Below are 45,218 nucleotides of genomic sequence, written 5' to 3' on the forward strand. Positions count from 1 at the left end.
GGGAGATGTCAACTCGCTGGTTTTCGATACACAAGCCGGCAAAATCGGCGTGGCGATTTGTTACGACCGCCATTTTCCGGAGTACATGCGCGCGCTAAAATTGGGCGGCGCAGAATTGGTGATCGTGCCGCAGGCGGGCGCTGTCGGAGAATGGCCGCCGGGATTATTTGAGGCGGAATTGCAAGTCGCCAGTTTTCAGAACGGATATTTCGCCGCTTTGTGCAACCGCGTCGGCAAAGAAGATTGCGTGGAGTTTGAAGGAAAATCCTTCATCACCGCGCCTGACGGCAGCGTCGTTGCGCAGGCTCCGGCTGGGGAAGATTTTATTTTGATTCAAGAAATTGATCTCGCTGAAGTCGAAAATTGTCATGCGGAACGCCATTTCCTGCGGGACAGAAGACCGGCGATCTATCGGGAATGGTTCAAATAGAGCGGTTTTCATTTTTTTCAAAAATCGGGAGAAGAACTATGGCAAACGCGAAAAAAACGGTTAAATGGGTTCTTTTGATCATCGGAATTGCCGCGCTCGGCTTGAGCATCGCATTGAATATTTACGTTCTCACGGGAGGAAAAAATCTCACTCGCTATCACGTTGCCGCGGCGGAAAAAATAATCGGACTCAAGTTTTCCGGAAAAGAGCGAGCGCAAATGTTGCCCATGCTGCGAAGAAATCTTTCCAAATACAAACAAATGCGAGCGACAAAAATTGACAATAGCCTATCGCCGGCGATTCTTTTTCAGCCCATTCCGCCAGGGAAAAACATTCCCATCAAGCAGGGAATTTTCGTTACGCCGACGCTGCCGAAAATCTCGGCTCCCAAAAATATTGACAATCTGGCTTTTGCCACAATTCCGGAATTGGCTTATTTGATTCGGACGCGACAGATTACTTCTCTTGAACTGACGAAAATGTGCATCGCGCGATTGAAAAAATATGGTCCTCAATTGGAATGCACAATTACTCTCACAGAAGATTTAGCGCTTCAACAGGCTCGGCGCGCCGATGCGGAGATTGCCGCCGGAAAATATCGCGGCTTGCTGCACGGCATTCCCTTCGGCGCAAAAGACCTACTGGCCGTCAAAGGCTACAAAACCACCTGGGGCGCCGAACCGTATAAAAATCAGATGATTGACGTGGACGCCACCGTGATAAAAAAATTGCGGGACGCCGGTGCTGTTTTAGTGGCGAAACTCACCCTCGGCGCGCTGGCAATGGGCGATGTCTGGTTTGGCGGAAAGACTCGCAATCCCTGGGACATCACTCGCGGCTCCAGTGGTTCCTCGGCGGGTCCGGCTTCTGCAGTGGCTGCCGGTCTTGTTCCGTTTGCCATTGGCACGGAGACCTGGGGATCGATTGTGTCGCCGTCGACGGTGTGCGGCGTGACCGGCCTCAGACCGACCTTCGGCAGAGTCAGCCGCTACGGCGCCATGGCATTGAGCTGGACCATGGACAAAATTGGTCCTATTTGCCGCAGCGCCGAAGATTGCGCCATTGTTTTTAATTCAATTATTGGCGGCGACGGCCAGGATTTGACTGTTGTCGATTTTCCGTTTCCTTATAATCCTGACATTGACATCAGCAAACTGCGCATTGGCTATTTGAAAAATGATTTTGACGCAAATTACAGATTCAAAAAATCTGACTCGCTGGCGCTGGAGACGCTCAAAAAAATGGGCGCAAAACTCGTTCCCATCAAACTGCCAGACGTGCCTTATTCGTCCATTTCGTTCATCCTCTCTGCCGAAGCGGCGGCTGCCTTTGATGAATTGACTCGTTCCAATCAGGACGATCTGATGAAACGCCAGAGCGGAAATGCCTGGCCCAATACATTTCGCGCGTCTCGTTTCATTCCGGCGGTCGAGTACATTAACGCCAACCGCATTCGCACGCGGCTCATCTCAGAGATGGCAGATTTGATGAAAAATGTCGATTTGTACGTAGCGCCTTCTTTTAAAGGCGGCAACCTGCTGGTGACTAATTTGACAGGTCACCCTTGCGTTGTCGTGCCTAATGGTTTTTCAAAGAAAAATTTGCCCACGAGCTTTTGTTTTGTGGGTCAATTGTACGATGAAGCCACCATCCTGGCGGTCGCGCATCAGTTTCAACAAGCGACAGATTTCCACAAAAAACATCCGGCGATGGACTGGGTGAATGAATAGCGAGAAGATGGCTCTGCTGTTAATTTTGCAGCGGAGCCTTTTTGGTGAGAGTTTTTCTGAAGAAAGACAAAGGACGCTTATGAGTTGCGGTTCCCTGATGGGGCAAAAAAATCGCCGTGTCAATACTATCTTAATCAAAAAATGGCCAACAACCTCGGGTAACTATTCGCAGCAGTCCCCCATCTGATAAATTTCTTACACCTTTTCTGGCATTTTTTTTTGCATTGGGAAATTTCCAAATATAAATTTGTCCAATTTGAGCGCGTTGCATTGTTTTTAATTTCATAAAAATTTGTCATTTTATCGAAAGTTAGTATAGACAGTTAACAAACAAAAACCAATGCCAATTTTCCCTCGAACAAAAAATTAACTTATGTTATTAATTTTAATAAAGTAAAAATCATTAAAATTAATTCACATTTTTTTAAAATTTATCTTGACAATATTTTAAAAATTATATATATTAGTTTATGTATGTCAAGCTAATGTCATAATATTTTCTTCAAATAATTATCATTCGATTTGCTTTCATCAAGCCAAAATTAGATGAACCACTAAAAAGTTGGTCTCATGTATAATTTATTTGAAAACCCTCCTAACTTGGGAAATAAAATCTCAACATCTCTGAAAACTCCAGACCCGAGCGAAAAAAATTACCCCATCAGAACAAATATATTGCAAAATTTACAAAAAACTAAGGGAGAATAGTGACATGAACAGGCTCATGACAGCTATTTTAGCGACGTTATTTGTCTCTGCGTCTTTGCTTTTTTCGGGAACGACGGGAAAAATTGCCGGGACCATTACAGATGCACAGACAGGCGCTCCTCTGCCTGGCGTGAATGTGATTATTGAGGGAACCAATTTGGGCGCCGCATCTAATCTTCAGGGATACTACGTCATCCTGAACGTTCCGCCCGGAACTTATACCATCAAAGCCACAATGATAGGCTACTCCACTGAAACTTATGTCGATGTCCGAGTTAACATCGACCTCGCGACGACCATCGACTTCAAATTGAAAACACAAGTTTTGGAGGGCGAGGAAGTGACGGTAGTCGCCGAAAGGCCTATTGTTCAGGCGGACGTATCATCCAGTATGGCAAATATCCAATCCGAACAAATCAAAGCTCTGCCCGTCCAAAACATCGACGATGTTATTGGCATTCAGGCGGGTGTATTGGGAATGTCCATTCGCGGCGGCAGTTCTCAGGAGACAGCGTTTATGTTGGATGGTTTTACGATGCGGGACGAGCGAACCAACCAGCCCTATTCCGCGGTGAGTCTGGCTTCCATTAAAGACATCCAGATTCAAACCGGCGGTTTTTCTGCTGAATACGGAAATTTGCGCTCCGGCATTGTCAACGTTGTTACCAAAGAAGGTGATTTCAATAAATACAGCGCGACAATTGACGTTCGCTACAGCCCGGCAGCGAAAAAACATTTCGGACCTTCGGGCTACGATCCAAATTCTTACTGGAACCGTCCGTTTTTAGATGACGCCGTTTGCTGGACAGGTACAGAAGTTGGCGAGCCGTTTGACGATTTGAACGGAAATGGTACCTGGGATAGTAATGAACCCTTTACTGACTACAACAATGACGGCTCCCGGACTTACTGGAACGATTACACACAAAAACAGTATCCCCGATTTGAAGGCTGGAATGCCGTGTCTGAGAGGACGCTTCAGGATGACGATCCGAATAACGATCTCTCTCCCGAAGCAGCCCAGCGCGTTTATCGCTATCAACATCGCAGACAGGGGGACATCAAAAAACCGGATTATATCATTGACGGCGGTTTTGGCGGACCTGTTCCTTTTGTAAGTAACAAACTTGGCAATCTCCGCTTTTACCTTTCTCATCGCCAAGAACAGGACATGTATCTCATTCCGCTTTCCCGGGACGCTTACTCTGACAATGTAACAACTTTGAAATTAACTTCCAATTTAACTCCTTCGATGAAATTGACCATTACCGGGCTATATGGTGAAATCCGTGCGACGAATAGCAACAATGTCGGCTTGCCCGGATATTTCCGCTCAACCGGTTCCATCGCTCGTAATTTAGGCAGGAGAAGCTACATCACAGCTATCATGTATGCTACGGATTACTGGTGTCCCACGAGCATTTATCGTCACATGGCATCGGCGAAATTGACCTACACCAAAAGCCCGAGCACATTTTACGAGTTTCATCTGGAACGCATCGGTAACATTTACCGCACGCGCCCCAACGCACTACGCGACACGAGCAAAATTGTCAAAATTGGAAATGATTACTGGCTTGACGAAGCGCCTTACGGCTACATGCCCTATCCGAGTTCAGGAATCGACGGTCTGCGCATGGGCGTCGGCATGAGTAATTCGCGCGATTACAGTGAAATTTACACGACCACTGCGAAATTCAGTTTGACCAGCCAGGTTAACCCCACCAATCAAATCAAAACCGGCGCTGAATTTATTTACAACGAACACTACGTAGAATACGGCGGGATTGATTTGACTTTACCCTCCGGCAGACCTTGGACTATCTGGGACAAACATCCTATCAGAGGAGCGGCTTACGTCACTGACAAATTGGAATTTCAGGGATTGCGCGCCAATATCGGTGTCCGCATTGATTACATCCACGCCGGTGGCACATGGTATGACATCGACAACCCCCAATTTTGGTATGACCGCGACTTTTTCAGCAGCAACTACACTGCTGACGTTGAAAATGAAGTGACCAAGAAAAAAACAAAACGCCTTTACTACATCAGCCCGCGACTCGGTATTTCGCACCCCATTTCGGCAAATGCAAAACTTTATTTCAACTACGGACACTACCGCTCTATGCCTGACGCGGCGCGGCTGTACACCTTGCAGCGGGTCACAGAAGGCAGCGTTTCTCAAATTGGCAATCCAAATAATACGCCGAGCAGAACAGTTGCCTACGAATTAGGTTACGAGCACAATCTTTTCAATCAACTCTTGCTACGCGTCGCTGGTTATTATAAAGATAATACACAGCAACCTAACTGGGTGCGTTACATCAGCGCTGACAGCAAAGTGAATTATCTGATGGCAGACGACAATTTTTACCAAGACATCCGCGGTTTTGAAATTACTTTAGAGCGATTGTATGGAAAATGGATTTACGGCATGGTGAATTACACTTATCAGGTAGGTACCGCCGGCTATTTCGGAAAACTTCGCTATTATGAAAATCCGGCGGAACAACGCAGCTACGACCGGCAAAATATTTATCAGGAAAAGCCGTTGCCGCGGCCTTATTTCAAGGCGAACATTGTATTTCACACGCCTGTTGATTTTGGCCCCACGTACATGGGACGTAATTGGCTGGGAGATTTGTTGCTAAGTTTTCGTTTCATGTGGCGCGAGGGAACCTATTCGACATGGACGCGCGGCGTAAGTCTTCCCGGCGTTAAATATAACGTTCAATGGCCTGATTATCACAACACGGACATGCGCATCAGCAAAAACTTCAAAGTCGGGAAATACAATCTGGAATTCTTCATGGATATCCACAATTTATTTAATTCGAAAATTTTCTCCTCTTATTCATTTGCTGATGGCAACGACTACCGCGATTATTTTGATTCGCTGCTCTGGCCAAAAGACGTCGGCGAACCGCTCGGTTACACAGAATTCGGCGACGATAAAATCGGCGACTTGAGACCGGCTAATGTCGCTTACGATCCCCTTGAGGCAAATCCGAACAGTGATCCGGAAATCGAAGCCCGCAATCAGCAGCGCAGAAAAACAAAATCCTATATTGATAATCCAAATCTGAAATGGCTGTATTACCTGAATCCGAGAGATATTTTCTTTGGTATAAAAATTAATTTTTAACTAAAAATAAAATTAATCCGGCATTAGTTTGAATTATCTGAAAAAATAGAGGGTTAATATGAAACACAGCGAGAATAAATTTTTGCAAGGGATGCTAATTTTGGCAATCTGCTTTTTGCTTGTGACAGCAATTGCCAATGTCGCATTTTCTCAAGAAGTCAAATGGATAAAGATCGGATCGCTTCATTCTTGGTTTCGCGCCGATGGCTGCGAACCGGAAGTAGGCCGCACCGGACTGCAATCGGACCAGCAAGATGGTTTTCGCTGGCCTGCCATGTACCAAAAACAAGACAATGTTGCCGCCAAAGCGTTGTGGATTGGCACTTCAAATTACACTGATGCTGATCAGTACGGCGGAAATTTTTACCCTTACAAAGTTGTGCATGTCGGCCCGCGCGGCTGGGACGTCAATCGTGAATTTATGCCCATCGAGTTCAAAATGATCGGCAAATTTGATCATCCGCGCGTTTATGTGGATGGCGTCGTCGGCTCCGAGCTCATGTGGGACGACCAAGTCGACGAAATTGACGATAATTTACCGTGCGACCGTATGATTTACAATGTGGTGAACACTTCCATCGGCATCACGCTCACGAGAAAGATTTACGCCTGGGCGCAGCAGCGCAACGACAACTATTTTGTCACTGAATACATTTTCAAAAATACCGGCAATGTGGACAAAGACGATGAAATCGAGCGACCAGATCAGACGCTGGAAAATGTCTATTTTTTCTTTCAGTATCGCTACGCCATAAGTCGCGAAGGCGCTGACGCTACTGATCTGAATTCCCCGCGTTGGGGAATTAATACCATGCTCAGCACCCGCGGCGAGGCCAAAGCGGCATACAGCTTTGGCACTTACAATTACACCGGCGATTACGAAGACTGGCTCAACGGCGATACTGATGCCGATTCTCTGCGCTGCCAGTTTGCCTGGGCCGGAAAACACTCTCAAGCGAGCTATGATTTGCTTGGCTATCCCGACGTCAAATACAAATCCGGCAGACTCATGGGACCGCAATTTATCGGTGTCGAAACGTTACATGCGGACAAATCTGCTGAAGATAAAAACGACGATCCGTTACAGCCGACAACGACGACCTACCAGCAATCAGACGATCCGCCGACTCGTCCCAACGATCAATTCGACGCGTCGCGCATGGCTGAAGAGTGGAAATGGATCACGCGCGGTCACCGTCTGCCGCGGCACGACGAACTTGTCGGCGACGGCTTCCCCGATCAATTGGAAGGAACGCCCGGCGGATTTTCCAACATGAACGGCTATGGTCCTTACACGCTGGGCCCCGGCGACAGCATTCGCATTGTGGTTGCTGAAGGCGTTAATGGATTGGACAGAAAACTCTGTGAAGAAATTGGCAAAAACTGGTATAAGAAAAATTCACCTTATACTTTGCCTGACGGTTCGAGTACCACAGATCCAGACGAATACAAAGATGCCTGGGTCTTCACGGGAAAAGATTCTTTATTCAAAACCTTCAGTCTGGCTCGCAGCAATTACAGCGCCAATTTTAACATTCCGCTGCCGCCTCCGCCGCCGAGCTTTTTTGAAGTCAAATCCGGCGGAGACAGAATTCGTCTCACCTGGGACGGCAACGCGGAATCATGGCCTAATTTCGCAGGCTATCGCATTTATCGTGCTGCTGCGAAATACGACACAACGTACAATTTGATTTTCGCCTGCGGGCAGGGAACCGACTTCCCGGAAATTGTGCATTCTTATGATGACACTTCCGCGCATCGCGGCTATTCCTACTATTATTACATTTCTTCTTTTGACGACGGAACCGCAGATCCTCAGGGTGAATTGCACAGCAGCATGTTCTGGACGCGAACCATCGAGCCGGCATTTCTGCGCCGTCCAGCCGGAGATAAATTAGCCGACATTCGCGTGGTGCCAAATCCGTACAACGTCAGAAACCGTGATTTCCAATATCCGGGAGAACCGGATAAAATCATGTTTTTGAACATTCCGGCTGAGTGTATCATTCGAATTTACACAGAGCGCGGAGATTTGATTAATACAATCATTCACGACGACGGCAGCGGTGACGAGTCCTGGAATTCCACAACTGAATACGGTCAGGTTGTCGTCAGCGGCGTCTATCTCGCAGTCTTTGAGGTAACCAATGACTACAAAGACCCGCAGACGGGCGAAGTGCTTTACCGCAAAGGCGACAAAGAAATCAGAAAATTTATTATCATCAGATAATTTTATCAAAATTCCCATAAAAAGAGAGGTCTGATGCTTAATTTTAAAAAATACCCAGTGTGGGAAACTCTGTTGACTTTAATCGTCACTTTTTCATTTTTTCATCAGGCGCCACTTTTTGCCCAGGAAGTCAAAGAGATCAAAATCGGCTCGCTGCACAATTGGTACCGTGAAGACGGTTGCGAACCGGAACATGGCTTCCTAAAAATTCAGCAAGCCGGTCTGGAATGGCCGGCGCAGTACCAGGACATGGACTGTCAGGCGGCAAAAGCGCTCTGGATCGGAACGTCAAATTACACCGATGCGGACCAGTACGGGGGAAATTTTTTTCCCTACAAGGTCGTTCACGTAGGTCCGCGCGGCTGGGACACGCAAAGAGAGTTTATGCCCGTTGAATTCAAAATGATCGGCAGATTTGATCATCCGCTGGTTTACGTGGATGGTAATCCCGGTTCAGAATTGATGTGGGCTGACGTCATCGAGGAAGTTGATGAGAATCTTCCCTGTGATCGGTTGATTTACGACGTGGTGAATACGTCCATCGGCGTTACTATGACGCGGAAAATTTACGGTTGGGCGCAGCAGTATCATGACAACTATTTTGTGTACGAATATATTTTTAAAAATACCGGCAATGTCGATAAAGACCCGGACATTGAAAAGCCTGACCAAAGCTTGGAAAATGTTTACTTTTTTTTCCAGTATCGCTACGCCGTCAGCCGCGAAGGTGCCACCTGGACCGGGCTAAATTCCCCGCGCTGGGGAATCAGCCAAATGCTCAGTTCCCGCGGCGAAGCCAAAGAAGAATTCAGTTTTAGCGATTATCATTACACCGGCGATTATGAAGATTGGCTGAACGGCGACCCTGACGCAGACTCGCTGCGCTGTCAATTTGCCTGGGCAGGAAAACATTCAAGCGCGAGCTACGACATAATCGGCTATCCGGATGTGAAATACAAAACCGGCAGACTTTCGGGACCGCAATTCGCCGGAGTTGTTACGCTACACGCGGACAAATCTCCTTCTAACAAAGACGATGACCCGCAACAGCCAACGACCACGACGTACCAGCAGTCAGACGATCCCCCCACTCGTCCCAACGATCAATTTGATGCCTCGCGCATGGCCGACGAATGGAAATGGATCACAAGAGGCCACAGGTTACCGCGGCACGACGAATACGTCGGAGACGGCTTCCCCGATCAGTTGGAAGGCACGCCGGGCGGATTTTCCAACATGAACGGCTACGGCCCTTATCAACTGGCCCTGGCCCCCGGAGACAGTGTGAGACTGGTAATCGCCGAAGGCGTCAACGGTCTCAATCGTCAGCTTTGCCAACAAATCGGAGCAAGATGGATTAAAGCGCACAACAATTCTGCGGATCAGGGCCCGTTTGACCTTCCGGATGGGACGACTACCACTGACGAAGATGTTTACAAAGATTCCTGGGTAATGACTGGCAAAGATTCTTTGTTTAAAACATTTGGCAGAGCTCGGAGAAACTTTGTTGCAAATTTGCAAATTCCCATGCCTCCGCCGCCGCCTTCGGTTTTTGAGGTAAAATCCGGCGGCGATCGAATAAGATTGTCATGGGCTGAAAATGCAGAATCATGGCCCGGATTTGCCGGCTATCGCGTTTATCGCGCCGTAGCAAAATATGACACAACTTACAACGAAATTTTTGCCTGCGGCGAGGGTACGGATCACCCGGAAATTGTGAACACGTATGACGACACTTCAGCGGTTCGCGGCTATTCTTATTACTATTACGTTGTCTCTTTTGACGATGGGACTAACAATACGAATCCAGCGACAAATCCGACGGGGTCTTTGCACAGCAGCATGTTCTGGACGCGCACCATTGAACCGGCTTTTTTGCGCAGACAGGCGGGCGATGCATTGTCAAAAATCCGCGTGGTACCTAATCCGTACAATGTTCGCGCGATTGATTTCCAGTACCCCGGTGAGCCGGACAAAATAATGTTTTTGAATATTCCTGCGGAATGCATCATTCGTATTTATACGGAAAGAGGCGATTTAATCAAGACTATCATTCATGACGATGGTAGCGGCGATGATTTTTGGAATTCGGCGACGAAATACGGACAAGTAGTCGTCAGCGGCGTTTATATCGCTCTTTTTGAAGTTACCGCTGATTACGCGGATCCTCAAACCGGAGAGATTCTTTACAAAAAAGGCGAGCGCGAAATTCGCAAATTTGTGATTATTCGATAGATCAAGAAAATACAAAAAAATCAACCATATCAGTTAAGGAGATTTTACAATGAAAAAATCTTTGTTTCTTTTCATGATCACAGCCTTAACAATTTTTCTGATTGTTCCAGCGGGACATGCGCAGAAAAAATTAGCTCAAACCGGATTTCAATTTATGAGCGTTGGTCTGGATGCCAGAGCGACCTCTATGGGCGAAGCTTTCACTACGATCGATGGTTCGTCTGTCTGTATGTTTTACAATCCGGCGGGCTTGGCTTCTATCAATTCTTTCATCGATCTCTCTTTCAGCACCATGCAATGGATCGCAGACATCAAGTACAGTGGCGGGACCATGGCGCTGAATTACAACAACGGACATTACGGCGTTTTCGGATTAAGTTTTTTGTCTGTTGACTACGGCCAATTCGAATGGACACGTGTCGCTGAGAATGACCAAGGATTTGAGGATATCGGCGAGCTATTGGGTAATCCCAAGCCAAATGCTTACGCGTTCGGGCTTTCTTACGCCAGACAGTTAACAGACCGCTTTTCCGTCGGCGGACAGGTAAAATATGTTTACCAGGATTTAGGCTCCAGTTTCGCGCCTGTTTACACCGAGGAAGACACTATCATGGAAAAGAAAAAATATGACCTTGATGTGTTTGCTTTCGATTTCGGCACTATATATCGCACCGGTTTTCGGAGTCTGGTGTTTGGTATGACCATTCGAAATTTTTCACGCGAAATCAAGTACGAAAAAGAAAGTTTTCAATTGCCAATGACTTTTAAAATTGGTATTTCCATGAACGCCTTTGATTTTGTGCCAATTTCTTCGGAATATCACAAACTAAATATCTCCATCGACGCGGTTCATCCCAGATCTTTCCCTGAATACATCAGCATCGGCGGGGAATACGATTTTATGAACATGATTTTTCTCCGCGCCGGTTACATGTCCAGTCACGATGAATATAACATCAGCTACGGCGTTGGATTTAAAGTGTTCGGCTTGGGGTTAGATTACTCATACGTGCCATTCGATGTTTTTGATGACATCAATCGAATTACGGTGAATTTTACTTTTTGATCAAACCACGAACATAAATGAGGATGGGTGAGCAATGGGAAAAATTCCCTTTTATTTGCTAATAATCTTTTTAAGCGCTGCGATGGCGCTGAACGCAGGCACGGTGGGAAAAATTTCCGGGAAAGTAAGCGATTCGCAAAACGGAGCGGTTTTACCGGGCGTGAACGTCATCATTGAAGGCACAAATGTCGGCGCGGCAACCGATGCCGGGGGCTATTACGTCATCATAAACGTCCCGCCGGGAAATTATACACTGAAATTTTCCATGATTGGCTATGCCGAGTATAAAGTAGAAAATGTGAACGTCATAATCGATCAGACAACAACAATTAACGCTGCGCTGAAACAGGAAGTAATCGGCGGAGAAGAAGTTGTTGTGGTCGCCGAAAGGCCTGTCGTGCAGAAAGATATTTCCAACAGTCAGATGAGTATCATGTCGGAAACGATCCAGGCCTTGCCCGTGGAAAACGTGCAGCAAGTTTTGACTTTGCAGGCGGGAATCGAAAAGGACAGACAGGGCATTCGCGTTCGCGGCGGCAGTGCTTCGCAGACGATTTTCATGTTGGACGGCCTGTCTATGAATGACGAACGCGCCAATATTCCCTACACCGCCGTCAGCCTCAGTTCCATTCAGGAAATTCAGATTCAAACCGGCGGCTTTAATGCGGAATATGGCAATATTCGATCAGGGCTGGTCAATATCGTCACTCGCGAAGGCGACCGCAGCCGGTACAGCGTAAGTTTGTCCGTTCGGTACGGGCCGGCGGCAAAAAAGCACTTCGGACATTCAATTTACGACCCTTACTCTTATTTCAATAGGCCCTATCTAGATCCGACTGTGTGCTGGACAGGCACGATGAACGGCGAACCTTTTGAAGATTCGAACAACAATGGCGTCTGGGATACGGGCGAACCTTTTACCGATTACAACGGCGACGGCGTCCGCAGTTATTGGGACGCACACACACAGCGACAATATCCGCAATTCGAAGGCTGGAACGCTGTCTCCTACGCCACGCTCCGCGACGACGATCCGACCAACGATTTGACGCCGCAGGGAGCGCAAAGACTGTTTGAGTGGCAGCATCGCCGCCAGGGCGATGTCAAAAAACCGGACTATGTTGTTGATTTCGGCTTTGGTGGTCCCGTGCCTTTTTTGAACGAAAAATTAGGTAACCTTCGTTTTCATCTGTCGCATTTCCGGGAAAAAGAATTGTTCGTCTTCCCGCTGTCACGCGACGGATATTTTGACCAGCATACGCAGCTAAAATTGACGTCTGACATCGCGCCAGGCATGAAATTATCTTTCCTCGGACTGTACGGCAAAATTTCTTCGGTTTCACCCTATAGCTGGACAACGACACCGACCGGCTACGTCCTTCGCGATCAGGCACAAATTGCCAATTTGGTGCACAGCAGCAGCGGAAACAGTGTCGTTTACATGCCCGGTTACTACAGCCCCACCGATATTTACCGCAGTTTGTTGGGTCTAAAATTCACGCACACGTTGAGCCCGCGTACATTTTACGAGGTCAATGTGCTGAATAAAGGCAGCCGCTACGACACGTACCAGATGACGCCGCGCGATACCACGAAAAAGTTTGAAATCTTGGACAACTTTTTTGTTGATGAGGCGCCTTACGGCTATTGGGGCTACGGCGTTCCCGGAATCGACGGCATGAGTCTGGGCGGCTGGATGAATTTGGGAAGAGACAGCACAGTGAATTCCACGACTTCGTTGAAATTTGACATCACCAGTCAGGTAAACAATAATAATCAGGTAAAAGGCGGATTTGAAATCGTTTACAATGATTTCAACATTCGCTCCGGCACTTACAGCCCTTCCATGAATACCTGGACTCGCAGCCAGCGTTATCATGTATTTCCGTTTCGCGCTGGCATTTACGTTCAGGATAAAATGGAAATTCAGGGCTTTATCGCCAACATCGGCCTGCGGCTTGATTATTATGATTCCAATTCAAAAAAATATCTGTTGAGCCAGTACGACAAATATTTCAGCGCCGGCTACGGCAAGCTGATCGAACGAGACCTTTCCTCGGAAGACACCAAAGCCAGTTGGGACGCTAGTCCGCGTCTGGGAGTTTCTCATCCGATCACTGACAATTCAAAATTATATTTTAACTATGGCCATTTTCGTTCTGAACCAGCTTCGACGTACCGTTTTCGCATTCAACGCGAGTCCAGCGGATTGGTTACGTCCATCGGCAATCCGGAATTGAAACCGGAAAAAACAGTGGCCTACGAGCTTGGTTTTTCTCAAAATTTATTGGACATGTTTTTGTTGAACATCGCCGCTTATTACAAAGATGTGACTGATCAAATCGGCTGGGTTTATTACCAAAATGTGAACAGTTCAGTACAATACAACAAGCCGGAAAACAATAACTACGCTGACATTCGTGGCTTTGAATTGACGCTGACTAAGCAAAGAGGAAAATGGTTTACCGGATTTGCGAATTACACTTATGACGTGCGCACTTCCGGCTATTTTGGCCTGTTACGCTATTACGAAAACCCGACCGAGCAGCGCACCTATCTCAAAGAAAATCCGTATCAATCCAGACCACGACCTCGTCCCTACGCGCGGCTGAATCTGGATTTTCACACGCCGGATAATTTCGGGCCTCTTTGGCTGCGGCTGAAACCACTTGCCGGCTTGAGACTGAATGTTTTAGCGGAATGGAAATCCGGGCGTTACGAAACCTACAATCCGAACAGCATTCCGGGGATCGTGGATGATGTTCGCTGGAAAGATTATTTTAATGCGGATTTGCGCCTGTCCAAGCTTTTTCACATCAGCAAATATGAACTCCAGTTTTACGTTGACGTTTCCAATGTTTTTAATAACAAATACCTGACTGCCGGGTTCTTTGAATATCGAAATTATGCCGGATTTGCCGACAATCGCGATTATCTCGCTTATCTGGAATCCCTTAATTTTTCATGGGAAGACGGCGTAGAACATGGAAATGATCGCGTGGGCGAATTTCGGCCGGTCGGTGTGAAATATGATCCCTTGGAGCCGAATCCTAACAATGATCCTGAAATTGAAGCGAGAAACAAAAAACGAAAAGAGACGAAATCGTATATTGACAATCCCAATATTGAATCGTTAGCTTTCATAAATCCGAGACACATCATGCTCGGAGTCACGATCAATTTTTAACAAAACCAGGGAATGAAAAGTGAACATAAAGCAAAAAAGCAGACAATTTGCACTATTCATTTGCATCGCACTGATGAGTACAATTATTTTTCAAATAACCCCTGCCAAAGCACAAGTTGCCGGAACAGAGAAACGATACATCCGCATTGGTTCTTTGCAGAGCTATTTTTCTGCCTACGGCTCGGAGCGGGCATGGAACAATTCCTATTACGAAGGACTCGTTTGGCCGGCGGATTATCTGCAGCAAGACAACGCCGTGATCAAGCGAGCGTGGATTGCGGTGCCGGATTTCACTAATCCTGAAGGCAAACATTACGACTACTACGGAATCTATTTTGCCAGGGATGAATATGTGGATGTTTCTCTTTTTCCTATGGAATTAAAACAAACGGCCAAATTCGCGCCACCCATGGTCTACGTGGACGGCAACAATATTTCCGCCATCTACTCCGGAGACATTGACGAAATTAATCCCGACCAAATTGCGGATCGTATCGTCACGAATGTAGTCAATACCTCCATGGGACTTACACAGACGCGGAGAATTTACGCTTTCAGCCAGCAGTATCACGACAACTATTTTATTAAAGAATTTATTTTTAAAAATACCGGCAATACGGATTACGACGACGACATTGAGCTGCATCAAACGCTAAAAGGCGTAAGAATTGGCTGGGGCATCCGCTACAGCGTCTGCCGTGAGGGGGCGAGAAAAATCGACGGGCCGCAGACCTGGGGACAGCACACTTGGGTCACCAAACGCGGCGAAGATTATCCCAGTCACGCGAACGAAGTTATTACCGAGGCCAATCCCATCGTCGAATGGATTCGCGGCGCGTTTGCCTGGGCCGGGCAATCTTCCACGAATAATTATGATAATATCGGAGCTCCGGACATGACCGGAAACGGTCGCTTGTGTTCACCGCAGCACGCAGGAATTGGCATTCTTCACGTGGACAAAAGCGCGACCGACAAAAGTGACGATCCTTACCAGCCAGCGGTTTTGGGCTGGCACGCCGGAGACACCTATCCTAAATTAGGTGACATGTCCGCTGATTACGAAGATAACATGAAATATCTTTACGAAATGCTCAGCGGTGTACCTTATCGCGGGCTCGGCGGCACCGACCGTTTCGACGAAACTTACATGGCGACGCATCCGGATCCGTACACAGTTCACAACGATGGCGGGGGAACAAATATGTGGATTTGTTATGGGCCTTTTGATCTCGCTCCCGGAGACAGCATTACCATCGTTGAAGTGGAAGCTGTGAACGGACTAAATCGCCAACTATGCGAACAAATCGGCGCGAACTGGAAACATGCCTACGATGATCCGACAGACAAAGGACCTTTTAAATTGCCGGATGGATCAACTACCGACGACAAAGACACCTACAAAGATAGCTGGGTTTACACCGGCAAAGATTCCATCATGTTAACTTTTAGCCGGGCGAAAAGAAATTACGATTCCGGCTTTCAGATTCCTCAGCCGCCGTTGCCGCCGCCTGTTTTTGAAGTGAGTTCGGGTGGCGACAGGATTTTCCTGAGATGGACGGCAAGCCCTTCGGAAGACCAATCCGATTTTGCCGGCTATAAAATTTACCGCGCCGTCGGTAAGCCGGATACGACCTACCAAAAAATTTATGAGTGCAGTCCCGGCGTGACAGAATTTGAAGATGTTACGGCGATTCGTGGGTACAGTTACTACTATTACATTGTCGCAGTCAACAACGGCGACAATAATACATCCGGCGAGCTGAATCCGACCGGGCAGCTTCACAGCAGCCGTTTTTACACAAGAACCACAGAACCGGCCTTTTTGCGAAGAAAACCAGGCTCAAAGTTAGACAGCATTCGCATTGTGCCCAATCCGTTCAACATCAGAGCTAAAGATTTCCAGTATCCCGGCGAAGCGGACAAAATCATGTTTTTGAATATTCCCGGGCATTGTACCATTAATATTTACACTGAACGGGGCGATCTGATTGAGACGATTCATCACGAAGACGGCAGTGGAGACCATGAGTGGAATTCCATCACTTCGTCGCGCCAGGTTGTAGTGAGCGGAATTTACATTGCTGTTTTCACTGTGACTCAAGATTACAGCAATCCGGACACAGGGGAGATTATTTTCAGAAAAGGGAATTCGACATTCAAAAAATTCGTTATCATTCGATAAAAATAAATTAAGAAAACAAAAATTCTAATAATCCCTGCTATTTGAAAGGAGAAATAAAATGAAAAAGCTTCACGCAATTTCAATTATTACGCTGATTTTGCTCACCACCGCCTTTTTCTTTGGCTGCGAAAACAAATACCCTGAGAGTCTCTGGGACCCCAATGCTCCTGCCGGCGCGCAGCCTGTTATCGAGCAAATAATTCCGGCAGACAGCACTTATGCCGGCGTCGGTGAAATTGTCATCAAAGGAAAAAATTTCTCATCGGTTAAAGATTACGACTTGGTCTTTGTCGGCGGCAAAAAAGCCGAAGTCGTTGCCGCGACTGAAACACAAATTACTATTAAATCACCGGTTATTATTGGGGATTCGTTGGAGATAAAAATTGCTGTTCACAAGACTGATCTTTTTAGCGACCCGGTGTACTATAAATTGAAAGCAGCCGTTTCTGTCATCGGTAATTTGGCAGAAAACAACTGGATGGCTTACGCCATTGCTGCGGATAGAGCGGGTAATGTCTACGTTGACATTGAGGGGAAATTACTCAAAAAGATTGACACCGAAGGAAATGTAACCCATGTCGCTGACGTTACTTTTCTCAAAGCGAACGGTATGAAATACGGCCCTGACGATAAAATTTATGCTGTTTTTGCTGCGGGACGTGTGAAAAAGGTGGCAACTGTAGACACTTCAGGCGCCGAGGGAACATACGTAACACTTCCCAAAGAGCCAAAGGATATTGATTTTGATGCCAGCGGAAATGCCTGGGTCACGGTCGACACTGATGTCTACCTCGTTAAGCCCGACCAGAGTAAAACGAGCGTCAAAACTTTTCCTTTAAAACTCAAAACGATTCGTGTTTTCAATGATTATATTTATGTGTCAGGATTTGATGACGCAACAGGGGAAGGAAAAATCTGGCGAGCGCCGATTCAAGGAGAGACGCTCGGAGACGAGGAAGTATTTTTAGACTTTGCAAACGAGGATTGGCTGACGGGCATTACGGTGAATTCTTTCACTTTCGACGTCGATGGCAAAATGTATCTCGCGACTGATAATACGGACGGAATTTTAATTTACAATCCCGCGGATGGCAGCCATGAGGCTCTATTCCCAGGATTAATTGCCCCGAATGTCTGGGCGTTCTGCTGGAGCGAAGGTAATTTCTTGTTTGCGATTCAACAATTAGACTCTTATTCCAATATCCTGAAAATTGACGTTGGCAAAACCGGAGCTCCTTATTACGGTCGTCAACTTTAATTTATTTCAAAATCTGTCGATCTTTTTGAAGTTTAATAAACCTGATTGAGAGGAGGTGATATCTCTTAACCCAACGGGGGAATACTTCTATTTATTCAATTAATTTTTTGTATCATCAATCATTAATTTTGAGGAGGTTTGTATGCAAAAAGCAAAATTGCTACTATTGTTATTCCTAACTATCTCGCTGGCGGTGCCGGCGCTGTCGCACGCCTGGGTCAAAGAAAGAGGCCCGGCATGGCAGTATGACAGCGTTTTTGCCGACTCAGCGGCTACCGGGGAAAAATATGTTTCCGGCGGACATGGCATCGTCGTGGACAAATATGACCGCGTTTGGTTAGGAAGCTACTATGCCGGCAATACAGGAGGTATTGTCGTTTTGAATGCTGACGGCACACCGACTGATTTTTCACCGATTGATTCAATTGCCTTCGCGGATACCACTTTCAATCTGGCGAAAACCAATGGCTGCCGCGGAATGAATGTGGACAAAGATGGCAACATTTTGTATGCTAACAAAAGCACATTAATCAAAATTGATGTCGAGACAGGTCAAGGGTTGGCGTATTGGGTTGGCCCCGGTAGTTTGACCAAACCGGCTGTAGATTCCGAAGGTTACATTTATATCGGTAAAGTTGTTGGCGTGGGTCCCATCAGCGTGTTGGATCCTGCTACTTTCGATGTGACCCAAGAGATCACGTTAGAACCTGCTGCCGGATATACTCGCGGTATCGAGGTAGCTCCGGATGGAAAAACGATCATCTCCGGAAATTTAAGCGCCGGCGGACCCGTTTATATTTATACCACCGAAGACTACGTCACTTACACCATGACGGATAGCCTCTATCTTGACGATTACGGACAGAATATTTTCAAATTCCAGTGCGTTACCATGGATTGGGGTCCGGACGGAAAATTGTGGATTTCTCACGATGATTCCTACGCTGCCACGGGAAAATACGAGAATGGTTTTGTCGTAGTAGACCTCAACACAAAAAAATATAGCTATTTCTTTGTGCCCATGGATTCCACAGAATACAACGGGCCGCGCGGTATTGCGTTCACCAATGACGGCAACACCGGCTATTTCACCAGTTTTACGGCAAACAAAGCTTTCAAAATCACACGTGCCGAATTAATGTCTCCGGGCGAGTGGGTTTACGATGACGGATTGAATGTCGGCTGGAGCTTTGACAGCTATCTTGATTCGCTCGAAACCGGTGAAAAACTTGTATCCGGCGGTCATGGCATCGTTGTTGATAAATATGATCGTCTTTGGATCGGAAGCTACTATGCCGGTAACACTGGCGGAATTATTGTTCTGAATCCCGATGGCACACCGACCGATTTTTCTCCGATTGCATCGGTAGCTTTCTCGGACACGACTTTTGATCTGGCAAAAACAAACGGCTGTCGCGGAATGAATGTTGACAAAGACGGCAATATCCTTTACGCGAACAAGAGCACTTTGATCAGACTGAACGTGGAAAACGGTGAAGGTTTGAACTACTGGGTCGGTCCTGGCAGTTTGACCAAGCCGGCAGTGGACGCGGAAGGTTACATTTATGTCGGCAAAGTCGTGGGCGTGGGACCAGTTAGCGTTTTGGATCCGGCTACTTTCGATGTCACTCAGGAAATCACACTGGATCCGGCGCCAGGTTATACTCGCGGTATTGAAGTTTCCCCTGACGGGAAGACGATCATTTCTGCAAACCTGTCCGGCGGTCCTGCCTATATTTATACGACAGAAGATTATGTTACCTATACTTACACTGACAGCATTCTGGTTGATACCGGCGGCTACCCAGTTTTCAAATATCAGGTCGTAACCATGGACTGGGGCCCGGACGGAAATCTCTGGATTTCGCACGATGATTCTTACGCCGCAACCGGACGCCACGATAATGGCTTTGTCGTCGTGAATCTGGAAACAAAACATTACGATTATTTCAATATGCCTGAAGATTCCACAGAATACAATGGCCCGCGCGGCATTGCTTTCAATAGCACTGGCGATATTGGCTACGCAGTAAGTTTCACTGCCAGCAGAGTGTACAAAATCGTCCGCACCGGAACAGATGTGCAGATTAAAGATTTTGTGCAATTGCCGAAAGAATATATTCTGGATCAAAACTATCCCAACCCGTTCAATCCGACCACAACAATTCCTTTCAGCCTGCAAAAATCGGGCAAAGTTGAACTCAAGGTTTTCGACATTCTCGGACGGGAAGTGATGACTCTGATCGATCGTCGCATGCAGCCAGGGTACCACAAAGTTACTTTTGACGGAAATGGGCTGGCTTCCGGTGTTTACCACTATCGTCTGAAATTTGACGGACAGGTTTACACAAAACGCATGCTGCTGCTCAAGTAGTTTTTGTTTGAGCTGTTATCAAACATAGCCGGCGAAAATTTTTCGTCGGCTTTTTTATTATGAATTCTCCGAAAAAAGTGACCTTAAATGTTGATTTTCATAATTTTTTTAACTAAATTTCATTGAGAGAACTTTTAGCCAGATTGAATTTGAAATCATTGAACGGGAGAATCTATGAGATTAAAATTGTTAGCGCTGATATTTTTTTGTCTTTCATTTGTCTTAAAAGCAGGCACGCCGAACGAAGAATTCCGCGCAACCTGGGTCATTACCTGGGAATATATCAGTTCCAGCAGCAGTCAGAGCCAGATAAAAGCGAGAATCCGAAAGATAATGGATGATCACAAAAAAGCGAATATGAACGCGGTGCTTTTTCAAATACGCCAAAGCGGAACTGCCTATTATTCTTCATCTTATGAGCCTTGGGGGTATTACGCCGGCTATCGCGATCCAGGATTTGATCCCTTAGCTTACGCCATACAGGAGGCGCACAAACGCGGGCTTGAACTGCACGCCTGGTTCAATGTTTTTGCCGCGTCTTCTACTCACGAAGGGACACCTGCCGCCGAACATCCGGAATGGATTACCCGCGACCAGGACGGCAATCCAATGACGCAACACATTGCCCTCTCTCCTGGCCTGGAAGAAGTGAGAAATTATACTATTCAAGTGGCGATGGAAATTGTGAGAAAATATGACATCGACGGACTTCATCTCGATTATGTGCGCTGGAATGAATACACCAACAGTCCACGCTCTCTCAAATTTGGAAAAATCGCCTCGGAAAAACGATTTTTGGATGGCATGATCACCGAAGAACAGATCGAAGAATTAAATACTAACATGTCGGGCCGTTATCTTTACGATTACCAACATCCTTTCAGCGCCGGAGTTCCGCAGGGATTTTCGTCATGGGATGATTGGTGGCGCTGGTCTGTCACTGACTTTGTTCGCGTGCTGCACGATTCCATTCAGGCAGTTAAGCCTCACGTGCGGCTTTCCGTAGCTGCGCTGGGCAGATACAACTGGGGCGGCTGGCAAGGTTACAGCTCTGTTTATCAGGATGCAGCGCTTTGGTTCAACGACGGTTACATCGAACAACTGACTCCCATGCATTACCATTGGCTGAGTGGACCAGAATTTTACGGAATGCTCAAAGGAAATGGCAGCGAGTCGTGGCAGCCGTGGATTCAGAAAGGAATTCAGGACGGAAGACTTTATTCAGTCGGACCTCCCTCGTACCGTTTGGAAGATAACAACATCTGGAGTCGACACGAGTCCATTGTGGACTATTCGCGCCGCGTGCCCTGGGTCGATGGATTCCAATTTTTTAGCTACGGCTCATGGGAAGATTACAATTACTGGGAAAAGGCGAAGTCTTTATTTTTTCAAAGAAAGACAAAAATTCGCGCGAGTAAAACGATTGACTCCACTCCGCCGGACTCGCCCACAATTACTTTGCAAAAAATTGATTCTTTGGACTACGTGCTGACAATTGTGCCGGCGGCTACGGTCACTGAAAATCAGTGGTTTGCAGTCTATCGCTCTGAAGACGATACTCCAGACGTCGACAACGACGAAATCATCAACATCCATTTTGGCAAAGACAACTACAGCACTTTTGATCGTTTTGACGGGCTGCAGGATTATAACGGAACTTACAAATATTTTGCCACAACGCTTGATCGATTTTGGAATGAATCCGCTCCTTCCACGTTGGCGCAGGGGGACTCGCTGCCATCTTTCGCGCCGATCGTGGTGGATGCTGATCCGGCGCCGGGTGACACGATTCCGGCAAATTCAATGATCCGTTTTCAGTTTTCCAAAACAATGGTGCCCGAATCTATTGAAAATGCGGTTACACTTTCTCCTTCAGCGACAATTTCTGAATATCACTGGTCTGACGATTTCAAAAGCGTGACTCTTGTATTTGATTCGCCGTTGCAACCAGCAGCGGAATATTCACTTACGCTTTCGGCAAATGTCACCGACGTCAACAATACGCCGCTCGATGGCAACGGAGACGGAGTTGCTGGCGATGATTTTACATTACAATTTTACACTTTGCCCAACGACTTGAACGGGCCTGTCGTTGTTCAGAGCAATCCAAATATTGACAATCAAACAACCAATTTTCCGATTGACGGCGTGATGACAATTGTTTTCAGCGAGCCACTTGATCCGACGACAGTGAACAACAATACAATCCAATTGTTCGACAGCAACGGCTTGATTCCGTCAAATTACAAACTGACGCCCATCAGAAAAAAAGCGATTGTGAGCGTGCAAACTTCTTCGCCGCTGGAAAATGATGCCTCCTACACATTAGTTTTTTCCAGTGAAATTTCGGACACTGCCGGGAATACGCTGGGCAACGATATTTCCATCGATTTCAAAACTTCCAATGTTTACTATCAGGAAACCATTGATATTGAAAAATTCATGTCCTTAACAAATTGGGAGCAGCCAAACTACAGCGGTTCGACCGTCGGCATTGTTATTCCGAACACGGCTTTCGAAATGTCCGGAGAGGCTTACTTGCCATCCGCGTCGAGTCGCCAGAGAAATTCGGCGCGTTTGCGTTACGAATGGGATTCCAATGCTGCGGAATATTTGCTGCGGGAATACGCTTCCGGTTCCGGAGTAAAAAATGTGAAATTTGACACATCGTATGTTTTGCAATGTTTTGTGTTTGGCGATGGCAGCAAAAATAAATTCCGTTTTAGTCTGCGGGAAGAAAATGGGCAGGGCTATCCTCTGGAAGTTTCCCAATGGGTGACGATTAATTGGTACGGCTGGAAAATCGTCGAATGGGATTTGAGCGACCCCAATTCCGTCGGCACATGGCTGGGAAATGAAATTCTGGATGGCAGCAAATACTACATTGACAGTTTCCAGTTGACGCACGAAAATAAAGAATCTGAGTCTGACGGGAAACTATTCTTCGATAATCTCAGAATAGTGAAAAAAAGCCAGGTACCTTCAGAAGTTGAAACGGAAAAAACGCAATTGCCGCGTACGCTTGTTCTTCGGCAAAATTATCCCAACCCGTTCAATCCGACGACAACGATTTCCTTTTCAATTCCAGAAAAGGGATTAGCGCAACTAACCGTGTTTGATGTCCTGGGCAGAAACGTTGCGGCAGTGATTAACGAAACGCTGGAGCCGGGAACTTACCAGATTCCTTTTGACGGTTCAAATTTGCCGTCAGGAATTTACATCTACCGCCTGCGTTTTGAGAATAAAACTTTTTCCAAGCAGATGCTACTGATGAAATAATTTGAAAACAAAAAAAGCCGGCGCCTCAAATTCAATCTGGTTGACGTCGGCTTTTTTATTAGATTCCTTGGAGCTATTTCAGCAACAGCAGTTTATTTGCAGCTTTTTTTCCCTTGCTGGTTTTTATTTGAAAAAAATAAATCCCTGATCCGACGACAAATCCATTATCATCACGACCGTTCCAGCGAATTTCATGGCTGCCCGCTTTCAAATTTCCCGCAAAGATGCGCGCTACCCGCTGACCCCGGAAATTGAAAATCTCAACAACGACATGGTCTCCCGTAGCTAATTGGAACGGGATCACCGTTGAATTATTAAATGGATTGGGATAATTTTGACCTAATTGGAATTCAGCCGGAGAATTTTCTCCTTTTTGCTTTTTGACCCCCGAATGGCGAGCAATTTCAAAAGTTCCGTCACTGATATCCTCGCTCGAGTTGCCATCGAAATCAATTACCGTCACTCGTGCCAGTCCGACTTCGGTCGCTGAGTCCGGAATCTGCCACAGAAAAATGCCGCTGGAATCAATGAAATCAACTCCCAAAGCGCCCAAATTTTGCCAGTGCACGCCATTATCCAGCGACAGCGCAAAAATCAAAGAATCAATCGCTCGGTTGTCCGAAGCTTCCCAGCGGAGTGTGTCCCCGTCGCCGGCGTACAATTTTTCTCCGCCATTTGGAAAAAGAACCGCAACAACAGGCTTAACCGTGTCAATCGCCACAAAATTGACACCCTCATTGGAGGCATTGCCGAGGACAACTTCTCGCTGCTGTGGATCAAAAATCGCCCAATCGGCTTGCGGCGAGACGACATAATTCCCGGGCTCCAATTCGTAGAATCCAAAATAGCCATTCTCATCGCATACGACGCTATCAACTTTGCCGCCGGATAATTGAACCAGCACATCGGAGACAGGCTGTCCCCTGCCGTCTAAAATCAAACCCGAAATTGTTAGCCAATAATTGTATTGAGCAATTGCCATGTGAGCTGAATCCATTACGACCGAAATTGGATTCCCCGCCATTGGCGCTCCATCGACGAGCCAATTTTCCAAACGAAGAGTATCCGTGTTCTGCAAAATGATTTCTGGCGCCTCGCTAATTTCAACAGTATCATCCTGATCATGCCAGCCAATCTGAGAGAATTCCCACAGGCCCGCGGGATCGGTTTTTATTGATAAATAAAATTGACGCTGAAATTCAACTTTTGGAGTCAAAACCGAATCTGCTCGCAATTGGTGGAATCTTGTCCCGCCATCTTCCCACGCCACAAAAACAAAGCGGCTTGCGGAATCCTGATTTGTCACAATAGAATCGACTCCGATTTCGTGTTCCGATTCGAATTGCCAGAATTGTTGATACGGCAGCGAAAATCGAGCACCATCAACGTAAACAGGCAAATCAGTGAAATTTCCGGCGATAGTGACCAAAATGCTGTCCGCTCGGTAAACGGATCGCAGTTCATGAGCCTTGTCCATGACAACATTGATTGGATTCCCCCAAAGAGAATCGCCATCAAAAACCCAGCGGTCGAATTGATATTTTATTTCATTTTTCCAAAGCAAATTGTTTGGAGTAAAAATTTCTATTACGGTATCAGCTTCGTGCCAGCCAGTTTGAGTAAATTCGACGAGGGAATCAGGCTCAGACATGATTTGCAAATAAAATTCATGGCGCCAGTCCGCCGTCTCTGTGATCGGATGATTCATAATTACCAGTGAAGCAAAATCGGAGCCGGAATAGCTACCAATCCCTGTTCCCTGCCATGAGGCAAAAACAAATCTTTCTGCGGAGTTTACGCTGTCCGCAGCGTCCACACTAAAATATGCGCTGTCGCCGGCATCGTACCAACCGGAACCGGCAGGATTTCCGTAATCCGAAACAATGGTCAAAAAATGTTGCAACTGCCAATTTGCGGTTTCGACGGCAGCTTCTGTAACTGCGAATGAAAAGGATGCTTCGCTGCTGGACTGAGCGCCTTCCCAATTCAAAAACACGGCCCGCGTCGTGTCGCCAAAGGCAATCAGAGAATCCACTGAGACAAACGCCTTGCTTCCGCTGAGGTACCATCCCTCGCCTGTCGGCACGCCAAAATCGGATTGTACTTCAACATAAAAATAGGACAAAAAATTGCACTGAAAAATCGTGTCAGCGTTGGCAACGACAATGTGCGCCGTGTCGCCGCCATCGCCCCAGCTATCAAATACGTATCGAGTGTCAGAATGAAAAATTTGCTCTTTTGCCACACCGAGGGCGTGCTCCGTGCCAGAGTACCAGGTTGTATCAAACGGCAAAATTCGTTGAACTTCGTCAATTTTAATTTTAACTGAATCACTGACATTCGCTCTGAAGTTTACTGTAATCAGCGGCGCAAAAATTCTAATTTTTCCGTCAGACGTAACAACAGGAGGATCCCCCGAATTGAATAAAAATTGATCAAAATGAATCTCCGTTGAATCGAGATGCTTACCGACAGCAAGAAACGATAACTTTATCAATTGTCCACTACCAGAAAGCGGTCGCACTCCGTAATCGCCGACTAAAATCTTCCCCGCCGTTTTATCATTTGCAAAGGGCTGCAATGGTTGCCACTGCTCACTCAGCGTCTGGGAAATAGCAAAACCCAGATAGCGAATCACAGTACTATCAAAAATCAAAGTAAATTGATAGGAATAAATCGAATCCGGCAACTCCGAAACAGTCAGCGGAACGACAATTGTATCGCCGATGGTAGCTGTCGTGTCCGGCAGCGCGACTTGAACTTGCGAAAATCCGGCGACCGCAAAAATCATGGAAGAGATCAAAATCGACCAAATCCCGCTAACAATTTTCAATCTTTTCATTTTCCCGCTACTCTTCCTCCGCTTTTTTTCTTTTAAATATGAAAAAATTCCTCCCCATTTAAAAAACCATAATAATTGCCCGAGAAGGAACTTTGTCTGATTTGTACCAGAAATTTTTCTTCCTGTTTATTGCAATTTAACTAAAGTCCTCTTTTCAACAAAGCCATTTAATTGAAATTGACAAACATAAATTCCACTTGCAACACTCGTGCCAGCATTGTCTTTACCGTCCCACATTAATTCATATTTTCCCGGCAGCGCTGAATGATTAAGCAACGTCTTTACTTCCTGGCCTAACATATTAAATATTCTTACATTAAGCTCGCCGGAAACATTCACATTGTACGGAATAACCGTACTCGGATTGAATGGATTGGGATAATTTTCGCCAATCGTGAAAGCAACTGTCCGAGGATCGCGCAAAACATTTAAATTTGCAATTTGTGTCTGACTCGCTTGCTGATTAATCTGAAATCTCATGACAACACTGGCATCAAATTCGTTTTTGTCCGGAATAAATTCAAATTCCAGGCTTCCGATCGTGTCGGAAACAGCGATGGGGTTTGCCGAATAAAATCCGAATATAATTTTTCCCAAACGATGATTGATTAGCAGCGGCGTCGTGTCTGAAAAATTTACGCCCTTAAATCTTAATTTTTCTTCAGGGAATTCAACCTCTCCGCTGAAAGATAAAATTGAATCCGAACGAACAATTATCGGGAGAGATACTCTGTTTCGCGACCTAAACTCTATTTTTGTCATGACGGCATTTTCAAAATCCGTCGCTTTTGCCAATCCTGCCTGAGACCAAGCGCCAGCGACATCGCCCAGTAAAATGCCTGTGAAATCGGCGTGGGAATGATTCGAGTTTAAATTTGAATAATTTCTTAAAGCCGGAATAAAATCCCACTCACCCGTATGGTCATCAGTTAATGGGTTCAATTCGACAACATATCTCGCGATTAGCGCCGCGTCAAATGCCGTGATCATTCCGTTGCGGTCCACATCGGCGGCAAGTTGCTGATTCTGATTGAGCGTATCCACTCCGACGGCGTGCCTGAGTGTGAGCGCCGCGTTGTACATGGTAATCGCCCTATTTTCTGAACGATCTAATTGACTTTTTCCCGGACGAATGGTAAAATTTCCTCCGGCAGAAAGATCACTAAACTGAAAATAACCGGACAAATTGGTCGATTTCTGGGTTATCTGCGATCCAGTCAAATGAACAGTCGCATTATCAATCGGATTTTGATTGGAATAATAGCGAACATGGCCGGCAAGCTGGTAAGTTTGATCCGAAAGGAGCGGCAGCAAAACCTGAAAGAAAGTTTCCGCCATGACGTGGTAGCCGGCATCGTTGGGATGGACATAGTCGTCCATCCACTCCGCAGTCCAGTTCGGATTTTGCTTGATGGCATTATTTTGATCGACAAAATGAATGTCCCAGCCGATTGCTTTTTTTTCGGTAAAAAGATTATAAATCAATAAATTCAGATCTTCAGTGCGCTGGGGGCGATTTTCGTAATCATCAAAACGCGGAATGAGATTGCAAAACAAAATGATTGTGTTCCGATTTCTATTGTGGATTGTATCTAAAATATTCTCAATTTCGACAATCGTAGATTCGTTTGATTCTCCTTGGCTAATATCATTTGTTCCAATGTGCAAAAGCACGATGTCCGGGGGATTCAGGCGAAGCCAGTTATTCAAATTGTCTAAAATTTCATCCGCACGGTAGCCGCTGTGCCCTTCGTGATGCGGATAAAATCCCGTACCGTCATTCTTCGAGCCGACCATGTCAAAATTAATGCCTTCATTCTGGAGCATCAGGGACAAATCATCGCGATATCCGGCAGGCTCGCCGTGTCTTCCCATTGTGATCGAATTTCCCAAAGGCATTATTTTCACCTGAGCGACAAGAGAATGGGGAAGGAAAAAAAGAGCCGCTACCCAAAAATATTTTTCAATCAAAATTTTGATAATAATCCCCCTGAAACAGACCCTCTGTCACGGCTTGTTTCACTGGCATTGTGATGTACCTACTTCAATTTCAGCAACGTTCTGTTTTGAACGAACCTGTCCAATTGAAACCGACAAACATAAACGCCATCAGCGACATTTACACCAAAATCATCTCGGCCGTCCCATTTCAGTTCGTATTTTCCTGGCACGACTGAGTGATTAAAAATTCCCTTCACTTCCTGGCCCAAAGCATTAAAAATTTTTACGTCCAAATTTCCGGCAACTTTGACATCATAAGGCACGACAGTAGTCGGATTAAAAGGATTCGGGTAATTGTTGCCAACAGTCAGAGAAGGCGCGTAATGCCCACACAGTCCGTTAAGGCTAATGAGTTGCATTTGGCTTGCGGCCTGATTAATCTGAAATTTTACAGCGACATCAACGTCAGACCAATTTTCCTCTCTAACTACTTCAAATTCCAGCCTTCCGATAGTATCTGAAACGGCAAGAATATTGGCCAAATAAAATCCGAATTTGACTTTTCCTTTTCGGTGATTAACCAGCAAATGTTCTTCTCGTAAAAATTTTGCTCCTCTAAACCTCAAAGCATTTTCCGGAAAATCTAATTCTCCGGCAAAAGACAAAAGCGAATCCGAATGAACAATTATCGGGACAGAAATTTTATTGGAAGAATGATATTCAATTTTACCTGCCAGAGCATAGTCAAAATTCCCCGCTTTTGCCATTCCCGATTGTGACCAGGCACCTGCGACATCGCCTAACAAAATTCCAGTGAAATTTGCATCAAAATAATCAGCTTCCAGGCTATCGTAATTCAACGAATCCGGCACAAAACGCCATTCGCCGACATGGTCTTGGCCAAATGGATCTAATTCGACTGCATATCTGGCGATTAATGCCGCGTCAAAAGCGGTAATTGACCCATTTTTGTCCACGTCCGCGGCAGATTGCTGGTTTGGATTGAGCGTATCTACTCCCACGGCATGCCTGAGTGTGAGCGCCGCGCTGTACATGGTAATGACATTGTTTTGAAAACGATCCAGTTTGTCTTTCTCCAGACGTACAGAGAAATCTTCGCCAGCCGTAAGATTCCCAAATTGAAAAGAGCCGGCGAAATTTGTGAGCATTCGATCACTCTGCGAACCAGCCAAATAGACAATCACGTTATCAATCGGATTTTGATTTGAATAATATTGAACCGATCCCGCAATTTGATGAGTCCGTTCAGCTAACAGCGGCTGCAAAACCTGGAAATAGGTCTCCGCCATGACATGGTAGCCGATGTCGTTGGGGTGGACGTTGTCAACCATGTACTCGTCGGCCCAATTACTATTTTTATCAAAAGCTGAAAATTGATCAACTAAATAAATATCATAGCCCTGGGTTTTCTTTTCATTAAATAAACTTTCAATACGCACATTAAGACGTTCATTGTAAATATACTCATTTTCCCATGTCACGCGGCGTGGAATTAATTTGCAAAACAAAATTTTTATTTGTGGTTTGTAATTATAAATTTTATCTAAAATGCCTTCAATTTCTACAATCGTTTGTGAATTCGGCTGGCCGGAGCTAACATCATTCGTGCCAATGTGCAACAGAATTACATCAGGATCGCTGTCAACCAGCCAAGTATCGACTTCTGCCAGTACTTGATCCGCTTTCCACCCTGGATGGCCTTCGTGATCTGAGTCGAAACCAAACCCGTCTGACAAACTTCCCACAAAATCAAAGTCGAAACCCATATTCAATAGCATAAAATACAGGTCATCGCGAAAACCGGCATAAGGCGGATCTCCCCCTTTGCCTGTTGTAATTGAGTCTCCCAAAGGCATTATTTTTACTTGAGCAAATAGTGCTTCAGCAGAAAGAAGAAGCAGCGCTGTCCACAGGCATCTTTTTTTCACAAAGCGAATGACGTGCCCCCTAAAAACCTCACATCGCCCGGATTAAAATTTATGAAAATCCGGGCGAAAATTTTGGCGCTCGTTATTTCATGAGAATCATTTTTTTCAATTCGCTAAAATAGTCGGTTTCAATCCGGTACAAGTAAACTCCTGAAGGCAATCGCCTGCCGCTCCCGTCTAGGGCTTTCCAGCGAATGGTGTAAAATCCCGCCGGCTGCGTTTCACTGACCAGAGTTTCAATTAGCTGCCCTTGCATATTGTAGACTTTCAGCAGCACGTGGGTTTGTTGCGCCAATTGATAATTGATACTCGTTCCCGGATTGAACGGATTGGGATAATTTTGAGAAAGAGAAAAATTATCCGGAATCTGTTTTTTCTGCTTATCGACGCTGGAAATCGTTCGAAAATGAGCAGTGATATTTTTGTTGCCATCAATCTGAATAATTGCCGGATTGTCTATTCCTTCCAGGTCGCCGGTCCAGTCATCGAATACGTAACCCGATATGGGCAACGGCGTTAAAATAACTACGTCGCCATCTCGATACCGAGACTTGAACGGCGTACGATTCACGCTTCCGGCGCTTTCCGGATCGATTGTGACGGAAATCGAGTAGTAAACGCTCAAAATCACAATCGGCTTGCCATCTGTCCAGTCGGAAACAATGCTGTTATTTGCCGCTGAACGCGCCCGAGCTTTGACTTTGTGAGTGCCCACTAAATTGTAAATATGACTCGCCGCCGAATCTCCCCAGGCAGACAAAGTGCCATCGCCCCAATCAAATTGGTATTGCACTGCATTCCCGAAACTACTCACTGAGCCTCCGGTTGTAAAAGCAATTGAATGTTCTAAATAACCTGTATCCGGACTGGCAATGAACATCGGCATTGATACGGTTTCTTGCGTTTGCTTGAAGAAAGCGATGATGCTTCGATTCCCATTTAGTGTTACAGTATCCGGATTCGTCGTACCCGTTAAATCGCCCTCCCAGTGGTCAAATTGATAACCGGAAGTGCCAATTGCAGACACCGCCACTTTTTCACCGAATCCGTACTTGTTTTTGTTTGGATTCTTTGTGACTAATCCTTTATCTGTCGGACTCACCGTTATGGTCAATATGTATCCCGTAACAGTGACCATCAGCGTGTCTGACCAATCAGAAATAACATTCGTGTGTGTTTTACAACGCGCCCGCGCTTTGATCGACATAATGCCTGTTACAGAATAAACGTGGTTTTGCAAATTTAATCCCCACTCTGAAAGCGAACCATCACCCCAGTCAAACTGATATTGCAATTCATGACCGAGATTACTGCTGCTGCCGGTTACGGCAAATTGCAGAGTTTGTCCTAAAATACCAGTTGTGGGACCGGTGGGTTTATTGGGTTGCGTCACAGTTTCCTGTGATTCCACAAAAACTGCCGTTACAGCTTTATTCCCCGTCATAATCAATTGTGCCGGAGTTTCGCTGCCCGTCAGATCACCGTTCCAGTGATCAAATGCATAGCCGCTAATTGCGCTCGGCGTTAGCGTCACGGTGTCGTCGTAAGCATATTCGGGTTTGGACGGTGATTTTCCCACAGTGCCACTTCCAACTGGATCAACAGCAATGGACAAGCTTAAACCAATGATATTAACGACTTGTACATTGTCGCCCCAGTTAGAAATAGACGTCGTATCGACCGCGCTTTTGGCTCGCGCTTTGACCGTTTTCGTCCCGCTGGAATTATAAATATGATCCTGAGTGTCGGCGCCCCAAGGCGACATGGTACCATCACCCCAGTCAAATTGATATTGTAAAGAATTACCCTGTTCACTGCTAGCCCCGCTCGCCATGAAGCTAAGCGGCTGCCCAATCATGCCAGTCTCAGGCCCGACGACAGAAGTCGGCGGGGAAATAAAATCCTGAGTGACTACAAAATAGGCATAAATTTCCTTGTCGCCGCTCATTTGAATATTTACAGGATTGCTGTTCCCTGAAATATCCCCCTCCCATCTATCAAAACGATAATTCGCATCTACCGCAGAAGGCGTATCTTCTTTCCCTGATGGGACATAATTCGGATTTGTTGTCAAAAGTAATTTATCCAGACGCGCGTTAACATCTCGAGAAATTACTTTCAATGAATGCTGCCCTTTTGACAAATTGAACGACTGAACCACATGATTATGCGATACTTTTTGCCATTTCCAAACATGATATTCCGGATCCAGATGCCAAGTGAGAACAGACTGGTCATCCATCTGAAAAAAGAAGCTGTCTTCTGTCCCGGAAAGAGCATAGCATCTACCCCAAATATAATACGTTCCCGAAGAGGGAATATCTACACCATAAGACGCGGTTGCAGACATTGGCGTAGAGCTGGTACTATATAGATAGTAATTTCCGGATGCTTGGGGATCGGTTCCCGTCGTAAATGGCGACGCATAATTACCACTCTCTGCCTCAAGTCTGATATTTGAGTTATACTCCTCTTTACCAGCAGGTTGATAAGTCGGATCGCTGGTAATAAGCAAATTATCCAGCCGAGCATTGATATCCCGCGTCACAATAGTTAGCGTATGCCAGCCAGGTGTCAAGTCAAATGTCTGTTCCACATGCCAATCAGATACTTTCTGCCATTTCCAGGCATTATAATATTCCGGATCCAAATGCCAGGTAAGCGTGTCAGAAGAGTTATCTACAATCAAAAAGAAACTATCTTCAGTGCTCGATAGCGCATAACATCGTCCCCAAATGAAATATGTTCCGAATTCCGAAACTTCAAACTGAATTTCCGCGCTCCCGCTTCCAGGATCTCTTGAGGTACCATAAATATATTGATTATCAGATGCCTCGTCGTCACTGCCAACAGCCATGTTGCCACTCAAGGCGCCGCTTTCAGCTTCCACTCGAATATTATCGTCTTTGGTTTTGGGGATGGCCATTAGCCTTACCCATTCAGCCGGATCGTAAACTGACTTAGAAGGATTTTTATCAATACTTCCCGATCCATCAGGAATGACATGAACAGTTAAGTTGTATTGAATTATTTCGGAAATCGTAACAGATAAGCCTGACGACCAATCTGATACTACTTGTGTGAACGTCTGGCTCCGCGCGCGCGCCTTTAATTCAAAAGTGCCATTTGTCACATAAGCATGAGTTCGCGTATCCCCCCCCCAACTGGATAAGTTTCCGTCACCAAAATCAAATTGATATTCGACTGGATTGCCTAAAGCAGATTGAGACCCGCCGGTTGAGAAAGTTAGATTCATTCCAACCTCCCCGGATGTAGGTCCTGTCGGTTTATTGGGAGTTGTTACAGATTCATGTGTTTCAGAAAAATGAGCCGTGATTGCTTTATTTGAATTCATTACAACCGTCACCGGATTTTGGCTTCCAGTCAAATCTCCGTACCAGGAATCAAAAGCATAAACACCGCCAGCATTCTCCTCTTTCCCTGAAGGAACAAATGTGGGGTCTTTGGAAAGAATAAATTTATCCAAACGTGCATTGACGTCTCTTGACACAAGCGTAATGGTATGACTACCGACGTCTAAATTAAATTCTTTTACCGTGTACCAATCAGACACTTTTTGCCAACGCCATGAATAGTAATGACTATCTAAATGCCAGGTGAGAGTATCCGGGCTACCATCCACAACAATAAAAAAACTATCTTCAGTTCCGGAAAGCGCATAACACCTGCCCCAAATTGCATAACTACCGGACTCCTGTACATCAAATGTATATTCTGCGTAGCCGGATTTGGGATGAGAGCTCGTATCATAAACAAATTGGCCTCCGGAAGCGGTAAGGTCATCCCCGACCCGCATCGCGCCAAATAGTGTCCCATTTTCCCCTTCGATGTAAATTTTATCAGTCGCCGAACTAGCCGCTTGTGCCGTGAGTTCTACGGTTTCGCCCTCCGCATAACTCAATTTGTCGGGGTTTTTCGTAACAGTCCCAGCACCGTCAGGGTCAATTCCGATATCCAATGTATAATAGGGAATCGAACTGTGAAAATTTGCAATAATAGTCCGATTCTTTAGCATATAAATGGTAACTGGATTTATTGTAGAAGAATCAATATCTCCGCTCCAATATTGAAAATCGAAATTTTCGTTTGCAGGTACAGCATGAAGAGTGACAGTTTCTTTCGGTTCATAGGCTAGTTTTTCAGGACTAGTGACAACCTCCCCTGCACCCAACGGATTAACAATAACGGTGAGAATGAATGTTGTATCTCCGTTTATTGTCACGGAAGCAAAATTCGACCATGCTGACTTGATATTTGTGTGTACGGAACAACGAGCCTGTGCCTTTATCTGAAAAATCCCATTGATCCCAAAAACATGCGATTGGGTGGGACTTCCCCAACCAGATTGCCCGCCATCCCCCCAGTCAAATTTGTATTCAACATCATGCCCCAAATTACTAGTAGAACCGCCCGTGGAAAAAGTCAATGACTCTCCCGTGTACCCATTAGCGGGCCCTGTTGGCGTGTTTGGAGTAGAAACAAACTCCTCTTCATCATTGACAAAATTAGCAATTATTGTGCGACTATGTAGCATATAAATATTTATTGGATTAGTGCTATTTACATCAATATCTCCACTCCAATGATCAAAATGAAATTCGCCATAAGCCACAGCGCGCATTTGCACCACCTCAGAATAGGCATATTTCTCGCGATCTGGGTCAAGAAGAACTGTCCCCGCCCCTTCAGGATTAATTTGGATTGTTAAAGTTAGCGTAGGAAAATGGATAGACTGAAGTACAGAGAAATAAGTATCCGCCATAACCGCATAACCGGCATCAGTCGGGTGGACATTATCAATCATATATTCTGTTCGCCAATTGTCATTTTGTGTAAATGCTGAGTATTGATCAACAAGATAAATATAAAAACCTTGATTTTTTTTAGTGTTATACAGCTCCTCAATTTTAGCATTTAGGTCTTGATTTTGAAGGTATTCATTCGCTGGTGTTTCTATGCGTGGTATCAATTTGCACAACAATATAGAAGTTTGTGAATTATAGGCATAAATTTTATCTAGAATTCCCTCTATCTCACTTATTGTCTGGGAGTTAGGTTCCCCTGAACTCACATCATTTGTCCCAATATGCAACAAGATTACATCAGGCGTACTATCAAGCAGCCATGTATCTATGTTTGCTAGTATATCATCTGCATGCCAGCCTCCGTGTCCTTCATGGTCAGCGTCAAATCCGCTTCCGTCACTCTGACTGCCAACAAAATCAAAATCCCAGCCGGCATTTATTAATTTTTGATACAAATCATCGCGATAGCCAGTATAGGGTGGATCGCCTCCCATACCTCGGGTTATAGAATCACCCAGTGGCATTATTCGATGCGTCGCAAAAACATTTCCGACTCCAATGATAAAAAATAAGGCAACTATTAATAATTTTCTGATCTCCATTCCCGGAACTAATTTTCGGTTCATCAACACCATCCTCCTCATAAAAAAAACTAAAAAGTTTTCCTTCCGTGTTTAAATTGATCCATAAAATTGCTAAACTTATTGTAAATACTTTTATTTTATTGAATTCTACCGATCAAATAATGCTTATTTCAATAGCGTCATTTTTCTGATTTGCGTAAACTCATCTGTGTGAATTTGGTAAAAATAAATTCCTGAAGGAACCTTCATCCCATTTTGATCTGTAGCATCCCAGAGAACTTGATAATAGCCGGCACTCTGATAGCTATCTACCAACTTTTTTATCTGCTGTCCTTTTATGTTGTAAATTTGCAAGTTAACGCGCCCAGAATTTGCCAATTGAAAATTAATCGTCGTTGTCGGATTAAAAGGATTCGGATAATTTTGGGAAAGAGAAAATTCATCAGGAATCTCTTTGTCGATTCTTTCAACCCCTGTTATATTTTTAAAATGAGCGGTCACATTTTTATTTCCGTCAATGATTAAAAATTCAGGATTCTGAATGCCGGTTACATCTCCGCTCCAATGGTCAAAAACATACCCCGAAAGCGGCAATGGAGATAATATAACAACTTCGCCGCTCTCGTAACTGCTTTTAAATGGTGTACGATTGACTGTTCCAGAGCCCTGAGGGTCAACAATGATATTGACAAAGTAATTGAAAGACTTCACAATAAGGACTTTATGAATATCGCTCCAGTCGGATATTACACTGCTGTTCTCTTTGCAGCGCGCTCTTGCGCGAATCTCCATTGTATCACTGTAGCTAAAAATATGCTGTCTGGTATTCTTTCCCCAATCCGAAAGCGTGCTATCTCCCCAATCGAACTGATATTCAACTTCGTGTCCCAGATTACACGCGGCGCCTGTCGTTACAAATGTCAATTGTTCACCGATCATGCCGCTGTCCGGACCAGTTGGCGTAAGCGGCGTGGATACAGATTCGACAACCTCCGAGAAATTTGCAGTGACATTCATGTCGCGTGTCAAAACAACAAATATGGGATTTTCTGTTCCTTCAAGGTCTCCGCTCCAATTATCGAAATTGTAACCTTCAATAGCAACCGCTGTGAGTTTCACCGTATCATTTTTTGCATATTCTTGTTTATCTGGTTCTTTGGTTACAGTTCCTTTGGTTTCCGGATTAATTGTAATATAAATACTAAAATGCGGCACCGGTTCATAACGAACAATAATTGTTGCAAACTGACTCCAATCAGACATGACAGCAGGGTTTACGATACTTCGGGCTCTGGCTTTTACAGAAAAATCTCCAGAATCCGCATAAACATAGGTCTGACTCGAATCTCCCCAGGGAGACTGCTGCCCATCGCCCCAGTCGAACTGGTATTCCACGGCCGTTCCCCTGTTGTCTAATGCGCCGGACGTTACAAAGGTGACATTTTTTCCGACAAAAACAGAATCAGGCCCCGTTAAAGACGTAGGAACGGAAACAGTCTCTTGATAAATTTGTATCACAAAAGCCGGACTCCAGCCGGACACCACCAGCGTATCGGCAGTGCTTCTGGCGCGTGTTTTAATTTCATAAAGCTGTGAAGCCTGGAAAATGTGAACTGCGCTGGAATCACCCCAACCGGACAAATTCCCATCACCCCAATCAAATTGATATTGAATTGGATTCCCTTTATTGTCAATGGCTCCGTTCGTCGTAAAAGTTAATGTATCACCAACGAAACCGCTATCAGGACCGTCAATCATGGTCGGCGCGCTCACCATCTCAGCGGTTCCTGAAACAAAATGCGCCGTCACATTTTTATCGCCGTCCATTGTCAATTGAGTCGGATTATCTGTCCCTGCTAAATCTCCACCCCAATATTGGAAACTGAACGAATCTTCATTCGCGACGGCCATTTTTCCTGACGGCTCAAAACCACCGTCTCTGGTAATAATTAATTTATCCAAACGAGCCTTCTTGTCTCTTTTGATAACCCGCAACTCATGTTCCCCCGCTGTCAGATTGAACTGTTGAACCTGATGTTGATCACTCACCTTCTGCCATTTCCACTTATTATAGTCTTTGTCTAAATGCCAGGTTAAAGTGTCGCCGTCGTCAACGAGGAAGAAAAAACTATCCTCGGTATCAGCTAATGCATAACATCTACCCCAAATAAAATAATTCCCGGTAGTCTCAATAATGACATGATAAATGGCATCTCCATCTCTAGGGCTACCTTGCGTGCCATAAATGTACATATTCTCCGAAGCAGTCGTATCGGTTTCAACCCAGAAATTTCCGCTCAATGTTCCTGTTTCCGCTTCAACATAAATATTGCCATCAAAAGGCCCGTTGCCATTTGAAGGAATAGCGTACAACAGCACAGTTTCATTATCTGCATACAAATTTTTTCGCGGCTGAATCTGCACGATCCCCGAATTCAAAGGATCAACACTTACATCCAAAGTATTTCCTTCAAGCAATTCATTAATGACGATGTCGATACTTTTTGACCAGCCGGATTGAGCTCCAACGTCCTCACTGCAGCGCGCCCGGGCTTTTACAGAGAAAGTTCCGACTTCTGTATAGGTATGTGTCTGAACTGAATCTCCCCAGAAAGATTGCGAACCATCGCCAAAATCAAATTGGTACTCTACCGGATGCCCGAGACTGCTTTGGCTTCCGCCAGTAGCGAAACTAATCTCGACATCTTTGTACGCTGCCGCAGGTCCAATAACTGTATCTGGAACAGTCACTTGTTCTCCGCCCTCATAAATAAAATTTGCAATAATCGTTCTGCTTCTTCTCATATAAATATTTATTGGATTATCCGTGTAGTAAGAAATATCTCCACTCCAATGGTCAAAACGATAATTCAAATTGGGTGTGGCATGCAAAGCAACTCGTTCATTCTGCGCATAGGTGTCCTTATCAGGATCTTTCTGAACCGTGCCCCCAGCTTCAGGATCGGCGAGTACTGTCAACACATAATTTGCCTGTTCGCCCGTAATATTAATTGTTGCGCTTGGAGACCAATTGGAGACGATGTTCGTGTGGACCGCACATCTCGCTCGTGCCTTTATATTGAATGCGCCAGTAGCAGCATAGCGGTGCGAAGCATGATCATTCCCCCAACCCGACTGATTTCCATCGCCAAAATCAAATTGGTATTCCACTTCATGACCGAGTGAACTGGCTGCATTTCCTGAAACAAATTGGACGTCTGTATCAATCTGGCCGCTTGTCGGGCCGTCCGGTTTATCCGGAGTGGTAACCGTTTCCGTGTCTCCGCCGCCTCCACCATCTTTTACAAAATTAGCTGTGATTGAACGACTTTTTAGCATGTAAATATTTACCGGGTTGGTGGTGCTTTTAAGACCATCTGTCCAGCGATCAAATCGGTAGCCAGCGTTAGGAATAGCTTGCAGTTTAACCTGATCTCCGTCATCATAGCCATCTTGTTCAGGCGTAATCTCTACGCGCCCTGCGTTTTCAGGCTCGATTGTAATTGTTAAAATATGCTTATCAGGACCATTGATGCGTACCGACAATGAAGCTGACCAACCGGAAACTGTATTTGGCTCTGCTGTGCTCCGGGCGCGCACACGGACGTTGTAACTACCTGATTTCCCAAAAGCATAAGTTCTTGTTGATCCTCCCCATTCAGAGATTCTTCCATCCCCCCAATCATACAAATATTCAACACTCCCCCCAATTGAGCTATTTGCCCCGCCGGAGCGAAAAGTTAGCCACTCACCGGTTTGGGCGGATGTCGAGCCGCTGGGTTTGTTGGGAGAAGTAATTTTATTATTATCTTGAATCACAAAATTAGCGACAATTGTCCGATTTTCTTCCATGTGAATATCCACCGGATTGTACCCGAGTCTATCAATATCGCCGCTCCAATTCAAGAACTGATATCGTCCGCCCGCATTTGCTTTCAGTGTAACTTTTTCGCCCGCATCGTAATTCGCTTTATCAGGAGTTTTCGTAACTGATCCAGCGCCATCAGGGTTAATCTCGATATTTAAAATCTGCAAAATAGTTGATTTGGTTGATTTCTCCGAGGAAGTTTCACTCTGAGCCCATAACAACGGAGAAGACAACGATAAAACAAGTCCCCCCAAAAACAAAAATTTTTTTCCTGCCTTTTTAACTTTTTGAAACATTGCGACCTCCTGGAGTGTTATTGCTATGCAATATGCTCGTTCATAATTCTACAAGAACATTTTTCTTTTTTTTGAAATAGTGAACGCAACAGGCAAAAGAAGAAAAACTTCCTTAAAATAGTGATCCCTGAAATAAAGTCAAGTTGCAAATAAAAACCGTTAAAACGCTACTACCATGTCAAGAACTTTATCAACATCATTTCCCGTTTTAACGGCTAAGTTATGACTTTCTCTGCTTTCAACGGAATTTTCAGGCTCGTTTTATGAACTATTTTGCAAAATACATGCCAAAATAAAGGGTTAAAAACTTAAAGTTATCCAAATTTTGTATTTAATTAAAATAAAGTTTTCAGATTTTCATCTGCATAAATATTAAAGAGTTAATACTGGGCATGTCTATAATTTTATATTATTATTAATGTTAGCGTATTTTTAAAATAACTTTGGAAATTCAAACCCCTTTAGCTCAAAACAGCAAACTAACGAATAAGAACCATCTTTTTTACCTGATTGAATCCAGATGTTTCAAACCGATACAGATACACTCCAGTTGGCACTTTCTCGCCGTTTTCGTTCCTGGCATCCCAAATTAGCGTATAAAAACCAGCCGGCTTAAATTCATTCAGCAGTACGCGAACAATCTGACCACGAATATTGTAGACAGTCAACTTGACTTTTTCGGGTTTTGGGATTTGAAATTTAATGCGTGTTTCCGGATTGAAAGGATTAGGGTAATTTTGTGACAAAGCATACGAAGTCGGTTTTTGATTTCCTTCAGATTCTACGCCAGTCACTGACTCGAAGAAAGCCGTGATAGTCGTATCACCCACCATTGTTATCAACTTTGACCGACTTGTATCCCGACTCACACCATTCCAATTAACAAAAATATAATTCGGGCTATCATTCGCTTTTAGCTCAACTATTTCATTAAAATCATAATCGCTTTCGTTGGGGAATTTCTCAACATCACCGGCATTTTCAGGATCAAGGTTCACAATCAACTTACATCCGCTGATACGAACCTGAAATTCTCCGGACCAATTGGAAACTGAAACAGTATCGCTTTTGCTTCGCGCTCGAGACCGAACAAGATAATCTCCGGAATTGAAAAATTTGTGAGATTGCACAGAATCACCCCAGGTTGACAACAGTCCATCGCCCCAATCAAATTGGTAATTCGCACTATCTCCATTTGCCGTTTTGGCTCCTCGCGCAACAAAAACCAATGATTGTGCCCGATATCCCTTGTCCGGGCCTGTAATTGACTGCGGCGCAGTAACAGGAGGCACTTTCACACCAAAGAATGCCGTTACCTCTTTATTACCATTCATCACAATAACACCCGGATCAAAATCGCCGGTCAAATCTCCGCTCCAATGATCGAAGCTGTAATTTTCCAAACCCACAGTATACAAACGGACAGTATCCTGATAAGCATACTGAACCTTTTGTGGGCTTTTGACCACAACGCCGCTGCTCTCCGGCTCTACAATTATATTCAATTCCAATCCGGAAATTTCAATCAAATGTGGGGCTGACCAATTAGATATCACATCAGACGAAACTTTTGATCTGCCACGTGCACGAACTTCAAATGTATATGGCATGAAATAGACGTGCGCCCTTTCTTTCGCACCCCATTGCGAAAGTGTGCCATCTCCCCAATTAAATTGATATTCTACCTCATTGCCCAGATTGCTTCTGGCGCTGTCAGTCGAGAAAACAATGTGCTGTCCGATAATCCCTTGTTCGACGGCTACCGGTGAAATCGGCGGAGAAATTTGTTCCTCGCTTTGTGAAAATTCCGCGACGAAATCCTTGTCACAATCCAGCACAATTGTTATCGGATTATCATTTCCGGAAAAGCTGCCGTTCCAATGATTGAAAGTGTAACCCTGATTTGGAACAGCAGTCAAATGCACTGTTGCGCTGTCCGGATATTCATCCTGATGCGGACTGACTAAAATTTGTCCGGCGCCTTCCGGGGCAGCCCTAACCACAAGTTTCCGGCCAGACAAAGTGACATTTTGAGGTTGAGACCAACCGGAAACAATACTCATATTGACCTTTGACCTGGCTCTTGACTGGACGAGTTTTATTCCCGTAACAAAATAAGCATGACTTTTAACGGAATCATCCCATGTTGACAGCAATCCGTCTCCCCATTTGAACTGGTATTCCACAGGATTACCTAAATTGCTAACAGACCCCCCCGTTGAAAATGTCAGGAATCTACCCATGATACCTGAATCCGGCCCGGCAACAAAAGTAGGGGCTGATACTGTTTCTTCCGTCCGGGTAAAATGAGCTGTCACTGTCTTGTCGGAATTCATAACGATATTCTTCGGATTTTCATTTCCTATCAAATCTCCTGACCATTCAGTGAAAGAATAGCCCTTATTTCCAGCAGCGAACAATTCCACTGTCTCGCCCGCAGCAAAGGTTGAATCATCTGGATTTTTGTTAACCTCGCCCCATCCCGGAGGATCGATTAGTATCGTTAATGTGTATGCAGAAATATTAATTTCATGTGACGCTGACCATTCCGATACGACACGCGGGTGCTGAGCGCAGCGCGCGTGTGCTCTGACATACATTATTCCAGTGTTAGAATAAAAATGTTGTTGCGAAGCGTCTCCCCATTCTGATTTCGTACTATCACCCCAGTCAAATTGATATTCCACTACATGCCCGAAGCTACTTGAAGCATTATTAGCCACAAACGTCATTTGTACGTTTATGGTCCCAGATGTCGGACCCTCAATAATTGCCGGTTTAGAAACGGTTTCGCTTATAAAGTTAGCGTAGATAACTCGATCTCTTTTCATAAAAAGGTTGACGGGATTCCAAGTAGTCGTGTCTATATCCCCTGTCCAATTTTGAAATTCCCAGCTTACATCAGCCGGAAATGCACGAATTTGAACAACTTCCGATAAATCGTACTCCTGTTTATCCGGATTAATTGTGACATGACCGGAGAGATCAGGATTGACATTAACAGTCAACATTAAGCCAGAGACATGTACTATTAATCCGGCCGACCAATCGGAAACTACCTCACTATGTTCGGCACAGCGCGCATGCGCTTTAATTTCGAAATCTCCGGTTTTTGAGTAAACATAATCTACTGAAGCTGACCCCCAATTTGATTGGTTTCCGTCTCCAAAATCGAATTGGTACTGAATACTATGACCCAAACTGCTCGATGCCCCTCCTGTAGAAAAATGATACTCATCTCCGGCTTTAAGACTACTCGGACCTGTCGGTTTATTAGGAATCGACACGGTCTCCATCACAAAATTTGCTGTAACATTTTTATTGCCATTCATGGTAATTGTTTTCGGATTTGTTGATCCAGTTAAATCTCCACTCCAGTGATCGAAGACATAAGCCTGGTTAGATGCGACAGCCGTAAGACGTACTGATTCGTGATAAGCATATTCATTTTTATTTGGACTTCGCTGTACTTCACCCGCATTTTCCGGGGAAACTGATACATTCAAATGATAGCCGGCGACGTCCACTTGCAAGCCGCTTGACCAAGAGGATACGATATTTATATGCGTTGTGCAGCGCGCTTTTGCCTTGACAGTGTATGTCCCTGTTTCGTTATAAGTATGTGATTTGGTTTTGGAGCCCCAGTTGGATTCGCTACCATCTCCCCAATCAAACTTATACTCAACGCTATGCCCTAAATTGCTTGTAGAGCCTCCGGTTGAATACGTCAATTGCTGCCCGATAATTCCTGATTGAGGTCCTGTTGGCTTATTTGGTTTAGTGATAATTTCTTCCCCCAAAAAATTTGCAGTAATGTTTTTGGGTCCATTCATCGTAACCTGCGTCGGATTATCCATTCCAGTAACATCGCCCGACCAGCCGTCCCAATGGTAGCTCGTCGCCGCAGTTGCGCTGATTTGAACAGATTCATTTTCATCGTACCAAACGCCCGGGGGAGCTGGCGTTGCTGTGCCTCCCTCCGGCGGATTTTCCGTCATCGACAAGAAATATTGCGTCTTCCAATTTGCCACAACCTCTTTGGGGCCAGACATAGTCGTGCTGCCAGAACTATTCGTCCCGCTGTAATCCCCGCTCCACTGCGTAAATACATAACGCGTGCCATTCGATTCATTCGCCGGACTGCTCACACTGAAATTCGCCGTCACTCCCGAATTGTACCAACCAGCGCCGAGTCGTGCGCCGACGTTACTGTCAAATAATACTGCGCATCCCAGTTCGCCGTAACTTCTTTCGGTTGATTCATCGTCACACTGCCCGATGGGCTACTGCCAGTATAATCCCCGCTCCACGTCGTGAACATATATCGCGTACCATTCGATTCGTCCGCAGGACTGCTCACACTGAAATTCGCCGTCGACCCCGAATTGTACCAACCTGTCCCCTGAGGCGAGTCGTGACTCGAGTTTACTGTTAAATAATACTGCGTCGTGAAATTCGCCGTAACTGTCCGATTCGAACCAGGAACGACGTACGTATGGCTCTGGTTGCCTCCGTCTGTCCAGTTCGAGTAAAGATATTGAACATTCGTCGCGCCGCTTTGGGGCGAATCCACTGCCAATGTGTGTTGGCTATTCTCTACCCAATGAAAAACCTGACTACTCGTATAAGTTGTCCCGTCAACGCGAAATGATAAGCCAACAGGATTCGTACCAACAGTCACATCTACTAATTTGCCAAAATTTGCTGTCACTTGTTTGGGACTCGTCATCTGTACCGTTGCCGGACGAGACGTGCCGCTCAAATCACCTGACCAACCTGCCCACTCATACCCACTGGAAACAGTCGCATTGACTTGAACATTCTCTCCACTATCATACCATGCCCCCGGCGGCGAAGGCGTAATATCACCCCCGGCACTCGGATTCTCCGACGTTGTTAAATAGTGTTGCGTCTTCCAATTTGCCACAACCTCTTTGGGGCCAGACATAGTCGTGCTGCCAGAACTATTCGTCCCGCTGTAAGCGCCGCTCCATTGCGTAAATACATAACGCGTGCCATTCGATTCATTCGCCGGACTGCTCACACTGAAATTCGCCGTCACTCCCGAATTGTACCAACCAGCGC

17 protein-coding genes and 1 pseudogene (1 of these 18 cut by a window edge) are annotated in these 45,218 nt (G+C 45.4%); 11 read left to right on the forward strand and 7 right to left on the reverse strand.

Features of this window, described 5'->3' with window-relative positions; genetic code table 11:
- The 11 genes and pseudogenes from GXO74_01705 to GXO74_01755 all read left to right on the forward strand — a co-directional run.
- A pseudogene (locus GXO74_01705) lies at positions 1-430 on the forward strand (carbon-nitrogen hydrolase family protein); it begins 401 nt to the left of the window's first position.
- Between the two features lie 38 nt (positions 431-468).
- Entirely contained in the window at positions 469-2,160 is a 1,692-nt protein-coding gene (locus GXO74_01710) for an amidase (GenBank protein ID NOZ60376.1), read from the forward strand.
- A 712-nt stretch (positions 2,161-2,872) separates the two neighbouring features.
- Positions 2,873-6,016, forward strand: a complete 3,144-nt coding sequence (locus GXO74_01715) for a TonB-dependent receptor (GenBank protein NOZ60377.1) — start codon at positions 2,873-2,875, stop codon at positions 6,014-6,016.
- Positions 6,017-6,074: 58 nt separating this feature from the next.
- Positions 6,075-8,246 carry a fibronectin gene (locus tag GXO74_01720; GenBank protein NOZ60378.1) on the forward strand — a complete coding sequence of 724 codons (2,172 nt, stop codon included), beginning with the start codon at positions 6,075-6,077 and terminating at the stop codon, positions 8,244-8,246.
- A gap of 33 nt (positions 8,247-8,279) precedes the next feature.
- Positions 8,280-10,481: a fibronectin gene (locus GXO74_01725; GenBank protein ID NOZ60379.1), complete on the forward strand. Its 2,202-nt coding sequence runs from the start codon at positions 8,280-8,282 to the stop codon at positions 10,479-10,481.
- A 49-nt stretch (positions 10,482-10,530) separates the two neighbouring features.
- Positions 10,531-11,547: a PorV/PorQ family protein gene (locus GXO74_01730; protein ID NOZ60380.1), complete on the forward strand. Its 1,017-nt coding sequence runs from the start codon at positions 10,531-10,533 to the stop codon at positions 11,545-11,547.
- A gap of 34 nt (positions 11,548-11,581) precedes the next feature.
- Entirely contained in the window at positions 11,582-14,734 is a 3,153-nt protein-coding gene (locus GXO74_01735; GenBank protein NOZ60381.1) for a TonB-dependent receptor, read from the forward strand.
- A gap of 19 nt (positions 14,735-14,753) precedes the next feature.
- Positions 14,754-16,916, forward strand: coding sequence for a fibronectin (locus tag GXO74_01740; GenBank protein NOZ60382.1), 2,163 nt, complete (start codon positions 14,754-14,756; stop codon positions 16,914-16,916).
- A 58-nt stretch (positions 16,917-16,974) separates the two neighbouring features.
- On the forward strand, positions 16,975-18,174 hold the full coding sequence (locus tag GXO74_01745; GenBank protein ID NOZ60383.1) for a hypothetical protein: 1,200 nt from the start codon (positions 16,975-16,977) through the stop codon (positions 18,172-18,174).
- 142 nt (positions 18,175-18,316) lie between these two features.
- Positions 18,317-20,548, forward strand: a complete 2,232-nt coding sequence (locus GXO74_01750) for a T9SS type A sorting domain-containing protein (GenBank protein ID NOZ60384.1) — start codon at positions 18,317-18,319, stop codon at positions 20,546-20,548.
- 174 nt (positions 20,549-20,722) lie between these two features.
- On the forward strand, positions 20,723-23,827 hold the full coding sequence (locus GXO74_01755) for a family 10 glycosylhydrolase (protein NOZ60385.1): 3,105 nt from the start codon (positions 20,723-20,725) through the stop codon (positions 23,825-23,827).
- 73 nt (positions 23,828-23,900) lie between these two features.
- Here GXO74_01755 and GXO74_01760 read toward each other — a convergent pair whose 3' ends face one another.
- The 7 genes from GXO74_01760 to GXO74_01790 all read right to left on the reverse strand — a co-directional run.
- Positions 23,901-26,669, reverse strand: a complete 2,769-nt coding sequence (locus tag GXO74_01760) for a T9SS type A sorting domain-containing protein (protein ID NOZ60386.1) — start codon at positions 26,667-26,669, stop codon at positions 23,901-23,903.
- A gap of 126 nt (positions 26,670-26,795) precedes the next feature.
- Positions 26,796-28,568: a T9SS type A sorting domain-containing protein gene (locus tag GXO74_01765; protein NOZ60387.1), complete on the reverse strand. Its 1,773-nt coding sequence runs from the start codon at positions 28,566-28,568 to the stop codon at positions 26,796-26,798.
- A gap of 140 nt (positions 28,569-28,708) precedes the next feature.
- On the reverse strand, positions 28,709-30,559 hold the full coding sequence (locus GXO74_01770; GenBank protein ID NOZ60388.1) for a hypothetical protein: 1,851 nt from the start codon (positions 30,557-30,559) through the stop codon (positions 28,709-28,711).
- Positions 30,560-30,641: 82 nt separating this feature from the next.
- Positions 30,642-36,011 (reverse strand): PKD domain-containing protein, encoded by a 5,370-nt coding sequence (locus tag GXO74_01775; GenBank protein NOZ60389.1) that lies wholly within the window; start codon positions 36,009-36,011, stop codon positions 30,642-30,644.
- Between the two features lie 123 nt (positions 36,012-36,134).
- A complete protein-coding gene (locus GXO74_01780; protein NOZ60390.1) occupies positions 36,135-40,133 on the reverse strand; it encodes a T9SS type A sorting domain-containing protein in 3,999 nt (1,332 codons plus the stop codon).
- Positions 40,134-40,612: 479 nt separating this feature from the next.
- A complete protein-coding gene (locus GXO74_01785) occupies positions 40,613-44,281 on the reverse strand; it encodes a T9SS type A sorting domain-containing protein (protein NOZ60391.1) in 3,669 nt (1,222 codons plus the stop codon).
- Between the two features lie 14 nt (positions 44,282-44,295).
- Positions 44,296-45,218 (reverse strand): hypothetical protein (locus tag GXO74_01790; GenBank protein ID NOZ60392.1); only part of this gene is annotated, 923 nt, incomplete at its 5' end.

Source organism: Calditrichota bacterium, assembly GCA_013152715.1.
Taxonomy (GTDB): Bacteria; Zhuqueibacterota; Zhuqueibacteria; order Thermofontimicrobiales; family Thermofontimicrobiaceae; genus 4484-87.

Excerpts from the sequence above, each read along its gene's own strand:
- GXO74_01735 (NOZ60381.1), top strand. The coding sequence starts at position 11,582 with ATGGGAAAAATTCCCTTTTATTTGCTAATAATCTTTTTAAGCGCTGCG.
- GXO74_01765 (NOZ60387.1), bottom strand. The coding sequence starts at position 28,568 with ATGCCTTTGGGAAATTCGATCACAATGGGAAGACACGGCGAGCCTGCC.
- GXO74_01730 (NOZ60380.1), top strand. The coding sequence starts at position 10,531 with ATGAAAAAATCTTTGTTTCTTTTCATGATCACAGCCTTAACAATTTTT.
- GXO74_01775 (NOZ60389.1), bottom strand. The coding sequence starts at position 36,011 with ATGAACCGAAAATTAGTTCCGGGAATGGAGATCAGAAAATTATTAATA.
- GXO74_01715 (NOZ60377.1), top strand. The coding sequence starts at position 2,873 with ATGAACAGGCTCATGACAGCTATTTTAGCGACGTTATTTGTCTCTGCG.
- GXO74_01760 (NOZ60386.1), bottom strand. The coding sequence starts at position 26,669 with ATGAAAAGATTGAAAATTGTTAGCGGGATTTGGTCGATTTTGATCTCT.
- GXO74_01750 (NOZ60384.1), top strand. The coding sequence starts at position 18,317 with ATGCAAAAAGCAAAATTGCTACTATTGTTATTCCTAACTATCTCGCTG.
- GXO74_01745 (NOZ60383.1), top strand. The coding sequence starts at position 16,975 with ATGAAAAAGCTTCACGCAATTTCAATTATTACGCTGATTTTGCTCACC.
- GXO74_01755 (NOZ60385.1), top strand. The coding sequence starts at position 20,723 with ATGAGATTAAAATTGTTAGCGCTGATATTTTTTTGTCTTTCATTTGTC.
- GXO74_01710 (NOZ60376.1), top strand. The coding sequence starts at position 469 with ATGGCAAACGCGAAAAAAACGGTTAAATGGGTTCTTTTGATCATCGGA.
- GXO74_01725 (NOZ60379.1), top strand. The coding sequence starts at position 8,280 with ATGCTTAATTTTAAAAAATACCCAGTGTGGGAAACTCTGTTGACTTTA.
- GXO74_01720 (NOZ60378.1), top strand. The coding sequence starts at position 6,075 with ATGAAACACAGCGAGAATAAATTTTTGCAAGGGATGCTAATTTTGGCA.
- GXO74_01780 (NOZ60390.1), bottom strand. The coding sequence starts at position 40,133 with ATGTTTCAAAAAGTTAAAAAGGCAGGAAAAAAATTTTTGTTTTTGGGG.